Annotated in this window: 50 protein-coding genes, 1 pseudogene and 1 riboswitch (2 of these 52 running past the window's edge); of the genes and pseudogenes, 23 read left to right on the top strand and 28 right to left on the bottom strand. The window is 75.1% G+C overall.

Annotated elements, in window-relative coordinates; genetic code table 11:
• The 3 genes in view from AB0O09_RS10350 to AB0O09_RS10360 are tightly spaced (at most 39 nt apart) and all read right to left on the bottom strand, a layout consistent with a single transcriptional unit that may run on beyond the window.
• On the bottom strand, positions 1-545 hold the 5' end (the start) of the coding sequence (locus tag AB0O09_RS10350) for an AMP-binding protein (protein WP_363541105.1). Its footprint begins 1,147 nt before the window's first position; 545 of the gene's 1,692 nt are visible here — the first part of the coding sequence; the start codon lies at positions 543-545; its stop codon lies beyond the left edge, outside the window.
• A 39-nt stretch (positions 546-584) separates the two neighbouring features.
• Positions 585-1,112: a cysteine/serine endopeptidase inhibitor gene (locus AB0O09_RS10355; protein ID WP_363541106.1), complete on the bottom strand. Its 528-nt coding sequence runs from the start codon at positions 1,110-1,112 to the stop codon at positions 585-587.
• Positions 1,113-1,907 carry a hypothetical protein gene (locus AB0O09_RS10360; protein ID WP_363541107.1) on the bottom strand — a complete coding sequence of 265 codons (795 nt, stop codon included), beginning with the start codon at positions 1,905-1,907 and terminating at the stop codon, positions 1,113-1,115.
• 764 nt (positions 1,908-2,671) lie between these two features.
• On the opposite strand from AB0O09_RS10360, the gene AB0O09_RS10365 reads away from it, so the two are divergent.
• Both AB0O09_RS10365 and AB0O09_RS10370 read left to right on the top strand, forming a co-directional pair.
• Positions 2,672-3,733, top strand: coding sequence for a right-handed parallel beta-helix repeat-containing protein (locus AB0O09_RS10365; protein WP_363541108.1), 1,062 nt, complete (start codon positions 2,672-2,674; stop codon positions 3,731-3,733).
• Positions 3,734-3,813: 80 nt separating this feature from the next.
• Positions 3,814-4,851, top strand: a complete 1,038-nt coding sequence (locus AB0O09_RS10370) for a methyltransferase (protein ID WP_363541109.1) — start codon at positions 3,814-3,816, stop codon at positions 4,849-4,851.
• A 193-nt stretch (positions 4,852-5,044) separates the two neighbouring features.
• On the opposite strand, the gene AB0O09_RS10375 is transcribed toward AB0O09_RS10370, so the two are convergent.
• The 7 genes from AB0O09_RS10375 to AB0O09_RS10405 all read right to left on the bottom strand — a co-directional run bounded on the left by AB0O09_RS10375 (position 5,045) and on the right by AB0O09_RS10405 (position 10,220).
• A complete protein-coding gene (locus AB0O09_RS10375; protein WP_344621553.1) occupies positions 5,045-5,383 on the bottom strand; it encodes a TcmI family type II polyketide cyclase in 339 nt (112 codons plus the stop codon).
• Positions 5,380-5,835, bottom strand: coding sequence for an SRPBCC family protein (locus tag AB0O09_RS10380; RefSeq protein ID WP_363541110.1), 456 nt, complete (start codon positions 5,833-5,835; stop codon positions 5,380-5,382). The genes AB0O09_RS10375 and AB0O09_RS10380 overlap by 4 nt, the downstream gene beginning before the upstream one ends.
• Positions 5,836-5,839: 4 nt before the next feature.
• A complete protein-coding gene (locus AB0O09_RS10385; protein WP_030265077.1) occupies positions 5,840-6,094 on the bottom strand; it encodes an acyl carrier protein in 255 nt (84 codons plus the stop codon).
• Between the two features lie 37 nt (positions 6,095-6,131).
• Positions 6,132-7,373, bottom strand: coding sequence for a beta-ketoacyl synthase N-terminal-like domain-containing protein (locus tag AB0O09_RS10390; RefSeq protein WP_363541111.1), 1,242 nt, complete (start codon positions 7,371-7,373; stop codon positions 6,132-6,134).
• Complete coding sequence (locus tag AB0O09_RS10395) at positions 7,370-8,635, bottom strand: beta-ketoacyl-[acyl-carrier-protein] synthase family protein (RefSeq protein WP_363541112.1); 1,266 nt, start codon at positions 8,633-8,635, stop codon at positions 7,370-7,372. The genes AB0O09_RS10390 and AB0O09_RS10395 overlap by 4 nt, the downstream gene beginning before the upstream one ends.
• Positions 8,632-9,051: a cupin domain-containing protein gene (locus AB0O09_RS10400; RefSeq protein WP_344621549.1), complete on the bottom strand. Its 420-nt coding sequence runs from the start codon at positions 9,049-9,051 to the stop codon at positions 8,632-8,634. Before AB0O09_RS10400 ends, AB0O09_RS10395 begins: the two co-directional genes overlap by 4 nt.
• Positions 9,052-9,122: 71 nt before the next feature.
• Positions 9,123-10,220, bottom strand: a complete 1,098-nt coding sequence (locus AB0O09_RS10405; protein WP_344621548.1) for a SchA/CurD-like domain-containing protein — start codon at positions 10,218-10,220, stop codon at positions 9,123-9,125.
• Between the two features lie 325 nt (positions 10,221-10,545).
• On the opposite strand from AB0O09_RS10405, the gene AB0O09_RS10410 reads away from it, so the two are divergent.
• Positions 10,546-12,171, top strand: coding sequence for an FAD-dependent monooxygenase (locus tag AB0O09_RS10410; protein ID WP_363541113.1), 1,626 nt, complete (start codon positions 10,546-10,548; stop codon positions 12,169-12,171).
• An 87-nt stretch (positions 12,172-12,258) separates the two neighbouring features.
• On the opposite strand, the gene AB0O09_RS10415 is transcribed toward AB0O09_RS10410, so the two are convergent.
• Positions 12,259-14,382 (bottom strand): MMPL family transporter, encoded by a 2,124-nt coding sequence (locus tag AB0O09_RS10415; RefSeq protein WP_363541114.1) that lies wholly within the window; start codon positions 14,380-14,382, stop codon positions 12,259-12,261.
• Between the two features lie 155 nt (positions 14,383-14,537).
• Here AB0O09_RS10415 and lpdA point away from each other — a divergent pair, with 155 nt between their 5' ends.
• Both lpdA and AB0O09_RS10425 read left to right on the top strand, forming a co-directional pair.
• Entirely contained in the window at positions 14,538-15,944 is a 1,407-nt protein-coding gene (lpdA, locus tag AB0O09_RS10420; protein WP_363541115.1) for a dihydrolipoyl dehydrogenase, read from the top strand.
• 132 nt (positions 15,945-16,076) lie between these two features.
• The gene (locus tag AB0O09_RS10425) at positions 16,077-17,567 is read left to right on the top strand and encodes a carboxyl transferase domain-containing protein (protein WP_363541116.1); all 1,491 of its coding nucleotides are present in this window, start codon (positions 16,077-16,079) and stop codon (positions 17,565-17,567) included.
• Positions 17,568-17,609: 42 nt separating this feature from the next.
• Here the strand turns inward: AB0O09_RS10425 and AB0O09_RS10430 are convergent, their stop codons facing one another.
• The 5 genes from AB0O09_RS10430 to AB0O09_RS10450 form a co-directional block, all read right to left on the bottom strand.
• Entirely contained in the window at positions 17,610-17,879 is a 270-nt protein-coding gene (locus AB0O09_RS10430) for a hypothetical protein (RefSeq protein ID WP_344621543.1), read from the bottom strand.
• A gap of 43 nt (positions 17,880-17,922) precedes the next feature.
• Complete coding sequence (locus AB0O09_RS10435) at positions 17,923-18,591, bottom strand: ATP-binding cassette domain-containing protein (protein ID WP_363541117.1); 669 nt, start codon at positions 18,589-18,591, stop codon at positions 17,923-17,925.
• On the bottom strand, positions 18,588-19,373 hold the full coding sequence (locus tag AB0O09_RS10440) for an ABC transporter ATP-binding protein (RefSeq protein ID WP_363541119.1): 786 nt from the start codon (positions 19,371-19,373) through the stop codon (positions 18,588-18,590). Before AB0O09_RS10440 ends, AB0O09_RS10435 begins: the two co-directional genes overlap by 4 nt.
• Positions 19,374-19,575: 202 nt before the next feature.
• Positions 19,576-21,489 carry an ABC transporter permease gene (locus AB0O09_RS10445; protein WP_363541120.1) on the bottom strand — a complete coding sequence of 638 codons (1,914 nt, stop codon included), beginning with the start codon at positions 21,487-21,489 and terminating at the stop codon, positions 19,576-19,578.
• Positions 21,486-22,016, bottom strand: coding sequence for a hypothetical protein (locus AB0O09_RS10450; RefSeq protein ID WP_363541121.1), 531 nt, complete (start codon positions 22,014-22,016; stop codon positions 21,486-21,488). Before AB0O09_RS10450 ends, AB0O09_RS10445 begins: the two co-directional genes overlap by 4 nt.
• A gap of 215 nt (positions 22,017-22,231) precedes the next feature.
• Between AB0O09_RS10450 and AB0O09_RS10455 the strand changes: the two genes are divergently transcribed.
• The 4 genes from AB0O09_RS10455 (at position 22,232) to cobM (ending at position 26,359) form a co-directional block, all read left to right on the top strand.
• Positions 22,232-22,846: a hypothetical protein gene (locus AB0O09_RS10455; RefSeq protein ID WP_363541122.1), complete on the top strand. Its 615-nt coding sequence runs from the start codon at positions 22,232-22,234 to the stop codon at positions 22,844-22,846.
• Positions 22,837-24,210 carry an ABC transporter substrate-binding protein gene (locus AB0O09_RS10460; protein WP_363541123.1) on the top strand — a complete coding sequence of 458 codons (1,374 nt, stop codon included), beginning with the start codon at positions 22,837-22,839 and terminating at the stop codon, positions 24,208-24,210. Before AB0O09_RS10455 ends, AB0O09_RS10460 begins: the two co-directional genes overlap by 10 nt.
• A gap of 140 nt (positions 24,211-24,350) precedes the next feature.
• The gene (cbiE, locus tag AB0O09_RS10465; RefSeq protein WP_363541124.1) at positions 24,351-25,601 is read left to right on the top strand and encodes a precorrin-6y C5,15-methyltransferase (decarboxylating) subunit CbiE; all 1,251 of its coding nucleotides are present in this window, start codon (positions 24,351-24,353) and stop codon (positions 25,599-25,601) included.
• Complete coding sequence (gene cobM, locus AB0O09_RS10470; RefSeq protein ID WP_363541125.1) at positions 25,598-26,359, top strand: precorrin-4 C(11)-methyltransferase; 762 nt, start codon at positions 25,598-25,600, stop codon at positions 26,357-26,359. The genes cbiE and cobM overlap by 4 nt, the downstream gene beginning before the upstream one ends.
• 12 nt (positions 26,360-26,371) lie before the next feature.
• Here cobM and AB0O09_RS10475 read toward each other — a convergent pair whose 3' ends face one another.
• Positions 26,372-27,043 (bottom strand): bifunctional 4-hydroxy-2-oxoglutarate aldolase/2-dehydro-3-deoxy-phosphogluconate aldolase, encoded by a 672-nt coding sequence (locus AB0O09_RS10475; protein ID WP_363541126.1) that lies wholly within the window; start codon positions 27,041-27,043, stop codon positions 26,372-26,374.
• Between the two features lie 50 nt (positions 27,044-27,093).
• Positions 27,094-28,704 carry a D-aminoacylase gene (locus tag AB0O09_RS10480; protein WP_363541128.1) on the bottom strand — a complete coding sequence of 537 codons (1,611 nt, stop codon included), beginning with the start codon at positions 28,702-28,704 and terminating at the stop codon, positions 27,094-27,096.
• Positions 28,705-28,846: 142 nt separating this feature from the next.
• On the opposite strand from AB0O09_RS10480, the gene AB0O09_RS10485 reads away from it, so the two are divergent.
• Genes AB0O09_RS10485 through AB0O09_RS10495 form a run of 3 tightly spaced genes read left to right on the top strand, consistent with a single transcriptional unit; the run spans position 28,847 to position 31,124 of the window.
• The gene (locus tag AB0O09_RS10485) at positions 28,847-29,917 is read left to right on the top strand and encodes a sugar kinase (RefSeq protein WP_363541129.1); all 1,071 of its coding nucleotides are present in this window, start codon (positions 28,847-28,849) and stop codon (positions 29,915-29,917) included.
• Positions 29,914-30,657 (top strand): IclR family transcriptional regulator, encoded by a 744-nt coding sequence (locus AB0O09_RS10490; protein ID WP_363541130.1) that lies wholly within the window; start codon positions 29,914-29,916, stop codon positions 30,655-30,657. The genes AB0O09_RS10485 and AB0O09_RS10490 overlap by 4 nt, the downstream gene beginning before the upstream one ends.
• 59 nt (positions 30,658-30,716) lie before the next feature.
• Positions 30,717-31,124, top strand: a complete 408-nt coding sequence (locus AB0O09_RS10495; RefSeq protein WP_363541131.1) for a RidA family protein — start codon at positions 30,717-30,719, stop codon at positions 31,122-31,124.
• Between the two features lie 10 nt (positions 31,125-31,134).
• On the opposite strand, the gene AB0O09_RS10500 is transcribed toward AB0O09_RS10495, so the two are convergent.
• On the bottom strand, positions 31,135-32,265 hold the full coding sequence (locus AB0O09_RS10500) for a cobalt-precorrin-5B (C(1))-methyltransferase (RefSeq protein WP_363541132.1): 1,131 nt from the start codon (positions 32,263-32,265) through the stop codon (positions 31,135-31,137).
• A 20-nt stretch (positions 32,266-32,285) separates the two neighbouring features.
• Here AB0O09_RS10500 and AB0O09_RS10505 point away from each other — a divergent pair, with 20 nt between their 5' ends.
• Together AB0O09_RS10505 and AB0O09_RS10510 are read left to right on the top strand one after the other, a co-directional pair.
• On the top strand, positions 32,286-33,038 hold the full coding sequence (locus AB0O09_RS10505; RefSeq protein WP_363541133.1) for a cobalt-precorrin-6A reductase: 753 nt from the start codon (positions 32,286-32,288) through the stop codon (positions 33,036-33,038).
• Positions 33,039-33,167: 129 nt separating this feature from the next.
• On the top strand, positions 33,168-33,368 hold the full coding sequence (locus AB0O09_RS10510) for a hypothetical protein (RefSeq protein WP_363541134.1): 201 nt from the start codon (positions 33,168-33,170) through the stop codon (positions 33,366-33,368).
• A 23-nt stretch (positions 33,369-33,391) separates the two neighbouring features.
• On the opposite strand, the pseudogene AB0O09_RS10515 reads toward AB0O09_RS10510, so the two are convergent.
• Positions 33,392-33,694, bottom strand: a pseudogene (locus AB0O09_RS10515) (hypothetical protein); the annotation flags it as partial.
• Positions 33,695-33,846: 152 nt separating this feature from the next.
• Between AB0O09_RS10515 and AB0O09_RS10520 the strand changes: the two are divergent.
• The 3 genes from AB0O09_RS10520 (at position 33,847) to thrS (ending at position 36,787) form a co-directional block, all read left to right on the top strand.
• Positions 33,847-34,440, top strand: a complete 594-nt coding sequence (locus AB0O09_RS10520) for a TetR/AcrR family transcriptional regulator (protein ID WP_030265162.1) — start codon at positions 33,847-33,849, stop codon at positions 34,438-34,440.
• A gap of 58 nt (positions 34,441-34,498) precedes the next feature.
• Positions 34,499-35,338: an SDR family NAD(P)-dependent oxidoreductase gene (locus AB0O09_RS10525; RefSeq protein WP_344621525.1), complete on the top strand. Its 840-nt coding sequence runs from the start codon at positions 34,499-34,501 to the stop codon at positions 35,336-35,338.
• A 213-nt stretch (positions 35,339-35,551) separates the two neighbouring features.
• Positions 35,552-36,787, top strand: a complete 1,236-nt coding sequence (gene thrS / locus AB0O09_RS10530; protein WP_363541135.1) for a threonine--tRNA ligase — start codon at positions 35,552-35,554, stop codon at positions 36,785-36,787.
• Between the two features lie 167 nt (positions 36,788-36,954).
• Here the strand turns inward: thrS and AB0O09_RS10535 are convergent, their stop codons facing one another.
• Genes AB0O09_RS10535 through AB0O09_RS10545 form a run of 3 tightly spaced genes read right to left on the bottom strand, consistent with a single transcriptional unit; the run spans position 36,955 to position 40,330 of the window.
• Positions 36,955-38,484 (bottom strand): precorrin-2 C(20)-methyltransferase, encoded by a 1,530-nt coding sequence (locus tag AB0O09_RS10535; RefSeq protein WP_363541136.1) that lies wholly within the window; start codon positions 38,482-38,484, stop codon positions 36,955-36,957.
• The gene (locus AB0O09_RS10540) at positions 38,481-39,107 is read right to left on the bottom strand and encodes a precorrin-8X methylmutase (protein WP_344621522.1); all 627 of its coding nucleotides are present in this window, start codon (positions 39,105-39,107) and stop codon (positions 38,481-38,483) included. The genes AB0O09_RS10535 and AB0O09_RS10540 overlap by 4 nt, the downstream gene beginning before the upstream one ends.
• Positions 39,104-40,330, bottom strand: a complete 1,227-nt coding sequence (locus tag AB0O09_RS10545; protein ID WP_363541137.1) for a cobalamin biosynthesis protein CobG — start codon at positions 40,328-40,330, stop codon at positions 39,104-39,106. Before AB0O09_RS10545 ends, AB0O09_RS10540 begins: the two co-directional genes overlap by 4 nt.
• 140 nt (positions 40,331-40,470) lie before the next feature.
• A riboswitch (cobalamin riboswitch) is annotated at positions 40,471-40,543 on the top strand.
• Between the two features lie 424 nt (positions 40,544-40,967).
• On the opposite strand from AB0O09_RS10545, the gene cobN reads away from it, so the two are divergent.
• Together cobN and lnt are read left to right on the top strand one after the other, a co-directional pair.
• Complete coding sequence (cobN, locus tag AB0O09_RS10550) at positions 40,968-44,576, top strand: cobaltochelatase subunit CobN (RefSeq protein WP_363541138.1); 3,609 nt, start codon at positions 40,968-40,970, stop codon at positions 44,574-44,576.
• 100 nt (positions 44,577-44,676) lie between these two features.
• Positions 44,677-46,245 carry an apolipoprotein N-acyltransferase gene (gene lnt / locus AB0O09_RS10555; protein WP_363541139.1) on the top strand — a complete coding sequence of 523 codons (1,569 nt, stop codon included), beginning with the start codon at positions 44,677-44,679 and terminating at the stop codon, positions 46,243-46,245.
• Positions 46,246-46,270: 25 nt separating this feature from the next.
• Here lnt and AB0O09_RS10560 read toward each other — a convergent pair whose 3' ends face one another.
• Both AB0O09_RS10560 and AB0O09_RS10565 read right to left on the bottom strand, forming a co-directional pair.
• Positions 46,271-47,038: a VOC family protein gene (locus AB0O09_RS10560; RefSeq protein WP_363541140.1), complete on the bottom strand. Its 768-nt coding sequence runs from the start codon at positions 47,036-47,038 to the stop codon at positions 46,271-46,273.
• 1 nt (position 47,039) lies between these two features.
• Positions 47,040-47,948, bottom strand: coding sequence for an NADP-dependent oxidoreductase (locus AB0O09_RS10565; RefSeq protein ID WP_363541142.1), 909 nt, complete (start codon positions 47,946-47,948; stop codon positions 47,040-47,042).
• Positions 47,949-48,153: 205 nt separating this feature from the next.
• Here AB0O09_RS10565 and ribA point away from each other — a divergent pair, with 205 nt between their 5' ends.
• The 4 genes from ribA (at position 48,154) to AB0O09_RS10585 (ending at position 52,312) form a co-directional block, all read left to right on the top strand.
• Positions 48,154-48,813: a GTP cyclohydrolase II gene (gene ribA, locus AB0O09_RS10570; RefSeq protein ID WP_363541143.1), complete on the top strand. Its 660-nt coding sequence runs from the start codon at positions 48,154-48,156 to the stop codon at positions 48,811-48,813.
• Positions 48,814-48,960: 147 nt separating this feature from the next.
• Positions 48,961-50,076, top strand: a complete 1,116-nt coding sequence (locus AB0O09_RS10575) for a chemotaxis protein (RefSeq protein WP_363541144.1) — start codon at positions 48,961-48,963, stop codon at positions 50,074-50,076.
• 259 nt (positions 50,077-50,335) lie between these two features.
• Complete coding sequence (locus AB0O09_RS10580) at positions 50,336-51,013, top strand: FxLYD domain-containing protein (protein WP_363541146.1); 678 nt, start codon at positions 50,336-50,338, stop codon at positions 51,011-51,013.
• A gap of 75 nt (positions 51,014-51,088) precedes the next feature.
• On the top strand, positions 51,089-52,312 hold the full coding sequence (locus tag AB0O09_RS10585; protein ID WP_363541147.1) for an NAD(P)-binding domain-containing protein: 1,224 nt from the start codon (positions 51,089-51,091) through the stop codon (positions 52,310-52,312).
• 64 nt (positions 52,313-52,376) lie between these two features.
• Here the strand turns inward: AB0O09_RS10585 and AB0O09_RS10590 are convergent, their stop codons facing one another.
• The 3 genes in view from AB0O09_RS10590 to AB0O09_RS10600 are tightly spaced (at most 23 nt apart) and all read right to left on the bottom strand, a layout consistent with a single transcriptional unit that may run on beyond the window.
• Positions 52,377-53,597 carry an ATP-grasp domain-containing protein gene (locus tag AB0O09_RS10590; protein ID WP_363541148.1) on the bottom strand — a complete coding sequence of 407 codons (1,221 nt, stop codon included), beginning with the start codon at positions 53,595-53,597 and terminating at the stop codon, positions 52,377-52,379.
• Positions 53,598-53,620: 23 nt separating this feature from the next.
• Positions 53,621-54,895, bottom strand: a complete 1,275-nt coding sequence (locus AB0O09_RS10595; protein WP_363541149.1) for a glycoside hydrolase family 16 protein — start codon at positions 54,893-54,895, stop codon at positions 53,621-53,623.
• On the bottom strand, positions 54,895-55,448 hold the final stretch of the coding sequence (locus AB0O09_RS10600) for a glycosyltransferase (RefSeq protein WP_363541150.1). Its footprint extends 1,354 nt past the window's final position; the window shows 554 of its 1,908 coding nt (coding positions 1,355-1,908); its start codon lies off the right edge, out of view; its stop codon occupies positions 54,895-54,897. The genes AB0O09_RS10595 and AB0O09_RS10600 overlap by 1 nt, the downstream gene beginning before the upstream one ends.

The following is a 55,448-nucleotide window of genomic DNA, read 5'->3' on the forward strand; positions in this document are numbered from 1 at the left end:
TCGGCGGCGCCGTCCGCGTCGGCGTACCGGTGCCAGCCCTCGGGCTCGCCGCCCACCGCGATCCGCAGGTCGGCGCCGGGCAGGCCGGTGAAGCGGTCCGCGACCTCGGCGGCGGCGACCACGGCGCGCACCCGGCCGCGCTCCAGCCGGTCGCGCAGGTCGTCGGCGCTGAGCAGCAGGGTGGCCGGGATGACCACCACGCCGAGCTTCATCGCCCCGAGCATGGTCTCCCACAGCTCCGGCACGTTCCCCAGCATGACGAGCATCCGGTCGCCGCGCCGCAGGCCGAGCGCCCGCAGGTGGTTGGCCACCCGGTCGGAGCGGTGCGCCATCTCGCGGAAGGTACGGGTGTGTTCGCTGCCGTCGTCGTCGATCACCCAGAGCGCCCGCCGGTCGTTGCCCTCGGCGATCCGGTCGAACCAGTCGAGCGCCCAGTTGAAGGCCGTCGGCCGCGGCCAGCGGAACTCCCGGCGGGCGGCGTCGTAATCGGTGCGGTGGCGCAGCAGGACGTCGCGGGCCGCGCGGAACTCGTCGACCGGACCCATGGCCTGTCTCCTCGGTGGTGATCGGAACCGTCTCTCCGCTCATCCTGCCGCCGGAGCACCGGCCCCCGCCGGAAGTTCGCGAACGTGTCCGGACTCCCGCGCACCTCCGGTACCCCCACCGCCGCCGCGGCCGGAGTCGACGAACTTCCAGGTGATCCCGTCGAGGACGCCGAGGCCGAGGTCGGCGAGCCGTTGGAAGGCGGGCCGGCTGAGGTCGAGCTGTTCGGCCGGGCAGCCGGGGCACTGGTCCTTGACCGGGACGGTGATGGTCCGCCCCCGGTAGTCGACCTGCACCGAGACACCCGCGCAGAGCGGGTCGGCGTTCGGGTCGGCGGCCGTCCACCAGGCGGCGGGAACGGCGGCGAGGTCCTCGGTCGCGGCGTCGACCGCCGTTCCGCAGGCGCCGGTGCCGGCGTCCTCGTACCAGGTCGCCCGGCCCGTCCGGGTCTGGCCGATCGGGAGGCCGCCCGCGGTGGCTCCGGCACCCAGGACGGGGACGACCACCGCGCTGACGACGACGGCGGTCCACCGCCTCCTGCCGTTCGGACCGGCCGGATTGACGTCCACTCAGATACTGGCGGCCGCGGCCGACCCGCTCGCCACGTCGCCCTCGACCAGCACCTGGAGGACCTTGGCGGCAGCGGCGCGGTAGACCTCGTCGGCGAGTTGGGCGGAGGCCCCGCCGGCCTGGAAGTACCAGAAGGTGAGGACGGCCGGGCCGATCTGCTCCACGGCCAGGTAGCCGTTGAGGAGTACCCCGTCGACGACGCCGTCCATCCGCACCGCCGTGGTCGCCAGCCCGCCGAAGCGTATCGGGGTGAGGGTGAAGGTGACGGAGGTCGAGTCGCCGGTGAAGGTGAGCGCCTCGCAGGTGCGCAGCGCCTCGGCGACCTTGGCGTGGTCGTCCGCCAGCGCGCCCTGCTCCTCGGTGAGCAGCGACTCGCCGAGGTAGGGGCTGGACTCGGCGGTGGTGAACTCGGTCTGCTCGCGGACGGCGCCGGGCCGCGGCTCGCCCTGCCCGTTGAGGATCTCCGTGAGCAGCGGGCAGCCGCTGGTGCCCTGGTCCTCGGCACCGTCGGCCGGGAGGGTCTCGGCGAAGGCCGGGCCGAGGTCCTCGGTGGTGAGCAGCGCGCTGCGGAGGTCCTCGGAGGTCGGCAGCGGCGCGGGGGCCGTGGGGCTGCCGGAGGAGGCGGGTGCCGGGGCGGAGGCCGGGGCGGGATCGCCGCCGGACCCGCTGCAGGCGGCGGTGCCCGCGAGGGTCAGGGCGAGCAGCGGGGCGGCCAGCAGCCGCGCCCGTACGGGCCGGCCCGTGGGCCTGCTGTGGGACCGGTCCTGCCGGGCGGTCGCCCGCGAGGCATGCATCAGCGGCACCTTCCGAAGGTCGCGCCCCTGCCCACGATGGTCGCACCGGTGCCCGGGGGCTGCCCTTCGGCCGCCCCGTCCGGACACCCCGCGGGGCGCGCTCGCCCTGCCGCCGCACGGCCTCCGGAAACTTCCGCGGCGGTCGCCCGATCGGCCCTGGGCCACCGCACCGGGGCTGCCCCGGTCACGGCCGGCCGGTGCGCAGCCCGGTGCCCGGCTCCTCACCCGGGACGCGGTCGGCACCGGGGCCGGACGGGGCCCGGTGGCACGCCCCTGCCCGCCGACCCTCCGCGGTACGGCGCTGCGCACCGACCGACCTCCGGGGTGTCCGCCCTTCGGGAACGGGCATTCCGCCGCCGGCCCCGCCCGGCTGCGCGGAGCGACGCCGACCGGAACGGCGGGGACGGTCGGGGCGGGCCCGTGTGCGTGACGGTCAGCCACATGCGCCACTCCGTCAGGTGAGGGATCGTCACCGAACCGCCCACCCGAGTGGCGGGCCCCCAGGGGCGGTCCTAGCTTCGGGGGGACGGAGGCTCCCTGCGCTCCCCCACGCCCCCACGCCCCCACGCCCTCCACCCCCGCGCCCGGCGCGCCACCTCCACACGACCCCACACCCCTTGTCCCCCACGGCACCCTGCGGCCCCACGACCCCCACCGCGCGAACCCCCGCACCCCCACACTCCACAGCCCCGCGCCCCCGCACCGGGCGCGCCGATCCCGGCGCCCGCCCGACCCTTGTACCCCCGAAAGCAGGCCCCAGTTCCATGTCCATGCGACGGACCCACTACCTCGCCGGCGGCCTCGCCGCCCTGGTCGCGAGCCTGGGGGCGGTCCCGCCCGCCCAGGCCGCGTCCTCGATGCGCACCGTCTTCCCCGGCGAGTCCATCCAGAAGGCGGTCGACGCGGCCGCCCCGGGCAGCACCGTCCAGCTGATGCCCGGCACGTACCACGAGAGCGTGCTGATCACCCGTTCGGACATCACCCTGCGTGGGGTCGGTCCGTCGACCGTCCTCGTCCCGGACCCGGCGCAGACCGGGAACGCCTGCGCCACGGCGGGCCACGGCATCTGCGTGGCCGGCACGGACGACCAGAAGGTGAACAACGTCCGGATCGGCTCGCTGACCGTCTCCGGCTACCGGATGAACGGCATCGACGCCTCCAACACCGACCACCTGCGGATCATGGACGTCGGCGCCTTCCACAACGGCAACCAGGGCATCAGCCAGGAGAAGTCGATCCGGGCCACGCTGACCGGCAACGAGGCCGCCGACAACGTGCAGGCGGGCATCTTCCTCGCCAACTCGGTCGCCCACGAGGGCGGTGCCATCGACACCCAGGGCACCGTGATCCGCGGCAACCGGCTGTCCGGCAACCGGATCGGCGTGGTCGTCCGGCGCGCCCGGACGCTGGCGGTGGACGCCAACGACATCAGCGGCAACTGCGGCGGCGTCTTCGTGGTCGGCGACGAGGGCTCGCCCAAGCCGGGCGCGATCAGCGTCAACCGCAACTACGTCCACGAGAACAACAAGTACTGCCCGCCGAACCCGCGGCTGGCCTTCATCCAGGGCACCGGCATCCTCTTCACCGGCGCCGAGGACTCCGTGGTGTCCGGCAACCAGATCGAGGGCAACCGCGGCGACTCGCCGATGTCCGGCGGCGTGGTGCTCTTCCCGAGCGTGACCGGCACGCCCAACAACCGGATCAGCGTCACCGGGAACGTACTGGCCGACAACGGCCCCGCGGACCTGGCCGACCGCGACACGGGCACCGGCAACACCTTCGCCCGCAACACCTGCGGCGTCTCCGAGCCGGCCGGCCGCTGCTGAGCCCTCGCCCGAGCAACTCCCCGCACCGACCGCAGACCCTCCTCCCCGGGCCGCCCGGCCCCCGTACGAAAGGCGGTTCCATGTCCGCCAGCACCCAGTCCCCGTCCCCGCCCGCGGTGATGCGCCTGCGCGAGCTCGTCTTCGGCGCCGCCTGCGCCGCGGCGATCCGCGCCGCGGCGCAGCTCGGTGTCGCCGACGCGCTCGGCGAGAACCCGACGGCCGTCCGCGACCTGGCCGCCGAGCTGAAGGTGGAGCCCAAGCCGCTGCGCCGGCTGATGCGGGCGCTCGCCAGCTACGGGATCTTCACGGAGACGGACGACGACCGCTTCGCGCACACCGACATGTCCCGGATGCTGCGCGAGGACGCCCCCAACAGCCTGCGCTACATCTCGCTGTGGTGCACCGAGCCCTGGACGTGGCAGGCCTGGCCCCGGCTGGACGAGGCCGTCCGCACCGGCCGCAACATCTTCCCCGAGATGTTCGGCAAGGAGTTCTTCCAGTACCTGCACGACGACGCGGGCGAGTCCGCGAAGGTCTTCGACAAGGCGATGAGCAGCTCCAGCCGGCAGTCCGCCGCCGACCTGGTGGCCTTCCTGGACAACCTGGAGGGCGTCTCCACGGTGGTGGACATCGGCGGCGGCCAGGGCCTCGCGCTGGCCGGGCTGCTGGAGAAGCACCCGCACCTGCACGGCACGCTGCTCGACCTGCCGCAGGTGGTCGCGGACGCCGATCCGCGGCTGCGGCCGGGCGGCGCGCTGGCCGACCGGGCCCGCCTGGTGCCGGGCGACTGCCGGGTGGACATCCCGGTGCAGGCCGACCTCTACCTGATCAAGAACATCCTCGAGTGGGACGACGAGTCCACCCGCCGCACGCTGGCGAACGTGGTGGGTGCGGCCCGCCCGGGCGCCCGGGTGGTGGTGGTCGAGAACCTGGTCGACGACAGCCCCTCGATGCGCTTCACCACCGCGATGGACCTGCTGCTGCTGCTCAACGTCGGCGGTGCCAAGCACACCCGGGAGAGCATGCTGGGCCTGATGTCCGAGGCCGGCCTGCGGGTCGACGAGGTCCGCCCGGTCAACCCGTACCTGCACGCCTTCGAGAGCGTCGTCGGGGGCTGACGCGCTCCGCCCCCTCCCCCGAGGCCCGCCGGCACCCCGCCGGCGGGCCTCGGCGTGCGCCCTGCACCGGTCCCTGCACCGGGACCGGGCACCGGCCTGCGGGCAGCGGGCAGCGGGCACCGGCCGGCGGACGCGGCAACGCCAGGGCGCCGGCCCGATGGTGATCGGTCGGCGCCCCGGCGTTCGCGGTGGATCAGCCCGAGGGCCGCTCCCACCGGTAGAACTCGCGCGCCATCGCGTCCTTCGGCTCCCGCCAGGTGGCCGGGTCGTACGCCTGGACGTGCGCGGTGAGCCGGTCGCTGACGAGCTGGAACTCGGGGTGCTTCACGTGCTGGGCGACCGAGGGCCCGGGCGGCCGGTCCGCCTCGATGAGGTGCAGGTAGAGGTCCTCGAACTGGAACAGGCTGCGGCCGGTGACCCCGATCAGGTGCGGCAGTTCACCGCGGTCGGAGTCGGCGAAGATGCCCGCGATGTCGTCGCCGGAGCCGGGCCGCATCCGGGCGACGATGAGCGAGCGGTACGTCCCGCTCACCGCACGCCCGCCCGCAGTTCGACCTTCTCCTTGATGAGTTCCATCTGGATCCGCGAGTTGCGGTTGATGTGGTTGGTCATGCCGTGGTCGTCGACCGGTGCGGTGGGCTTCATCGCGAAGTCCTGGATCCAGCGCATCAGGGTGCCGCCGGGGTGCTCGGTGTACTCCCACCGGATGTTCATGAACTCGAAGGGACCGGGCTCGACGCGGCGGGCCCGGACGGTCAGCCCCTGCCGGTCGGTCTCCCGCTCGGAGACCCAGCTCCAGACGGTGCCGTTCTCGTCGGGGTGCATGGTCAGCCGGAAGGTCGTCTTCGGGCCCTCGCGGTCGAGCACCTCGACGGTCGCGTACTCGCTGAACAGCTGGGGCCAGCCCTCCAGGTCGTTGGTGACGTCCCAGACGAGGTCGAGGGGGGCGTTGATGAGGATCTCGTTGTCCGTGTGGCCGGGCATGGGGTCAGGCTCCCGTCGTGGCAGAGGCGTTGACGGCGTCGAGGAAGTCCTGCGGGGTCTTGGACATCTCCGCGCCGGGGGTGATGGGGGTGGCGTAGGTGTTCTCCAGCTCGCCGACGATGCCGAGCAGCGCGAGCGAGTCGACGCCGAACTCCTCGAAGGTCGCGCCGGGGCGCTCCAGGTCGAGCGGGTCGACGCCGATGCCGGCCCGGCCCTTGATCAGGGCGGCCAGCTCGTCGTACGTGAGGACGTGGGTCATCGGTGTCTCCTGTGGGTCGGGGGCATCCGGCAGCCGGTCAGGACGGCCGGCCGGCACGCAGCACCAGGGCCGCGTTGGAGCCCATCAGTCCGCGGCTGAGCACCAGGGCGGTGCGCAGCTGGGCGGTGCGGCCGTAGCCGCAGACCAGGTCGAGGTCGTACGCCGTGCCGGTGACGTTCGGCGTGGGCGGGACGAAGCCCTGTTCCATGGCGAGCACGGCCGCCGCGGCGTCCAGCAGCGGGGCGCCGCAGTAGGCGCGTCCGGTGCCGGCCTTGGGTGCCGTGACGGGCACCCGGGAGGCGTGCTCGCCGAGCACGTCGGCGAGGGCCAGTGCCTCGGCGTGGTCGGCCTCCGGGACGCCGAGGGCGTCGGCGAAGACCACGTCGACCTCGTCGGGGGCGCAGCGGGCCTGTTCCAGGGCGGCGCGGATCGCGTGCGCGAGGCCCTCGCGGGACTCGGCCCAGCGCGACGCCCCGGTGAAGGTGGCGGCGTGTCCGGCGAGTTCGGCCCGGATCCGGGCTCCGCGCCGGCGGGCGGCCCGTTCGTCCTCCAGGACGAACATGGCGCCGCCCTCGGCCGGTACGAACCCGCTCGCCTCCGGGCTGAACGGCAGGTAGGCGGTGGAGGGGTCGTCGCCGAGGCTGAGCTCGGGGTAGCCGAGCTGGCAGACCATCGAGTACGGCGCCAGCGGTGCCTCCGCACCGCCGACCACGACCGCGTCCGCGCCCCTGGTTATGGTGCGCGCCGCGTGCGCCAGCGCGTCGAGGCCGCCGGCCTCGTCGCTGGCCACCACGGCGCAGGGCCCCTTGAAGCCGCCGCGGATGGAGATCTGGCCGGTGCTGGCGGCGTAGAACCAGGCGATCGACTGGTACGGGCCGACGAACCGGGGGCCCTGGCCCCACAGGTTCTGCAGCTCGCGCTGGCCGAACTCGCCGCCGCCGGAGCCGGCCGCGGTGACGACGCCGGTGGCGAACGGCGAGTTCTCGTCGGGCCGCAGCCGCGCGTCCTCCAGGGCGAGGTCGGCGGCCGCCATCGCGTAGTGCGTGAACCGGTCGGTCTGGACGAGGTAGCGGCCCTCGACGGCGGCCTCGGCGTCGAAGCCGCCGACCTGTCCGGCGACGCGCAGCGGCATCTGCCCGCAGCCCTCGCGGGTGATCGGGCCGAGCACGCTGGCGCCCTCGCGGGTGGCCTTCCAGAAGTCGTCGGTGCCGACACCGTTGGGTGCGATCACCCCGATGCCGGTCACCACCGTCCGCCGGTCGGGCGGGTCGGACGTCATGTCCGTGCCCCCTCTCTGCTGAGCACGACCGCGGACTGGAAGCCGCCGAAGCCGCTGCCGACCGAGAGCACGTGCCGCAGCGGCAGCTCCCGGGCCGTCCTCGGGACGTAGTCCAGGTCGCACTCCGGGTCCGGGGTCTCGTAGTTGGCGGTGGGCGGGACGACGCCGTGCTTCAACGCCAGGGCGCAGGCGACCAGTTCGATCGCGCCGATGGCGCCGAGCGAGTGCCCGACCATCGACTTGATGGAACTCATCGGCGTCTCGTACGCGTGGGCGCCGAGCGAGCGCTTGACGGCGGCGGTCTCGTGCCGGTCGTTCTGCTTGGTGCCTGAGCCGTGCGCGTTGACGTAGTCGACGTCGGAGGCGTTCACTCGGGCGTGGTCGAGGGCCCGGTCGATCGCCTCCGACATCTCCCGGCCCTCCTGGGTGAGACCGGTCATGTGGTAGGCGTTGCCGAAGGTGGCGAAGCCGCCGAGTTCGCAGATGATCCGGGCGCCGCGCCGCTTGGCGTGCTCGTACTCCTCCAGCAGCAGCACGGCGCCGCCCTCGCCGAGGACGAAGCCGTCCCGGCTGGCGTCGAACGGCCGGGAGGCGTGCTCCGGGTCGTCGTTGCGCGCCGAGGTCGCCTTGATGGCGTCGAAGCAGGCGACGGTGATCGGGGAGATCGGCGAGTCGGAGGCGCCGGCGATGCAGACGTCGACCCGCCCGTCCTCGACGGCCTGCAGGGCGTAGCCGACGGCGTCCAGCCCGGAGGTGCAGCCGGTGGAGACCGTCTGCACCGGGCCGTGCGCGCCGGTGCGCTCGGCGACCGCGGAGGCGAGCGTGGCGGGGGTGAAGGCCCGCTGCAGGTGCGGCGCGGCGCCGCGGTGGTCGACGTCCCACCGGGCGCCGTTCGCGCTGACGCCGACGTAGTCGTGCTCCAGCCGGGTGGTGCCGCCGACGGCGGTGCCGAGGGAGACTCCGATCCGCCAGGGGTCCTCGGCGCCGAGGTCGAGCCCGGCGTCGCGGACGGCCTCCGCGGCGGCGGCCAGCGCGAACTGGATGTACCGGTCCGAGCGAGCCACCTCCTCGGCGTCCAGGCCGGCCGCGTACGGGTCGAAGTCGCACTCGCCGGCGATCCGGGAGCGGAATCCGGCCGGGTCGAAGAAGGTGATCCCGCGGGTCGCGGTGCGGCCGGCGGTGAGGAGGTCCCAGAACGCGGGGACCCCGACGCCGCCGGGCGCGACGACACCGAGACCGGTGACCACCACCCGCCGTGTCATGAGACGGCCTCGGCCGGTTCCGGCGGCGCCGGGGTCTCCTCGGTGTCGACGTGGCCGAGCTCGGGCCGCGGGGCGAGCGGGCCGAGGTGGAAGACCAGGCGGGCCTCGGTGGATCCGACGTTGCGGAACCGGTGGCGCACGTTCATCGGGATCAGCAGGCCGTTGTCGGGGCTGAGCCGGAACGGCTCCCCGTCGAGGTCGACCTCCAGCTCGCCCCTGACCACCAGCACGAACTCCTCGGAGTACGGGTGGTAGTGCTCGGCGATCCGGTCGCCGGGCTGCACGATCGCCATTCCCATGAAGCCGCTGGTGGCTCCCACCGTCGTCGGGGTGAGCATGGCGCGCAGGTCGCCGCCGCGTCGGGTGTTCGGCGGCGCGTCGTCGACGTGCACGATGCGTGGGAACTTGGTGGTCATGGTTGCTGCCTCCAGAAGGCTTTGCAGGGATGGGGGCCGGGGGCGGGCTGGCCGCCCCGGTGCGTGGACGCTCAGGCGTCCTGGGAGGAGCGGTCGGTGACGGGCTGCATGGTGCAGTCGGCGAGGAAGCGGCCGATGCCCGCGGAGGTCCGCAGGTCGTGGTGCTCGTCGAGCTCCAGCAGGCGGGCCAGCACGCCGGCCGCGCGCGGTCCGGCGATGCCGAGGGCGGTGGCGGGGTCGGCGTCGGCCGGCCCGGCGAAGTCGATGACGCGGACGACCACGTCGTCGCGGTGGAAGAGGGTGCTCGCGACGAGCGGCGAGCCCTCCTCGACGACCTGGCGGTCCTGACGGGCCAACAGGCCGACGACCGAGCTGCCGCATCCGGTCTTCACCGGGTAGCGCAGCGCGTACCGGCGGACGGGCGCGGTCGGCGCGTCGGGGGCGGCGACGCGGTGCACCGCGGGCAGTGCGGCGCGCATGAAGAAGGCGCGGGCGGACTCCGGGTTGCCGAGGTCCCGGGCCTCCTCCAGGTAGGGGTTGATGGCCTCCTCGACGGCCCGCACCTCGGGCTGCTGGGCGACGTGCCGCAGCGCCGCGCCGAGGTCGCCGGCCACCTCGACCGCGCGGACGACCCGGTTGCCCTGCATGAAGAGCGAGGTGCGCAGCAGCCGGGTGCGCTCGTCCACCTGGGCCTTGGGCGAGGTGTAGCCGGCGAGGATCCCGGCGACCTTCTTCTCGGTGCCGGGCTTCACCGTGAAGGTGAGGGCGTGTCGGACGATGCCGTCGGAGACCGGCGCCGCGAAGTCGTAGGTGTGGTCGCCGGCGGTCTCCCGCATGATGCTGAACCGCAGCGAGCGGGTGTCGCGGACGCAGCCGTGCAGCGGCTTGACCATCTCGCGGTGGGCCTCGCTGTCGACCCAGGAGAGGAAGGGCTGGGCGCTCTCCCACTCGCTGGTGATCAGCCACTGGGAGGGGTCCTCGATGGACTGGCAGAGCTGGTCGCTCACGTGGCCGGGAACGGCGGCGACCTGGTGGCGCAGCTGCTCATAGGCCGTCAGGAACTTCTCCTGGGCGCCGTCCATGACGTCGCACATGAGGACGACGCGCAGGCGGGGGACGGCGAGGGCGGCAGGGTGGGCGTCGGTCACGGGTTCGGTGAGGGTCGTCATCATCACTCGTCTGCTCGAAGGGACGTGTCGTCGCGCGGTCGTGGTGGAACGGCGGCCGCTGGCGGCGGGTGTGGGGGTCGGCCTGCGGCCCGCGGAGGCGGGGTTCGGCCGGTGCGGTCGCGTGCCCGGCCCGGTGCCGCCGAGGGCGGCCGGGCATGGTCCGGTCACGAGGACTGAGCTCGATCGTGGCGGTCCGTCACCGATCCTGCGAGGGCAGGAACCCATCCGAGCGAAAAGGCGCGGCCATGGGCGCAACCGGCCGCGCGGGCACGGACGAATGACAGGGACATTGGGTGTCGGGCCCTTCGAACGACTGGAGTCACAGATGAACCCAACCGCCGACGGCCGGCTGCCCGTCCTGATCGTGGGCGGCTCCCTGGTGGGGCTGTCCACCTCGCTGTTCCTGGGAAGGCTGGGGGTGCCGCACCTGCTGGTGGAGAAGCACGCGGCCACCTCGCACCATCCGCGCGGACGCGGCAACAACGTGCGGACGATGGAGCTGTTCCGGGTGGCGGGCGTGGAGTCCGCCGTCAAGGAGGCCGCCTCGGTGCTGGCGGAGAACCACGGCATCCTGCAGGCCGACACCCTCTCGGGCGACGACCAGGAGTGGCTGTTCAAGGAGATCGACCCGGGCGGCGCACTGAAGAGGTTCAGCCCGACCGGCTGGTGCCTGTGCAGCCAGAACGACCTGGAGCCGGTGCTGCTGGAGTACGCCCGCCGGCTGACCGGTGACATCCGCTTCGGGACGCAGCTGGTCTCCTTCGAGCAGGACGCCGACGGGGTGACGGCGCTGATCCGCAACCGGGAGACGGGCGAGGAGGAGACCGTCCGGGCGCAGTACCTGGTGGCCGCGGACGGCCCGCGCAGCCCGATCCGGGAGGCGCTCGGCATCGGTCAGACCGGTCCCGGCGACCTCTTCCACAACGTCAGCATCACCTTCCGGTCGAAGGGGCTCGCCGACGTGGTCGGCGAACGGCGGTTCATCGCCTGCTACCTGACCGACCCTCGGGGTGCGGGCGCGCTGCTGCCGGTCGACAACCGCGAGCACTGGGTCTTCCACGCGCCGTGGCACCCGGAGAACGGCGAGGCGCTGGAGGAGTTCACCGACGCCCGGTGCGCGGCGGCGATCCGCGCGGCCGCCGGGGTGCCGGACCTCGACGTGGAGGTCACCGGCCGGGCTCCCTGGCACGCGGCGCAGCGGGTGGCGGAGCGGTACTCGGTCGGCCGGGTCTTCCTGGCGGGCGACTCGGCGCACGAGATGTCGCCGACGGGTGCGTTCGGCTCCAACACCGGCATCCAGGACGCGCACAACCTGGCGTGGAAGCTCGCGGCGGTGCTCGGCGGCTGGGCCGGGCCGCGGCTGCTGCAGTCGTACGGGCGGGAGCGCCGGCCGGTCGCGGAGGCGACCGCCGCCCGGGCGACGGCCCGCTCCGCGGAGCACAAGCACCCGGGCTACGACGTGTCACCGGGCACCGGACGGCAGAACAACGTGCTGTCGGTGGTGCTGGGCTACCGGTACCCGCTGGGTGCGGTGGTCGGTGCCGACGCGGACGGCCCGGCGGTGCCGGAGAAGCTCGCGGCGGACGGTTCGCCGGGCGGCCGGGCGCCGCACGTGTGGGTGCGCCGGGCCGGGGTGCGGGTCTCCACGCTGGACCTGTTCGAGACGGTGCCGGTGCTGCTGGCCGGGCCGGCGGCGGACGCCTGGCACGAGGCGGGCGAGCTCGCAGCGAAGCGGCTCGGTGTCCCGCTGACGGGCTACCGGGTCGGCACCGAACTGGAGTTGGAGCCCGAGGAGGGCACCGACTGGGCCGGCACGTACGGGGTCGGGGCCGACGGCGCGGTGCTCGTCCGCCCGGACGGCTTCGTGGCCTGGCGCTCCACCGGCCCGGTCGGCGACCCGGAGGCCGTCCTGACCGCGGCCCTCCGCGAGGTGCTCGCCCTGGAGCAGTAGCAGGCGCCCGGAGCAGCACCACAGGGGCGCGTGGGGCCGGGAGGTGCCCCCACGCGCCCCTGGTTTCGCAGCGCCCGACCTGGGTGGTCACCCGCTTCCGGGTTGCGCAGTTCCCCGCGCCCCTACGGGTTGGCCTTCCCCTGTGGGGGTGGATCTGCGGCTGAGGGGGCTGGGCCACCACATGTGGCGGTCGAGGTCCATGGTGAGGGCGGTGACGAGGACGGAGCGGACGACCAGGGTGTCCAGCAGGACGCCGAGGGCGACCGCGAAGCCGATCTCGGCGAAGCCCACGATGGGCAGGGTGCCGAGGACGCCGAAGGTGGCGGCGAGGATCAGGCCGGCCGAGGTGATGACGCCGCCGGTGGCGGCCAGGCCGGCGACCGCGCCGGCTCTGGTGCCGCGGTGCAGCGACTCCTCGCGGACGCGGGTCATCAGGAAGATGTTGTAGTCGATGCCCAGCGCCACCAGGAAGACGAAGACGAACAGCGGGAAGGCGTTGTCCTCGCCCTCGAAGTGGAAGCCGTGCGTGAAGACGAAGGCGCTGATGCCGAGCGCGGCGGTGTAGGAGAGCACCACCGTGCCGATCAGCACCAGCGGGGCGACCACGGCCCGCAGCAGGATCGCCAGCACGGCCAGCACCACGACCAGCACCAGCGGGATGATCACCCGGTTGTCGTTGCCGGCGGCGCGCCCGGCGTCGAGGACGACCGCGGTGTTGCCGCCGACCTTGGCGTCGGCCTCCGGCAGGGCGTGGACGTTGGCCCGGACCCGGTCGACGGTGTCCTTGGCGGCCTGGCTGTCCGGCGGGTCGGTGAGGGTGGCCTGGAAGAGCGCCTGGCCGTTCTTGGCAAGCACGGGGGTGGCGCCGGCGATGCCCTCGGTGGAGGTGGTGACGGTCCGGACGCGTTCCCCGGAGGCGGCGGTGCTCACGATGGTGAGCGGTGCTCCGGTGCCGCCGGGGAAGTGCTCGGCGAGGACCTGCTGGCCGACCACGGAGTCCGGTTTGCCGGTGAAGGTGCCGGCGGTGGAGAGCCCGGTGGCGTTCAGCGCGATCAGGCCGAGGCTGCAGATGGCGAGCGCCAGGGCGGTGCCCGTCCAGACCTTGCGGGGGCGGCGGCCGATCCAGGCGCCGATGTGCGCCCAGCGGCCGGTCCTGGTGGGCTCGGGGGTGCCGTACGCGGGGCGGACCGGCCAGAACACCCAGCGGCCGACGATCACCAGGGCGGCGGGCAGCAGGGTGAGCATGGCACCGAGCGCGACGAGCACGCCGATCGCGCAGACCGGGCCGAGGCCGCTGGTGGAGTTCATCTCGGCGACCAGCAGGCAGAGCATCGAGGCGACCACGGTGACCGAACTGGCCAGGATGGCCGGGCCGGCCCGGTGCAGGGCGAACGCCATCGCTTCGTGGCGGTCCTCGTGGCGGCGCAGTTCCTCCCGGTAACGGGCGGTGAGCAGCAGGGCGTAGTCGGTGCCCGCGCCGAGCACGAGGACGATCAGGATGCCGGCGCTCTGCGCGTTGACGGTGAGGCCGGCGTGCGCGGCCAGCACGTAGATGACGGCCTCGGCGACGATCAGGGCGGCGCCGGCGGACAGCAGCGGCAGCAGCCAGAGCACCGGGCTGCGGTAGGTGAGCAGCAGCAGCACGATCACCACGGTGATGGTGGCGAAGAGCAGGGTGCTGTCGATGCCGGCGAAGGCCTCGGCCTGGTCGGCGCCGACGCCGGCCGGGCCGGTGACGTGCGTGGTCATGCCGTCGCTGTTCTCGGCGGCGGTGGCGCGCAGGCTGTCGACGGCGGGTTGCAGGTCCTTCCAGCCGCCGGTGCTGATGTCGACGGGCACCACGGTCTGCATGGCCTTGCCGTCGGCGGAGACCTGCGGTCCGACCACCGGTCCGCGGACGTGCGGGGCGCCGGCGAAGGCCGCGGCGTCCCTGACCGCCTCGGCCTTGTTGGCCGGGGTGATGCCGTTGTCGTTCTGGTAGACGACCACGGCCCGGGCGATGTCGACGGGGAAGAAGGCGCGCTGTTCGTTCAGCACCTGGGTGGACTCGGCGTTGCCGGGCAGCCAGCTGCTGGCCTCGTTGTCCTCGGCGTCGGTGAGCTTGCCGGCCAGCGGCACGGCGACGATCAGCAGCACCAGCCAGAACGCCAGCACCACCCACTTGGCGCGCCGGCCGCACGGCAGTGCGGCAAGCCTTGCGGACGGGCTCATCGGGTACCCCCTTGCGGGCCCTCGGCTGCTCCGGTGCCCCCGTCCGGCGGGGCGCACGGCCTCTCCCAGCATGCCACCGGAGGGCGGCCGGTGACGGATCGGGCGGCCGGCACCGGCCCGCCCGTGGCGCGCCGGCGAGGTCTATCGTGTGGCTCATGAGCTCACACTTCGACGTCGTGGTCCTGGGTGCCGGCCCGGGCGGCTACACCGCCGCGGTCCGGTCCGCGCAGCTCGGGCTTCGCACGGCGGTCATCGAGACCAAGTACTGGGGCGGCGTCTGCCTGAACGTCGGCTGCATCCCCTCGAAGGCGCTGCTGCGCAACGCCGAGCTGGCGCACATCTTCACCAAGGAGGCCAAGACCTTCGGCATCAAGGTCGAGGGCAGCGTCAGCTTCGACTACCGCGAGGCGTTCCTGCGCAGCCGCAAGGTCGCGGAGGGCCGGGTGGCCGGCATCCACTACCTGACGAAGAAGAACGGCATCACCGAGTTCGACGGTTGGGGCACCTTCGTCGACGACCGCACCCTGCAGGTCTCGCTGACCGCGGGCGGCGTCGAGACGGTGACGTTCGACCACTGCATCATCGCGGCGGGCGCCACCACGCGGCTGCTGCCGGGCACCTCGCTGAGCGACCGGGTGGTGACCTACGAGGAGCAGATCCTCACCGACACCCTGCCGGAGAGCATCGTCATCGCGGGTGCCGGCGCGATCGGCGTCGAGTTCGCGTACGTGCTGCACAACTACGGCGTGAAGGTGACGATCGTCGAGTTCCTGGACCGGATGGTGCCGCTGGAGGACGCGGACGTCTCGGCGGAGCTGGCGAAGCGGTACAAGCGGCTCGGCATCGAGGTGCTGACGTCGACCCGGGTCGACGCGATCGACGACTCGGACCCGAACGCCAAGGTCCGGGTGACCGTCACCCAGAACGGCGCGCAGAAGGTGCTGGAGGCCGACAAGGTGCTCCAGGCGATCGGCTTCGCGCCGCGCACCCAGGGCTACGGCCTGGAGGTCACGGGTGTGCAGCTGACCGAGCGCGGCGCGATCGCCGTGGACGGCCGCAGCCGCACCAACGTGCCGCACATCTACGCGATCGGCGACGTCACCGCCAAGCTGATGCTGGCGCACGCGGCGGAGTCGATGGGCGTCATCGCGGCGGAGACCATCGCGGGCGCGGAGACCATGGAGCTCGACTTCGTGATGATCCCGCGCGCCACGTACTGCCAGCCGCAGATCGCCAGCTTCGGCTGGACGGAGGCGCAGGCCCGCGAGCAGGGCTACGACGTCAAGGTGGTGAAGTTCCCCTTCACCGCGAACGGCAAGGCGCACGGCCTCGGCGACGCGGCCGGCTTCGTCAAGCTGATCAGCGACAACAAGTACGGCGAGCTGCTCGGCGCCCACCTGATCGGCCCCGAGGTCACCGAGCTGCTGCCGGAGCTGACCCTGGCCCAGCAGTGGGACCTGACGGTGCACGAGGTCGCCCGCAACGTGCACGCGCACCCGACGCTGGGCGAGGCGGTCAAGGAGGCCGTGCACGGCCTCGCCGGGCACATGATCAACTTCTGATCGGCCGCCGCGGCACTCCCCGCGGCCGGCGGTGACGGCCCACCGGGTCGCCACCGCCGGCCGCTGCCGCAGCCCGTACCCTGGGCCCCGACGGGCGCCGGCGGCGCCCGCACGACACGGGGGGTGCGCGGCGTGGGCGAGGAACGGGGTCCGAGCGCGGGCGAACTGATCGGGATGCTGGCCGACCCCGGCGGCTTCCGGTGCTGGGACGAACCGGCGGTGCACCCGGGCGCCGACGACGCGTACACCGCGTCCCTGGCGAAGGCGGCCGCCCGCACCGGCCTGGACGAAGCCGTCACCACCGGCCTGGCCCTGGTCGACGGGGTGCCGGTGGCGCTGATCGCATCCGAATTCGGCTTCCTCGGCGGCTCGATCGGTGTGGCCACCGCCGAACGGATCACCCGCGCGGTGGAGCGCGCCACCGCCGAACGCCTCCCCGTGCTCGCCCTGCCGGTCTCCGGCGGGACCCGGATGCAGGAGGGCTCGGCCGCCTTCCTCTGCATGGTCCGGGTCACCGCGGCCGTCCAGGCCCACCAGGCCGCCGGCCTGCCGTACCTCACCTACCTGCGCAACCCCACCATGGGCGGGGTGTTCGCCTCCTGGGGCACGCTCGGCCACGTCGTCGCCGCCGAACCCGGCGCCCGGCTCGGCTTCCTCGGCCCGCGGGTCTACGAGGAGCTGCGCGGGGTCCGGCTGCCGCCCGGGGTGCAGCGGTCCGAGACGCTGGCCGCCCGCGGCCTGGTCGACGCCGTGCTGCCGCCGCAGGAGCTGCGCGGCCACCTGCTGCGGGTGCTGTCCGTGCTGGGCGCCGCGCCCGTCCCGCAGCCCCAGCCGCCGAGCGGGCCACCCACCGGCGTCACGGCGGACGCCTGGGACTCCGTCCGCCGGACCCGTCGCCCGGACCGGCCCGGCGCCCGCGAGCTGCTGGACGCCGCCGCCGACGAGTACGTCCCGCTGGGCGCCCCCGGCGGCGAGGGCGGCGCGCTGCTGCGGGCGCTCGCCGTGTTCGGCGGCAGCCCGGCCGTGGTGGTCGGGCAGCAGCGCGGCGGCGACCGCCCGTTCACCGCGGCCGACCTGCGGTCCGTCCGGCGCACCGCGCGCACCGCCCAGCAGCTGGGGCTGCCGCTGGTCACGGTCGTCGACACCGCCGGCGCCGAACTCTCCGTGCAGGCCGAACTCGACGGGATCGCCGTCGAGATCGCGCACTGCCTCAGCACGCTCACCGCACTGCGCACCCCGGTGCTCGCGGTGCTGCTCGGCCAGGGCTCCGGCGGCGGAGCGCTCGCGCTGCTGCCCGCGGACCGGGTGATCGCGGCGGAGCACGCCTGGCTCGCCCCGCTGCCGCCCGAGGGCGCCTCGGCGATCGTCCACCGGGACGGTGAGCACGCCGCGGAACTGGCCCGGGCCCAGGGGATCGGCGCCTACGACCTGGCCGCGGTCGGCCTGGTCGACGAGGTCGTCTCGGAGCACCCGGACGCGGCCGACGAGCCCGTCCCCTTCGGTGCGCGGATCGGGCGGGCCGTCGCGCTGGCGCTCGGATCGCTGGCCGGGCTGCCCGTCGAGCAGCGGCTCGCGGCCCGGGCGGCCCGGAACCGGCGGCTGGGCGACCGGCGGGAGGGCTGAGGGCGGGCGGGCCGAGGGCGGAGCCGGGGGCTCAGAGCCGCGTCAGAGCAGGCCGCCGACGGCGGCGACCGCCTTGGAGGCGGAGGCCGCGCCCTCGAGTTCGCCGACCACGCCGTGCAGGTCCTTGATCCGCTTCTCGGCGTGCGCCTGGAAGGCGTCCGCGGCGGCGCCCGTCCAGTGCACCGAGTGGCGGGCCCGCTCCAGCTCCTGGGCGATCTTGCTCACCTCGTTGGCGAGCGCCTCCAGCTCGCCCGCCAGGTCGGAGAGCTCCGCGTCCGCCAGCAGTCGGCCTATGCCGTCCAGGATTCCCATCGTCAACCCCCGTCGTCGAGACACGTCCTGTCTCCGGGTCAGCTTATCCGCCGATCGGACCGGACAGCAGCTCGCCCGGCTCGCCGCTGAACACCACCCGCCCCCGCCGCAGCACGTGCACCACGCCGGCCCCCGCCAGCGTCGCCGGCAGCGACCGGGCGGCCAGCACCACCGTGCCGCCGTCGGCCGCGGACTCCAGCAGCAGCCGGTGCAGCCGGGCCGCCACCGCCGGGGCCAGGCCCCGGTCCGGCTCGTCCAGCAGCAGCAGCCTCGGACGGCCCAGCAGCGCCCGGCCGAGCGCCACCATCTGCTGCTGCCCGCCCGAGAGGGTGCCCGCCCGCCGGGTCAGCAACGGGCCCAGCTCGGGGAACCACTCCTCGACGGCCGCCGTGTCCTCGCCCGCGTGCTGCCCGAGGTTCTCCGCGACGGTGAGGGACGGGAAGACCGCCCGATCGGCCGGGACCAGGGCGAGGCCCCGGCGGGCCCGGCGGAACGCCGAGAGGGCGGTGACGTCCCGGCCCGCCCAGAGCACCCGCCCCGCGGCCGGCCGGACCACGCCGGCGAGGGCGTGCAGGGCGGTCGTCCGTCCGGCACCGTTGCGGCCGAGCAGCACCGTCACCCGGCCGGCCGGGCAGGCCAGGTCCACCCCGTGCAGGGCCTCCAGCAGCCCGTACCGGACGCGGACCCCGCGCAGCTCCGCCTCGACGGTCACGGCTCCGCCCCCGCGGCCTCGCCCCACGCCCCCGCCACCCGCGGGTCGGCCAGGACCTCGGCGGTCGGCCCGTTCAGCAGGACCCTCCCCCGGGCCATCACGCAGACCGTGTCGGCGAGCCGGGCGACCAGTTCGACGTCGTGCTCCACCAGCAGCAGCGCCACCCCCTCGGCGGCGAGCGCCCGCAGCACCGAGCCGAGCCGGGCCGTCTGCGCCAGGTCGAGACCGGCGGCCGGCTCGTCCAGCAGCAGCACCCGGGGGGACGCGGCCAGCGCACGGGCCAGCTCCAGCAGGCGCAGCGCACCGGTCGGCAGCCGGTCCGCCGGCCAGTCCCGGACGGCGTCCAGGCCGAACAGCCGCAGCGCCCGGTCGGTGGCCTCACGGGCCGCGGGGGCCCCGGGGGCGGGCAGGCCCAGCAGACCGCGGACGGTGCCGCCACGGCCCTGCTCGGCGCCGAGACGGGTGTTCTCGCCGACCGTCAGGCCGGGGAAGACGGCGATCTGCTGGAAGGTGCGGGCGAGGCCGAGACGGGCCCGGGCGTGGTCCGGCAGCCGGGTGACGTCGCGGCCGGCCAGCAGGACGCGGCCGGCGTCCGGGCGGGCGACGCCGCTCAGGCAGTCGAACAGCGTGCTCTTGCCGGCGCCGTTCGGGCCCACCAGGGCGGTGATCCGACCGGGCGGGACGTCCAGGTCGACGCCGTCGACCGCGGCGATGCCGCCGAAGCGGCGGACGAGGCCGCGGGCGGTGAGGCCGGGGGTGACGGGGGCAACGGCTGCGCTCATCGTGGGGTCCGGCGGTGCAGGTGGCTGGAACGGGTCGGGTGAGGGTTGTGCCCTCCCGCTGCGCACGGTTCCCCGCGCCCCTCGGGGTGCAACTTGCTGGACGGGGTCGGGTGCGGGTCAGTGCCTTCCGCTGCACGCAGGTCCCCGCGTCCCTGCGGGGGTGGCGGACTCGGCGGGGGTGGCGGACTCGGCGGGGGCGGGGTCATTTCGGGGGGTCCGTGAGGTGGTGGCGGAGGGATCGGCCGAGGGGGGTGAGGCGGGGTGGGGCGGGGGTGGGGCGGGCGGCGAGGCGGCGGGCGACGCCGGCGAGGCCGCCTGGCATGCGGCCGAGGGCGGTGGCGAGGCCGCCGACCACGACCGCGGAGATGCCGGGGACGGTGCCCGTGTCGAGGCCGATCAGCAGGGCGGCGGCGAGGACCGCGCCGACGGCGCTGTCGGCCCCGGCCACCACCACGGTCGCGAACCAGAGCAGGCCCTGGATCGGGTCGAAGGCGGCGGCGGAGAAGGCGCGTCCGGCGAGCGTCAGCAGTCCGCCGCCGAGGGCGGCGAGTCCGGCGCCGGCCATGAAGACCAGGAGTTTCAGCCGGGGCACGTCCACCCCGGCGGCCGAGGCTCCGGCCTGGTGGTCGCGCATCGCGGTGAGGGCCCGGCCGAGCCGGCCGCGGTGCAGGTTGCGGACCAGCAGCAGACCGAGGCCGAGCAGCACCAGCTCGGCGGTGTAGAAGGCGCCGTCTCCGGCGAGGAACTCGGGGCGGTCGACGACGAGCCCGGTGGTGGCGTACGGCTGGTTGAAGACGAGCCGGCTGAGCGCGGTGCCGACGGCGAAGGTGACCAGGGCGAGGGCGAGGCCGCGGCGGCGGATCGCGGGCCGTCCGGTGAGCAGGCCGAGCGGCACGGTGACGGCGACGGCCAGCAGCAGCGCGGGGACGGCGGGCATCGGCGGCAGTCCGGGTACCCGGCCGGACATCAGCAGGGCCGTCCCGAGCCCGCCGAGGCCGGCGTACCCGGCCTGGCCGAGGGAGACCTGTCCGCCGTAGCCGGTGACGACCACGACGGAGAGCAGCACCAGGGCAAGCGCGGGTACGGCGAGGGCGTGCCGCAGGTCGTCGTTGCGGAAGCCGAGCGGCAGCAGCAGGAGGACGGTGCAGACGGCCTTGACGGCGGCCGAGCCGCGCTCGATCCGGGGCGCGCCGGCCGGGGCGAGGCCGGTGTCGTCCACCGCGCCGCGCCAGGGCAGCAGGGCCGCGACGAGCAGCGCGACGGTGAACAGGTTGGCCTGCACGGCCTGGGCGAGCGGCAGGAGTTGGCCGGCCGGGCGCAGCCGGGTGAGTTCGCTCTGCGCGACGCCCAGGGCAAGGCCGGTGACGACCGCCACGGGCAGGCTGCGCAGCCGGGCGGCGACGGCGACGGCCATGGTCTCCATGACGAGCAGCGGCAGGCCGTAGGGGTCGAGCAGCAGGGAGGGGGCGAGCAGGATGCCGACCAGTCCGGCGGTGAAGGAGCCGAAGGCCCAGCCGGTGGCGGAGATCCGGTCGGCGTCGATCCCGGCGAGTCCGGCGAGTGCGCGGTTGTCGACGACGGCGCGCAGCCGGGTGCCGAAGGCGGTGTGGCGGGTGACGAGGCCGACGCCGCCGGCCACCGCGAACAGGACGGCCAGTTGGACGGCGGTGTCCAGGCGCAGGACGTGGCCGCCGAGGTCGGCGAGGTGCTCGGGCCGGACGAGCGCGGGGGCGTCGGCGAAGGGGGCGGTTCCCCAGAGCAGGATGACGGTGCCGATCAGCAGCACGAAGACGCCGATGCCGGCGACCATCGTCTCGCCGGCTCCGGCGCCGCGGCGCTGCAGCGGGCGGAAGACGGCGGCGTCGAGCAGGACGCCGAAGGCGGGGGCGGCGACCAGCAGGCAGAAGGCGGCCGCGGGGAAGAGCGGCCAGCCGCGGACGACGACGAGTTCGCGCAGCAGGTAGGCGGTGGCGACGGCCTGGGCGCCCTGGGCGAGGTTGAGCACCCCGGTGGCGCGGTGGGTGACGACCAGGCCGACGCCGCTGAGCGCGGCGGCGCTGCCGACGGAGAGGCCGGCGAGGGCGAGGTCGGCGGTCAGGCCGAGGCTGTCGCTCACCCGGCCGGCGGCCCGGGCTCGGCGGGTCCGGGGTCGGCCGCCGGTCCGGGGGCCTCGGGCGGCCCGGGGTCGCAGACCGGGCAGGGGCTGAGTCCGCGTTCCCGCACGGCTCGGGCGTCCAGCGGTTCGGCACCGGTCTTGCCGGCGACGAGCGGGCAGTCCCGGCGGTGGTAGAGGGTGCCGTCGGGGAGGCCGACCGGCGGGCCGCTCTCGCCCTCGTCGGCCGCGGCGGCGGGGGCCTCGGTGACCAGCAGCGCGTAGAGCTGGTCGAGCCGCCGGTCCGCGGGCTCGCCGGGGCCGGGGCCGCGGCGGACGGCGATGAGGACGGCGCCCGCGACGATCAGGGCGGCGCCGGGGGCGGTGGCCGAGGCGATGTACGGCAGCTGACGGGCCGCGAGCTCCTCCCCGGAGACGCCGTACCAGCCGAGCACGCAGAGCACCGCGCCGGCGGCGAGCGTGAACCAGCCGGGCCATTCGCGCAGGGCCCGCAGCAGCCCTGCGGCGCTGGGCCGGGGAATCCGGTTCATCCAGATTTCTCCGTACTGTCCAGATTTCTCGGTATTCTACTGTTCTGTCAGCTCCTCTTGCGGTTCGTCCGCCGATCGGCCTTCATAGTGTCACTTGCGGCATCCGGTGCCGCAGCACGGACCGAGACACCGACCCAGAGCAGCCACGACACGAGCGACCGGGGCCACCGGCGGGAGGGCGGCCCGGCGGTCGGGAAGAACGCGGTGAGCAACCCATGCGCAACAACCCTGGCGAGTCGATCCACGAGGCCGGCCCCGGCCCCGCCACCCACCCGGACGGCCGTACCCCCTCGTCCCGTCCCGTCGGCGCGGCCGCCCGGCTCGCGGCGGCGGTGCTGGCCGTCCTGGCCCTGCTGTTCGCGGCGGCCTGCAGCAGCAGCAGTTCCTCCGGTTCCTCCTCGCCCTCCCCCACGGCACCGGCCACCACGACCTCGGCGGCCGCGTCGCCGACGGGCGGCGGCTCCGCACCGGCCGACGCGGAGGCCGCCAAGGCGCAGATCAAGACCAACTGGGAGAAGTTCTTCGACCCGGCCACGCCGATCGCCGACCGGGCCGCGCTGCTGCAGAACGGCGAGGCGCTCCAGCCGGCCCTGCAGGGCTTCGCCAACGACCCGCGGGTCGGCCAGGTCAAGGCCACGGTGACCGACGTCCAGTTCACCTCGGACTCGGCCGCGACCGTGACGTACACGCTGACGCTGCAGGGCCAGACGGTCGAACCGGCCGCGAGCGGACAGGCCGTGCTGGACAACGGCACCTGGAAGGTGTCCACCAGCACCCTGTGCGGGCTGGTCGCCCAGGCCGGCGGCAGCGCGATCCCGGGATGCAGCTGACCGGGCTCCGACGGGCGGCCCGGCACGCCGCGGCCGCCCGCACCGCCCTGCTCGCGGCCTCGGCCGCGCTGCTGCTGACCGTCGCCGGCTGCGGCAGCCGCCTGCCGGAGAGCGCCTTCGGCACACCTCCGGCGGGCGGCACAGCCGACCGGACCACCGACACCGGCGCCGACGCCCGCAGCGTCAAGATCGGCATCATCACCTCGCTCACCAGCCCCGTCGGCTCGGAGACCTTCGCCGGGCCGCGCTTCGGCGCCCTCGCCTTCTTCAAGGCCCTGAACGACGCCGGCGGCGTGCACGGCCGGACGGTGCAGGTCGTCACCTGCGACGACGGCGGCAGCGGCATCGGCAACCAGGACTGCGTCCACCGGATGATCGACAAGGAGAAGGTCTTCGCCCTGGTCTCCGGCAGCGTCCTGGTCTACGCGGGAGCCCCCTACGTCAGCGCCAAGGGCGTGCCGGACGTCGGCGGCCAGCCGATCGGCACCGCCTACGACCGGTGGCCGCACCTGTACGGCGTCTACGGCAGCAGCGCCCCGCGGGACGGCCGCTCGGTCGGCTGGGACGGCGTCCTCTACCAGAGCACCGAGGTGTACCGGTTCTTCAAGGAGAAGCTCGGCGCCCGCAGCGCCGCCGTGGTCGCCTACGACCAGGCCGACTCGGCCCGCTACGCCCGGCAGTTGACCGAAGCGCTGAAGGCCGAGGGGTACCGGGTGCTCGACCAGACCGTCGACCTGGCGCTGCCCGGCTTCCAGGCGGTCGCCGCGGCGATGAAGGCCGACGGCACCGAGCTGCTCTTCGACGCCATGGACACCCGCGGCAACGCCGGGCTCTGCCAGGCCCTGGACGCCGCCGGGGTGCACCTCAAAGCCAAGGTCACCAACGTGCAGAACTGGACGGCGACCGTCGGCACCGACTACAAGGACTCCCCCGGCTGCCGGTCGGTGCTGTGGGCGACCTCCTCCAGCCAGAACTACGAGGACACCCGCCAACCGGCCGTGCAGGCCTTCCGCAATGCCATGGCCAGGTACTACCCGGAGCGCGAAGGACTGCTCTCCGCCTGGGAGTTGGAGGGCTGGGCCGGGGCGCAGTGGCTCACCGACGCGATGGACTCCTGCGGCGCCGACCTCACCCGCGGCTGCGTCGAGGACTTCATGAACCGCAGCACCCCCTACGACGCGCACGGCCTGCTGCTGCCGGCCGGCTTCGTCCCGACCCCGCGGCCGACCGGGCTGCTCAGGGCCTGCCTCAACGCCGCCCGCTGGGAGGACTCCGCCCGGGACGGGCACGGCGGCTGGGTCACCCAGGTGCCCGACATGGCCGCCAACTGCTACGACGTCCCGCAGCTGCCGTACCGGCCCTGAGGGGTGGTGGGACGGCCGGAGCGCGCCGCGGTGTGGCGAACGTCGCAGGTGATCGTGGGCGGGTTCGGCCTTCGGCCGGCGACGGGGCGGGGAGCGGCCGGTAGGCTGCCGCTGCCCCGTCCGAGCTGCAAGGAGTCCCCTTGGCCACCGCCGTGCCCGCGTCCGTGATCACCGTCGTCGGGGTCGGTGCGGACGGCTGGGACGGCCTCGCGCCCGCCGCCCGGGAGGCTCTGCTCGGCGCCGCGACCGTCCTCGGCGGGCCGCGCCAGCTGGAGCTGCTGCCGCCGGAGGTCACCGCCGCCCGGGTGGCCTGGCCGAGCCCGCTGCGGCCCGCCGTACCCGGTCTGCTCGCCGAGCACGGCGACCGGCGGCTGTGCGTCCTCGCCAGCGGCGACCCGATGTTCCACGGCATCGGCCGAGCCCTCGCCGAGACGGTCGGCGCCGAGCGGCTGCACGTGCTGCCGCACCCCTCCTCCGTCGCCTACGCCTGCGCGCGCCTCGGTTGGCCGCAGGAGGACACCGAGGTGGTCAGCGCGGTCGGCCGCCCGCTGGCGAACCTCAACGCCGCACTGTCCGACGGGCGGCGGCTGCTGGTGCTCAGCGCCGGCGCCGGCACCCCCGCCGAGGTCGCCGCGCTGCTCACCGGACGCGGCTTCGGCGCCAGTCGGCTACGGGTGCTCGAACAGCTCGGCGGCGGCCGCGAGCGCGTCCTCGACGGCACCGCCGCCGACTGGCCGCACCCGGCCGCCGATCCGCTGAACATCGTCGCCGTGGAGTGCGCGGGCCCGCGGGCGCAGCTCGTCCCCGGGCTGCCGGACGACGCGTACGAGCACGACGGCCAGCTGACCAAGCGCCACGTCCGGGCCGCGACGCTCGCCGCGCTCGCGCCCGCCGCCGGCGAACTGCTCTGGGACGTCGGCGGCGGCTCCGGCTCGATCGCCGTCGAGTGGCTGCGGGCGCACCGCAGCTGCCGGGCCGTCAGCGTGGAGCGGGACGCCGTCCGGGCCGACCGGATCCGGCGCAACGCCGATGCGCTCGGCGTGCCGCGGCTGGAGGTGGTCACCGGCCGGGCGCCCGACGCGCTGGCCGGACTGCCGGTGCCGGACGCCGTGTTCATCGGCGGCGGGCTGACCGCGCCCGGCCTGCTGCAGGCCTGCTGGGACGCGCTGCCCGCGGGCGGCCGGCTGGTCGCCAACACCGTCACGCTGGAGTCCGAGGCACTGCTCACCGAGTGGTACCGCCGGCACGGCGGGGAGCTGGTGAAGCTGGCGGTCGCGCACGCCGTACCGGTCGGCGGGTTCACCGGCTGGCGGCAGGCCATGCCGGTCACCCAGTGGTCGGCCGTCAAGACGTCCGAGGCCGGCCGGGCCGGCGTGGAGGAGGAGCAGTGACCGTCTACTTCATCGGGGCCGGCCCCGGTGCCGCCGACCTGATCACCGTCCGCGGGCAGCGCACGCTGGCCGCCTGCGGGGTGTGCCTGTACGCGGGCAGCCTGGTACCGCGCGAACTGCTCGCCGAATGCCCGCCGGACGCACGGCTGGTGGACACCGCGAACCTGGACCTCGACCGGATCGTCGCCGAGATCGCCCGCGCCCACGAGGAGGGCCGGGACGTGGCCCGGCTGCACTCCGGCGACCCCTCGGTGTTCAGCGCCGTCGCCGAGCAGATGCGGCGCCTCGACGCGCTCGGCATCCCGTACGAGGTGGTGCCGGGCGTGCCCGCCTTCGCCGCCGCGGCGGCCGCGCTCAAGCGGGAACTGACCGTGCCGACGGTCGGTCAGACCGTCATCCTCACCCGGGTCTCCCGGCAGGCCACCCCGATGCCCGAGGGCGAGGACCTCGCCACCCTCGGCCGCAGCGGCGCCCTGCTGGTGCTGCACCTCGCCGCCCGCTACGTCGACAGCGTGGTCGAGGAGCTGCTGCCGCACTACGGCGCCGACTGCCCGGCCGCCGTCGTCGCCATGGCCAGCCGCCCCGACGAGCTCGTGCTGCGCGGCACCCTCGGCGACATCGCCGAGCAGGTGAAGGCCGCCGGTGTGCTGCGGACGGCCGTCATCCTGGTCGGCCGGACCCTCGGTGCCGAGCAGTTCCGCGACAGCCACCTCTACTCCTCCGAGCGCGAGCGGCCGCACGAGCCCTGCAGCGCCTGACCTCCGGCCTCGTCACCCGGCGGATGCCGCCAGCGCCGCCGTGAAGGCCCGGGCCCGTCGGGTGATCTCCGGCCAGTCGGCGGCGGCGACGGCGGCCGCGGGGACGACCCCGGAGCCGGCGCAGACCGCGAGGGCGCCGTGGTCGAGGAAGGCGGCGGCGTTGCCCGTGTCGACGCCGCCGGAGGCGACCAGCGGGACGTCGGGGTAGGGGCCGCGCAGATCGGCGAAGTAGCCGGGGCCGAAGACGCGGGCCGGGAAGACCTTGACCGCGGCGGCGCCCAGGTCGACGGCCTGCGCCACCTCGGTCGGGGTGAGCGCGCCGAGCACGACCGGGACACCGGCCCGCCCGGCCGAGGCGGCGACCTCGGGGCGGCACCCCGGGGTGACCAGGAAGCCCGCACCGGCGTCCACCGCGCGTTCGGCCTGCTCGGCGGTCAGCACCGTACCGACCCCGACCCGGTGCCCGGCCCCGGCCGCGTGCCGTAGGTGTGCCGTCACCTCCGGTGTGGTGAAGGTGAGTTCGACCCGGTCGATGCCCCCGGCGGCCAGTGCCGCGCACAGTTCGGCGGCGTCCGGGATCCGCGGCGCGCGGACCACGGCGATCACCCGCTCGGCGGCGAGCGCGGCCCGCAGGGCGGCGGCTGCGGCGGCGGCACCGGGGGCGGTGGCGGTGGGTGCGGTCACGGGATTCGGGCTCCTCGGTTCGGGCGGGCAGGCGTGCCGTACCCGGCGGTTCACCGGGCGCGGGTGCCGTCGGCGGTACGGCGCAGGGTGCGGCCGGGCAGCGCTCCGGTGGGACGGCCGTCGTCCAGGACGGCGGTGCCGTTGACCCGGACGTGGGCGATGCCGGCGGCGGGTCCGCGCGGATGGTCGAAGGTGGCGGTGTCGCGGACGGTCGCCGGGTCGAGCAGCACCAGGTCGGCGTGGTGGCCGGGGCGGACGAGGCCGCGGCGGTGGAGCCGGAGGCGGCGGGCCGGGCGGCCGGTCATCCGGGCGATCGCCTCCTCCAGGGTGAGCACGCCCTCGTCCCGGCCGTAGTGGCCGAGGTAGCGGGCGAAGGTGCCCCAGGCCCGGGGGTGCGGCCGGTCGCCGACGAGCAGGCCGTCGCTGCCGACGGTGTGCGCGGGGTGCCGCATCACGGCGCGGACGTTCGCCTCGTCGCCGACGTGCTGGAGGATCGTGGTGGCGAGGCGGTCGCGGCGCAGCAGGTCGAGGAAGGCCCCGGTGCCGGTGGTGCCGTCCGCGGCGGCGACCTCGGCGACGGTGCGGCCGACCAGGGCGGCGAGGGCCGGGTCGCCGACGCCGGAGATCTGCACGGTGTGCCAGTCGGCGGTGACGCCGTGGCAGCCGTCGCTGCCGGTCTCCTCCAGGGCGGTGCGGATGCGCTCGCGGGCGGCCGGGTCGCCGAGCCGGGCGAGGGTCGCGTCCGGTCCGCCGGCGGCGGCCCAGCCGGGCAGCAGCGCGGCGAGGGTGGTGGAGCCGGGGAGGTAGGGGTAGCTGTCGAGGGTGATGTCGAGGCCCTCGGCGAGGGCCGCGTCGACCAGGGCGAGGAGTTCGCCGGCCCGGCCCCGGTTGACCTCGAAGTTCATGGTCGCGTGGGTGAGGTGCAGCGGGCAGCCGGAGGCGCGGGCGATCGCGATCATCTCGGCGTAGCCCTCCAGCGCGCCGGCGCCGTAGGAGCGCTGGTGCGGGGCGTGGAATCCGCCGGCGGCGGCCACCACCTCGCAGAGCGCGGTGAGTTCGGCCGTCCCGGCGTACATGCCGGGCGGGTAGCTGAGCCCGCTGGACAGGCCGACCGCGCCCTCGGCGAGGCCGTCGGCCACCAGGGCGCGCATCCGGTCGAGTTCGGCCGCGGTCGGCGGGCGGTCGTCCCAGCCCATGGCGAGCATCCGGACGGTGCCGTGCGGCACCAGGTAGCAGGTGTTGACGGCGGTACCGGTGTCGAGCCGGTCGAGGTACTCGCCGACGGTGCGCCAGTTCCAGTCGAAGCCCTCGGGGTCGCCGTTCCAGCCGGCGAGTTGGCGGCGCAGGGCGGGCAGGGTGGTGTCGTCGACGGGTGCGTAGGAGAGGCCGTCCTGGCCGAGGACCTCACAGGTGACGCCCTGGGTGATCCGGGAGGGGTGGCCGGGTTCGACGAGCAGGCGCAGGTCGGAGTGGGTGTGCATGTCGACGAAGCCGGGGGCGAGGACGAGGCCGTCCGCGTCGAGCGCGCGGCGGGCGGTGAGGTGCTCGCCGGGGGCGCCGACGGTGTCGATCAGGCCGGCGGTGACGGTGACGTCCGCGCGGCGGCGCGGGGCGCCGGTGCCGTCCACGACGGTGGCGCCGCGGATCACCAGATCGGCCATCCAGACCACTCCTCACCTGCAAAGTTGCGTTATTCGCAACAAGCGTTGCGGATAGTGCCACGACGGTTCTAACATTCACGCCGAAGCGCGGTCAACGAGACGGGCGCGCCCGAGGGGCGCGCGGGCAAAGGGAGTGCGGCGGATGGCGGAGCGGTCGCCCGGCCCGTGGGCCGTGTGCCTGGGCGAGTCGATGGCGGTGCTGCTGCCGGACGCCGCGGGCCCGCTGGAGGCCGCGGGCGGCTTCCGGCCGGCGGTGGGCGGCGCGGAGTCCAACACGGCGTGCGCGCTGGCCGCGCTGGGTGTACCGGCGGCCTGGATCGGCCGGGTCGGCGACGACGGGTTCGGGCGCATGGTCACCGCCGATCTGGCCGCCTGCGGGGTGGACGTCTCGGCCGTCGCGGTGGACCCGCACCGCCGCACCGGCCTCTACGTCAAGGAGACCGGCGGTTCGGCGCTGCCGCACGACCTCGGCCCGGGCCGCAGCCGACTGCACTACTACCGGACGGGCTCCGCCGCCTCGGCGCTCTCCCCCGCACTGCTGGCCGACCCGGCCGCCGCCCGGCTGCTGGCCGGCGCCCGGCTGCTGCACCTGACCGGCATCACCGCGGCGCTCTCCGACGACTGCCTGGCACTCGTCCGTGCGCTGCTCGCCGACCAGCGGCCCGGCCGCCTGGTCTCCCTCGACCTGAACTGGCGCCCCGCGCTCTGGCACGGCCGCGACCCGGCGGTGCTGCCCGAACTGCTGGACGCCGCCGACGTCCTGCTGCTGGGCACGGACGAGGCCGCCGAAGCCCTCGGCACCGGAGACCCGGCCGCGCTGCGGGCCGCCTTCCCCACCCCCGCGACCGTCGTCGTCAAGGACGCCGGCCACCGGGTCACCGCTCTGGACCGCTCGGGCGCCGCCGTCGCCGAGCCGGCGCTCGCCGTCGAGGTGGTCGAGCCCACCGGTGCCGGCGACGCCTTCGCCGCCGGCTACCTGGCCGGCCTGCACCGCGGCCTGGACGGCCGCCGCCGGCTGCGGCTCGGCCACCTCGCCGCGGCCTGCGCCCTGACCGCCCGCGGCGACCGCGGCCGGCTGCCCGCGCCCGGCGTGGTCGCGGCGCTGCTCGACGCCCCGGCCGGGGACTGGGCGGCGACCCGGGTGACCGCGGATGGCATCGTGTCCCCGGTACTCACCCGACCGGCCGCGCACCTCGGAGCACCCACCCCATGAGCCAGACCGTCACCCGCGCCCTGCGCCTGCTCGCCGAACTCGGCGAGGGCGAACGCTCCCTCGACCAGCTGGCGCAGGCCCTCGGGGTGCACAAGACCACCGTGCTGCGGCTGCTGCAGAGCCTGGAGGAGGGCCGGTTCGTCCACCGCGACGCCAACCACCGCTACCACCTCGGGGCCGGCCTGTTCGCGCTGTCGAGCCTGGCCCTGGAGCAGCGCGGCATCCGCCGCACCGCCGCGCCGCACCTCGCCGAGCTGAACGCGGCGACCGGCCAGACGGTGCACCTGGCCGCGTACGAGGGCGGCGAGGCGGTCTACATCGACAAGTACGACTCCCGGCAGCCGGTGCGGATGTACTCCCGGATCGGGCTGCGGGCCTCGCTGCACTGCACCGCCGTGGCGAAGGTGCTGCTGGCCGACCTGCCGCCGGCCGAGCGCCGCAAGGTGGCCGCCGCGATCGAGTACACCCCGCACACGGCGAACACGATCGCCGGGCCGAGGCAGCTGCTCGCCGAACTGGAGCAGGTCGCCGCCCAGGGCTGGGCGCAGGACCACGCCGAGCACGAGCCGTTCATCAACTGCGTGGCCGCGCCCGTCCGGGACGTCTCCGGGCGGGTCGTCGCCGCCGCGTCGGTCTCGGTGCCGGACGTGGTGCTGCCGTACGAGCAGGTGCTGGAGTTGCTGCCGCAGCTGCTGGCCACGGCCCGGGCGATCTCCGCCGACGCGGGCGCCCCCGTCTGATCCCTTCCGATCCCCTCCGATCCTCGACGAGTCCGACCCCGCGAGAGGAAGCACACCGCATGACCGAGAAGACCGAGGTCCGCACGGACGGCGCCCCCGCGCCCGCCTGGATGTTCTCCCAGGGGGTGCGCAAGGGCCCGATCCTGCAGGTCTCCGGCCAGGGCCCGCAGGACCCGGCGACCGGGGAGTACCTGTACCCCGGGGACGTGCGGGCGCAGACCCGGCGGACGCTGGAGAACGTCAAGGCGATCGTCGAGGCGGGCGGCGGCACCGTCGAGGACGTGGTGATGTTCCGCGTCTACCTGACGAAGCGTTCGGACTTCGCGGAGATGAACGCGGCCTACGCCGCCTTCATCGAGGAGAACATCGCCCCGGGCGGGGTGAAGCCCTGCCGGACGACCGTGATGGTCGAACTGCCGCAGGAGCCGATGCTGGTGGAGATCGACGCGCAGGCCGTCATCGGCTGAGCGGCGCCCGTCACCGGCGGACGGCCGGGCCCAGCGGCTCGGCCCGGCCGACGATCGTGCCGGCCCGGTCGATGCAGATCACGTCCACCGCCACCGGGGCCGGGGCGAGCACGCCGAGCGCGGTCGCCCGGGCCGCCTCGGCCACCAGGTCGCCCAGCGGCACCCCGGCCGCCGCGCACAACTGCACCGCCTCCAGGCCGGTGTTGGCGGCGGCGACCGCCGCGGCCAGCTCCGGCGAGGCGCCGCCGCGGCGGGCCAGCTCCGCCAGGTAGCCCTTGTCGACCTGCGAGCGGGCCGAGTGCAGGTCGAGGTGGCCGGCCGCCAGCTTGGACAGCTTGGCGAAGCCGCCGGCCACGGTCAGCCGGGGCACCGGGTGGCGCTTGAGGTACTTGAGCACCGCACCCGCGAAGTCGCCCATGTCCAGCAGCGCGTCCTCCGGCAGGTCGTGCACCGCGACGGCGACCTTCTCCGAGGTCGAGCCGGTGCACCCGGCGACGTGGGTGCGGCCGGCCGCCCGGGCGACGTCCACCCCGCGGCGGATCGAGTCGATCCACGCCGAGCAGGAGTAGGGCACCACGATGCCGGTGGTGCCGAGGATCGACAGGCCCCCGAGGATGCCGAGCCGCGGGTTCCAGGTGGAGCGGGCGATCTCCTCGCCGTGGTCGACGGAGATCTCCACCACCACGTCCCCGCTGCCGCCGTGCCGGGCGGCGACCTCGGCGACGGTGTCCCGGATCATCTGCCGCGGCACCGGGTTGATCGCCGGCTCGCCGACCGGCAGCGGCAGACCGGCCTTGGTGACGGTGCCGACGCCGGGGCCGGCCCGGAAGACCACGCCGCTGCCCGGGGCGCCCGCGGTGACGGTGGAGCGGATCAGCGCGCCGTGGGTGACGTCCGGGTCGTCACCGGCGTCCTTCACCACCCCCGCCATCGCCCGTCCGGCCGTCACTTCCTCCGCCGCCAGGGCGAACGCGGGCCGCTGGCCCTTCGGCAGGACGATCTCCACCGGGTCGGGGAACTCCCCGGTGAGCAGGGCGGTGTACGCGGCGGCGGTGGCCGCCGTGGCGCACGCGCCCGTCGTCCAGCCGTGCCGCAGCCCGCTACTCTTCAGCTGCGCCGCCCGACCGCCCGCCTCAGCCACGTCCGCCTCCTGGAGTTCCGATGCACGTCCTGATCCTCGGCGGCACCACCGAGGCCCGCCGTCTCGCCGCCGTCCTCGCCGAGGATCCCGCGCTGCGGGTGACCAGCTCGCTGGCCGGCCGGGTCGCGGAGCCGCGGCTGCCGGCGGGCGAGGTGCGGATCGGCGGTTTCGGCGGCTCGGTCGGGCTGGCCGACTGGCTGCGGGCCGAGCAGGCGGACGCGGTCATCGACGCCACCCATCCCTTCGCCGAGAAGATCAGCCGGAGCGCGGCCACCGCGGCCGCCGCGGTCCATGTTCCCCTGCTCGTCCTGCGGCGTCCCGGCTGGGTCCCGGTCGACGGCGACGACTGGCACCGGGTGGACTCGCTGGCCGAGGCGGCGGACGCCCTGCCGGGGCTCGGCCGCCGGGTGTTCCTCACCACCGGGCGGCAGGGCATGGCCGCCTTCGCGCACCTGAAGGACACCTTCTTCCTGGCCCGGTCGGTGGACCCGCCGGACCGGCCGCTGCCGCCCCGGCTGGAGGTGCTGCTCGACCGCGGCCCGTTCACCCTGGACGGGGAGCGCCGGGTGCTGCGCGAGTACGACATCGACGTGCTGGTCACCAAGGACAGCGGCGGCGCGGCCACCGCGCCCAAGCTCACCGCGGCCCGCGAGCTCGGCCTGCCCGTGGTGGTCGTCCGCCGGCCCGAGACGCCCTCCGGCGTCCCGGTCACCGACGGGGTGCAGGGCGCCGTGGACTGGCTGACCGCCCTGGCGGCGGGTCGGTCCTCCTGACTGAGCGTTCTGTCCTGTAGGTAGTGTTTGGTTCCCCGTTGAGCCCTGATGGCCGCCAAGGCGCGACTTGCGCGGGGCCGGAGTGACAACTGCCGGGCCCGCAGGCCACCGGGACGGTTCAATGCGGACGTGAAGAACTCTCTGTGGGACAGGATCTCGGCCGAGGGCCAGGTCGAGGTCGATCGGCTCATCGATGCTGGGCGCGATGTTCAGGCGATCATGCTGATGCGCGAGTTCGCCGGAACGCCCAGGCCTGGTGTCCACGAGTGCGTCGACCTGCAGGGCCAACGCTTTGCGGCCTTGCAGCTGAACGCCGGGAACCCGCGGTGACGCGGTGATACTGGACCATCAGTTCAATCGCGCCGGTTCGGGGTGGATTCCTCGGTGAGTCGGCGGCTCCTCAGGTCGGTCATCGCGACGTGAGCCATGGCTTCTGATCGATGCGGGTGGGGTCTCGTGGTCGCGAGCGAGGCGGCGATGCTGCTCAGAATCTCGGTGCCGCCGGCGTTGTCGGACAAGCTGGCGGCGGTTACCCGGACGACGAGCAGCAGGCCGGGGGTGTCGACGCCGATGCGGCACTTACGTCCGGCGATCTTCTTGCCTGCGTCGACGCCCTGGTCGGCAGCCGGGACGTTGGCGGAAGTCTTCACGCTCTGGTGGGACCGTGCCCGGTAGGCGTCGCCGCAGGTGAGCAGCGGCAGGTCGGAGTACTCCCGGAGCAGTGCGCCGGCCTCGTCGTCGAGCCTCGCCGTGCCCCGGTCCAGGGCGGCCTTGACAGCGGCACCTATCCGGAATGAATATTCATTCCGTGACCCCGCGCAAGCCCGACCTCGCCGAGCGGCTCATCGACGCCGCTGTCGCCCTCTTCGCCGAGCGCACCTACGAGGGCACCCAGATGCCCGCCGTGGCCCAGCGCGCCGGAGTGGGCGTGGGCAGCATCTACCGGTACTTCCCCAGCAAGGAGGCGCTCGGCAACGCGGCCTTCCAGCACGCCAAGCGGGCCCTACTCGACGAGCTGGCCGCGGCGATGGCCGAGGGCGGCCCGGCCGGCACCGTCCGCGAGGAGTTCGGCCGCTTCTGGCGGGGCTTCACCCGGTACGCCGGGGCCCGCCCGGAGGCGTTCGTCTTCCTGGAGCACCAACAGCACGACACCTTCCTGGCGCCGGACAGCCTGGCGCTGGCCGCCGAGATCGACCGGATCGCCGCCGACTTCATCGAGCGCGGCCAGCGGGCCGGCGAGATCCGCGACGGGGACGCCGCCCAGCTGGTGGCGCTCGCCGTCGGCGCCTTCACCGGCCTGGTCAAGCTGCACCGCACGGACGGCCTCGGCGCGATGGCCCCCGCGGACCTCGCCGCCGCCGAGGAGTGCGTCTGGGCCCTGCTGCACCGTCCCGCCCCCTGACCGCCCCCGCCCCCCTCCCCCGCACGCCACTCCCCCTCCCGGAAAGGCAGGTCCCCCGATGACCGCCCCGCAGACCGTCCTGATCACCGGATGCTCCACCGGCATGGGCCGCGAGGCCGCCCTCGCCCTGCACCGGCTCGGCCACCGCGTGGTCGCCACCGCCCGCCGTCCCGAGGCCCTCGCCGACCTGGCCGGCCTCGGCATCACCACGCTCGCCCTGGACGTCACCGACGAACGGTCGATGACGGCCGCGGTGGCCCGCGTCGAGGAGCTGCACGGCCACGTCGACGTCCTGATCAACAACGCCGCGTACGGGCTGCACCAGCCGGTCGAACTGGCCTCCCCGGAGGAGGTCCGCACCCAGTTCGACACCAACGTCTTCGGCCTCGTCCGGATGGCCCAGCTGGTGCTGCCCGGCATGCGGCGGGCCGGCCGCGGACGGATCGTCAACATCTCCTCGATGGGCGGCCGGTTCTCGCCACCCGGCGGCGCCTTCTACCACGCCACCAAGCACGCGGTGGAGGCGATCAGCGACTCGCTGCGGCTGGAGGTCGCCCCCTTCGGCGTCGACGTGGTCGTCGTCCAGCCGGGCCCGACCATCACCGGCTTCGGCGGCACCGCGGTCGCCACCATGCCGGACGGCTCCGGCCCGTACGGCTCGTTCACCACGGCGCTCGCCGACATGTACGCCAACAAGGCGTTCACCCGGCGCAGCGGCGCCGTGACGGCCGAGGCCGCCACCAAGGTGATCGTCCGGGCGGCGACGGTGCGCCGGCCGCGGGCCCGGTACGCGATCGGGGCGATGGCCCGCGGCACGATGATCGCCAAGCGGCTGCTGCCGGACGCCGCCTTCGACGCCGTCATGCGGGCCTCCTTCCCGCTGCCGAAGGCGGGCTGACGGCCCGACGGCCGCCTGCGCGGAAAACCGGGTGCCCCTCGCCCGTCCGCCGCGCTAGCCTCGGCGGCATGAAGCACCAGCGCGCTGCCGCGACCACGACGCCGGAGAGGGTCCCGGCGCGCTGACACCTGCTGTCCGAAGCCCCGGGGCGAGTGCCCCGGGGCTTCGTGCCGTGCCCGGTCACCCGTCCCGGCATCACCGAGGGAGACCGTCGTGCACGAGAGCACCGACCACAAGGACCACCGCCGGCTCGGCCGCGAGCTGGACCTCTTCGACACCGACCGGCTGATCGGGGCCGGCCTGCCCTACTGGCTGCCGGACGGCGCCGCGGTGCGGCACGCACTGGAGGAGTACGTCCGCGAGGTGGAACGGCTGGCCGGCTACCGGCACGTCCACTCGCCCGTCCTCGGCAAACGCGAGCTGTACGAGATCTCCGGCCACTGGGCGCACTACAGCGAGGACATGTTCCCGCCCATGCGGCTCGGCGGCGAGGAGGTGGTGCTGCGGCCCAGCCTCTGCCCGCACCACGCGGTGATCTTCCGCGCCCGGCCGCGCAGCCACCGCGACCTGCCGCTGCGGCTGGCCGAACTCGGCGGTATGTTCCGCTCCGAGATGTCGGGAGTGCTCGGCGGGCTGACCCGGGTCAGGTCGATCCAGCTGAACGACGCGCACATCTTCTGCCGGCCCGACCAGGTCGCCGAGGAGGTCCGGTCGGCGCTGGCGCTGATCCACGGCGCGTACCGGGCGCTCGGCATCGAACCGGCCCGGCACCGGCTCTCGCTGCCCGCCGAGGGCGGCAAGTACGTCGCCGACCCCGAGATGTGGCAGCGCGCCGGCCGGCTGCTCGCCGAGGCCCTGGACGAGGCCGGGGTGCCCTACGAGGAGGAGGTGGGCGAGGCCGCGTTCTACGGGCCCAAGATCGACGTCCAGGTGGTCGACCGGGCCGGACGCGAGTCCACCCTCTCCACCGTGCAGGTCGACTTCCACCAGCCCGACCGGTTCGACCTCGGCTACACCGGACCGGACGGCGCCCGGCACCGGCCGGTGATGGTGCACCGGGCGGTGATCGGCAGTGTGGAACGGGCGGTGGCCCACCTGATCGAGGTGCACCAGGGCGCCTTCCCCGCCTGGCTGGCGCCCGTCCAACTGCTGGTGCAGCCGGTCGCCGAGGAGCAGCGGCAGCAGGCCGAGGCCCTCGTGCACCTGGCCCTCCGGCAGGGCCTGCGGGCCGAACTCGCCGACCCGCAGGCGGGCACCCTCGCGGCCCGGGTACGGGCCGGGCGGCTGGTGCCGTACCAGGCCGTCATCGGCGCGGCCGAAGCCGCCGACGGGCTGGTGTCGCTCCGCCTGCGGGACGGACGGCGGATGGGGCCGCTACCGGAGGCCCGGGCGCTGCAGCTGATCGGGACCGAGGCCCGGCCCTCCGAGGCGCACGTCGATCACCACTAGGAGCTGTTTTCAAAGGGCGCTCGGGTGGTCGATTCAGGGGCGCGTGGGGGCACCCCACGCGCCCCTGTGTGGCATCCGTACGCCTTGAAGACACGCCCCGGGGGCGCGGGGGCGCCTCACGGCCGAAGGCCACTAGGTGCCCCGCGCGCCCCCGGGTTCGCTCTCCGTCAGTCCTCCGGGTAGCGGCGGGGGGTCCAGACGACCTCGGTGTCGTTGCCGCGGCGGACCAGGCGGGTTTGGGAGGACCCGATGAGCAGCAGGGTGCGCATGTCGACCTCGGCCGGGTCGAGGTCGGCCAGCCGGACGGTGCGGACGCGTTCGGTGGGGCCGCCCACGTCACGGGCCATCACCACCGGGGTGTCGGCGCCGCGGTACTCCAGCATCAGGTCGCGGGCCAGCCCGACCTGGGTGGTGCGGGACTTCGAGCCGGGGTTGTAGAGCGCCAGCACCAGGTCGGCCTCGGCGGCGGCGCGCAGCCGGCGGGCGATGACCTCCCACGGCTTGAGGCGGTCGGAGAGCGAGACCACCGCGTAGTCGTGGCCGAGCGGTGCGCCGGCGCGGGATGCGGCGGCGTGGGCGGCCGTCATGCCGGGCAGCACCCGGACGGGCACCTCGCGGTACGGGTCCTCGCCGGCCGCTTCCAGGACGGCGGTGGCCATCGCGAAGACGCCCGGGTCGCCGGAGGAGACGACCGCGACGCGGCGGCCGCGGCGGGCCAGGTCGAGGGCGAACTCGGCGCGCACCGACTCGACCTTGTTGTCCGAGCCGTGCCGGACCTGGCCGGGGCGGACGGGCACCCGGTCCAGGTAGGTGGTGTAGCCGACCAGGTCGGTGGCGGCGGCGAGGGCGCCGCGGGCCTCCGGGGTGAGCCAGAGCGGTCCGGCCGGGCCGGTGCCGACGACCACGACCTCGCCGGGGCCGTCCGGCTCGGGGAGGTCGAGCGGGGCGACCTTGCTGGGCAGCACGGCGACCGAGAAGTACGGCACGGTGTCGGCCTCGACCTCGGCGAGCGGCAGGGTGCGCTCGCCGTCCATGAACGCCCGCTCGACGTACTGCGCGTCGTCGAGCCGGCCGGCCCGCTCCAGGGCGCGGCGGACGGCCGGGAAGGTCCGGCCGAGCTTCATGATCACCGCGGAGTCGGCGGAGGCGATCCGGGCGGCGAGCTCCTCCTCCGGCAGGGTGCCGGGGATGATCGTCAGGGTCTCCTCGGCCTCCACCAGGGCGCTGCCGAGCCGGGCCGCGGCGGCGCTGACCGAGGTCACGCCGGGCACCACCTCGGTCGGGTAGCGGTGTGCGAGGCGCTTGTGCATGTGCTGGTAGGAGCCGTAGAAGAGCGGGTCGCCCTCGGCGAGGACGACGACGTTCCGGCCGGCGTCCAGGTGGGCGGCGAGCCGGGCGGACGCCTCCTCGTAGAAGTCGTCCAGGGCGCCGCGGTAGCCGCCGGGGTGGTCGGTGGTCTCCACGGTGATCGGGTAGACCAGCTTCTCCTCGATCTGGCCGCCGGTCAGGTAGCGGTCGGCGATCGAGCGGGCGATGGAGCGGCCGTGCCGGGCGCTGTGGTAGGCCACCACGTCGGCCTTGCCGATGAGTTCGGCGGCGCGGACGGTGACCAGCGAGGGGTCGCCGGGGCCGAGGCCGACGCCGTACAGCCGGCCGGTCCGCCGGTCGGTCTGCTGCCCGGTCTGCTGCTCGGTCACTCTTCTTCACTCGCAATCGCGTTGATCGCGGCGGCGGCGATCGCACTGCCGCCGCGCCGGCCGCGGACCACCAGGTGCTCCAGGCCGGACGGGTGCTCGGCCAGGGCCTGCTTGGACTCGGCGGCGCCGATGAAGCCGACGGGCACGCCGATCACCGCGGCCGGGCGGGGTGCGCCGGCCTCGATCATCTCCAGCAGCCGGAAGAGCGAGGTCGGCGCGTTGCCGACGGCCACCACGGCACCCTCCAGCCTGGGCAGCCACAGCTCCATGGCGGCGGCGCTGCGGGTGTTGCCGGTCTTCCGCGCGAGCTCGGGCACCGACGGGTCGGTGAGGGTGCAGATCACCTCGTTGTCGGCGGGCAGCCGCTTGCGGGTGACACCGCTGGCGACCATGTTGACGTCGCAGAGGATCGGCGCACCGGCGTGCAGCGCCTTGCGGGCCGAGGCGACCACACCGGGCGAGTAGACCAGGTCCTCGACCAGGTCGGTCATGCCGCAGGCGTGGATCATCCGCACCGCGACCTGGGAGACGTCGGCGGGCAGGGCGGCCAGGTCGGCCTCGGCCCGGATGGTGGCAAAGGACTGCCGGTAGATGGCGGCGCCGTCCTTCTCGTACTCGATCACGTGGTCCTCCGGGCCTCGGCGACCGCCTCGGCCATCTCTTCCGTCGTCACGTCCACTGGCGTCACATCCATGGGCCGGTCCGGTGTCCCGACCGGTGCCACCCGGTAGCCCTGCCCGGTGGCGAGCACGTCCACCCATCGCCCGGAGGGGTGGCCGCAGCGCCGTTCGCAGCCCGACCAGTGCACCGGCAGGCCACCGCCGTCCGCCCGTTCCAGGGCGCGGGCCGCGTCGCCGCGCACGTCGGCGAGCGACTTGCCGCAGCCGGGCAGGCCGGTGCAAGCGGTGGCGCGGTCCCAGGCGGTGCCGGGCCCGGTCAGGAAGCCGGCCGCGGCGAGCTCGGCGAGGGCGGCGGGGTCGGCGCCGGGCAGGACGGCGCCGCGCCAGGGCGTCAGCCGGACCTCTCCGGCGGACAGCCCGGCGAGCAGCCGCCACTGTGCGGCGGTGGCCCGCCCGAAGCGCGTCCCGACCGAGAGGCCGCCGGGCAGAACCCCGAGCGGCGGGTGTCCGCCGGACAGCGGGGGCAGCGGCAGGTCGCCGGGCGGGAGGAGTTCGGGGACCTCGCGCAGGTGCCAGGCCCGGGTGCCGGTGGTGCGCAGCGCGTCGAGGAAGTCCCGGGCGGCGTCCAGGGCGGCGTCCACGGCCTGTGCGGCCGGCACCGCGCGGACGGTCGTCTCGCGGCCGAGCCGCAGCAGGGCGGTGCCGCCGGGCGCTGCGATCAATGTCACATCGGCGTTCAGGGCGGCGACATCGCCGCGGCCGTCGTCCAGGGCGAAGAGGAACTTGCCGGAGAGCGCGGCCGCCCAGGGCGCCGCGCAGAGCTTCGCGTCCAGCTCGCGCACCCGGGCCGCGGTGTCGGCGTGCCCCTCGGCGTCGAGGCCGGCGGTCGGCGAGGCGACGATGTTGCGCACCCGCTCGTGGGTGTCGGAGGGCAGCAGGCCGACGGTCCGCAGCCGGTCGGCGAGTTCCGCGCCGCAGGCCGAAGCCAGGCCGCGCAGTTGGACGTTGCCGCGCGAGGTGGTCTCCAGTGCGCCGTCGCCGAGCGCCTCGGCCGCATCGGCCAGCGCCATTGCCTGACGGCCCGTCAGCAGTCCGCCGGGAACGCGGATACGGGCGAGGGCGCCGTCGTCGGCCGTGTGCAGACGAAGGGCCCCCGGACAGGCGTCCGACCGGCCCCGGTCGGGCACGGCGGAGCCCGCCCCGGTGGGGTCGGGAGTCGGTGGCATGGCGGCGAGCATACAGATTGTCCGACGGGGCGCCCCGTCGTCTGGATCACAGTCCGCGTGCAGTCCCGCGGCCGTCCGCCACCCCGTACGATGCTGCCGGACGGTCCGCGCGGGCCGTCCGACGCCAGCGACGGCAAGCGGAGGAAACCGGTGCAAATCCGGTGCGGTCCCGCCACTGTAACCACGGCTCAGCCGCCGTGGAGCCAGGAACTCCCGCCGTCCTCCACCAGCCCGGGGCGCGGACCCCGAGGAAGGCCCGACCTGTGCGCTGCCGCATGCCCGGCTCCGCCGTCCCGCCCGGACGCGCCGAGCCGCCGCCCGCCTTCCCGGGGACTTCGGTGGCGGTCCGCCGCACCCCCGGGGCGCGTCTTCAACGGTCATGGATGCACCACAAGGGGCGCGGGGAACCACGCGATCCGGGGCCGGTGTCACGACGGCACGGGCCGAGCCGTGGTCCGCACGGTGGCCCGCATCCGGATCGCGCGGTTCTCCGCGCCCCTGGAACGACCGCCCGAGCGCCCTTGAAGACGGGCCGTCGCACCGCGCCCCGCTCCGCCCCGCGCACCCGGCTGCCGCACCCGGCCCCGGTGCGCCGCCGCACGCCGTGGAACACCGACCAGGCCGGGAGGCCCTCCGCATGATCCTGCTGCTGTCGACCTCCGACACCGACCTGCTGAGCGCCCGCGCCTCGCAGGGCCCCGTCCGCTACCGGCTCGGCAACCCGGCCCGGCTGTCCGCCGAGGAGCTGCCCGCCCTGGTCGAGGGCACCGACCTGGTCGTCGTCCGCCTGCTCGGCGGCCGCCGCGCCTGGGAGGACGGCCTGGACGCGCTGCTCGCCGGGCCCCGCCCGGTCGTCGTGCTGACGGGCGAGCAGGCCCCGGACGCCCAGCTGATGGAGCTCTCCACCGTCCCGGCCGGCATCGCCGCCGAGGCGCACGCCTACCTCGCGCACGGCGGCCCGGCCAACCTCGCCGAGCTCGGCGCCTTCCTCTCCGACACCGTGCTGCTCACCGGCCACGGCTTCGCCCCGCCCGCCTCCGCCCCGGCCTGGGGCCCGCTGGAGCGTCAGGCCCGCGCCTCGGACGGCCCGCTGGTCGCCGTGCTCTACTACCGCGCCCACCACATGAGCGGGAACACCGCCTTCGTCGAGACGCTGTGCAGCGCGATCGAGGACGAGGGCGCCCGCGCGCTGCCGCTGTACTGCTCCTCGCTGCGCGGCGCCGAGCCGGAGCTGCTCGCCGAACTCGGCCGGGCCGACGCCATCGTCACCACCGTGCTCGCCGCGGGCGGCACCCGGCCCGCCGACGCGCAGGCCGGCGGCGACGAGGAGGCCTGGGACGCGGGCGCACTCGCCGCCCTCGACCGGCCGATCCTGCAGGCCCTGTGCCTGACCTGGTCGCGCTCGCAGTGGGAGGAGAGCGACGACGGCCTCTCCCCGCTGGACACCGCCACCCAGGTCGCCGTCCCGGAGTTCGACGGCCGCCTGATCACCGTGCCGTTCTCCTTCAAGGAGCTGGACGAGGACGGCCTGACCGTCTACCGCGCCGACCCGGAGCGCTCCGCCCGGGTCGCCGGCATCGCCGTCCGGCACGCCCGGCTGCGCCACACCCCGGCCGCCGAACGCCGCCTCGCCCTGGTGCTGTCCGCCTACCCGACCAAGCACGCCCGGGTCGGCAACGCGGTCGGCCTGGACACCCCGGCCAGTGCGGTGCGCCTGCTGCACCGCCTCCGCGAGGAGGGCATGGACCTGGGCACCGGCCTGCCGGGCCTGGACACGACCTCCTCCGCCCACGAGGGCGACGAGCTGATCCACGCGCTGATCGCGGCCGGCGGCTACGACCAGGACTGGCTGACCGAGGACCAGCTCGCCCGCAACCCCGTCCGCATCCCCGCCGCCGACTACCGCCGCTGGTACGCCGCCCTGCCGCAGGGTCTGCGCGAGCAGGTCGAGGAGCACTGGGGCCCGGCCCCCGGCGAGCTGTACGTGGACCGCTCGCAGAACCCGGACGGCGACATCGTGCTCGCCGCGATCCGCTCCGGGAACCTGCTCGTCCTCATCCAGCCGCCGCGCGGCTTCGGCGAGAACCCGGTCGCGATCTACCACGACCCGGACCTGCCGCCCAGCCACCACTACCTGGCCGCGTACCGCTGGATCGCCGCCGCGCAGGAGGACGGCGGCTTCGGCGCGCACGCCGTGATCCACCTCGGCAAGCACGGCAACCTGGAGTGGCTGCCCGGCAAGACGGCCGCGCTGTCCGCCGAGTGCGGGCCGGACGCCGTCCTCGGCGACCTGCCGCTGATCTACCCCTTCCTGGTCAACGACCCGGGCGAGGGCACCCAGGCCAAGCGCCGCGCCCACGCCACCCTGGTCGACCACCTCGTCCCGCCGATGGCCCGCGCCGACTCGTACGGCGACATCGCGCGCCTGGAGCAGCTGCTCGACGAGTACTCGACGATCGCCGCGATGGACCCGGCGAAGCTGCCGGCGATCCGCGCCCAGATCTGGACGCTGATCCAGGCCGCCCGGCTCGACCACGACCTCGGCCTGGACGAGCGGCCCGAGGACGACGGCTTCGACGACTTCCTGCTGCACGTCGACGGCTGGCTGTGCGAGGTCAAGGACGCCCAGATCCGCGACGGCCTGCACGTCCTCGGCCAGGCCCCGGCCGGCACCGACCGGGTCAACATCGTGCTCGCCATCCTGCGCGCCCGGCAGATCTGGGGCGGCGTCAGCGCGCTGCCCGGTCTGCGCGAGGCGCTCGGCCTGGACGAGGCCGCGCTCACCCTCGGCGCCACCGACGCCGCCGAGGCGCAGGCCCGCGCCCTGGTCGAGGCGATGGAGGCCGAGGACTGGGCCCCGGAGGCGGTCGAGAAGGTCGCCGCCGGGCACCCGGACGCCGTCCGCGAGGTGCTCTCCTTCGCCGTCACCCAGGTGGTGCCGCGGCTGACCGCGACCACCGACGAGCTGGACGCCGTGCTGCACGCGCTGAACGGCGGCTTCGTCCCGGCCGGCCCGTCCGGCTCGCCGCTGCGCGGTCTGGTCAACGTGCTGCCGACCGGCCGCAACTTCTACTCCGTCGACCCCAAGGCGATCCCGAGCCGGCTCGCCTGGGAGACCGGCCAGGCGCTCGCCGCCTCGCTGGTCGAGCGGTACCGCGCCGACAACGACGGCGCCTGCCCGCCCTCGGTCGGCCTCTCGCTGTGGGGCACCAGCGCGATGCGCACCGCCGGCGACGACATCGCCGAGGCGTTCGCGCTGCTCGGCGTCCGCCCGGTCTGGGACGACGCCTCGCGCCGCGTCACCGGCCTGGAGGCGATCGGGCTGGAGGAGCTCGGCCGCCCCCGGATCGACGTCACGCTGCGGATCTCCGGCTTCTTCCGGGACGCCTTCCCGCACGTGGTCGCCCTGCTCGACGACGCGGTGCGGCTCGCGGCCCGGCAGGAGGAGGCGGACGCCGACAACTTCGTCCGCGCCCACGTGCAGGCCGACCTCGCCGAGCACGGCGACGAACGGCGGGCCACCGTCCGGGTGTTCGGCTCCCGCCCGGGCACCTACGGCGCCGGTCTGCTCCAGCTCATCGACAGCCGGGACTGGCGCACCGACGCCGACCTCGCCGAGGTGTACACGGTGTGGGGCGGCTACGCCTACGGCCGCGACCTCGACGGGCGCCCGGCCCGGGAGGAGATGGAGAGCGCCTACCGGCGGATCACCGTCGCCGCCAAGAACACCGACACCCGCGAGCACGACATCGCCGACTCGGACGACTACTTCCAGTACCACGGCGGCATGGTCGCCACCGTCCGGGCGCTGACCGGCAAGAACCCCGCGGCGTACATCGGCGACTCGACCCGGCCGGAGACCGTCCGCACCCGGACGCTCACCGAGGAGGCGGCCCGGGTCTTCCGCGCCCGGGTGGTCAACCCGCGGTGGATGGAGGCGATGCGGCGGCACGGCTACAAGGGCGCCTTCGAGATGGCCGCCACCGTCGACTACCTGTTCGGCTACGACGCCACCACCGGGGTGGTCGCCGACTGGATGTACGAGAAGCTGACCGAGGAGTACGTCCTCGACCCGGTCAACCGGGAGTTCCTCTCCGAGGCCAACCCGTGGGCGCTGCACGGCATCAGCGAGCGGCTGCTGGAGGCCGCCGACCGCGGCCTGTGGGCGGAGCCCGACGAGCGCCTGCTCGACGAACTCCGCGCGGCCTACCTGGAGACCGAGGGCGACCTGGAGACCGAGGGCTGAGCCGGCCGCACCGCGGCGCGCGGGGGCACCTCCCCGTGCGCCGCCATTCGGGTGGCGCCGATTGCGTTCGATCCGCGCCCCGGGTGCATACGATCTCCGCATGACGTTGCGCACGGCGTTGTCGCAGCCCGCCCGGTGGTACTCCCTCGCGGCCGGCGGGCTGCCGGTGCTGGCGTTCCCCGGCGCCGGCCAGGCCTGGCTGGCGTGGGTGGCGCTGGTGCCCGGGATGCTGCTGATGCGGGCGGCCCCGGGCGGGCGTGAGGCCGCGGTGCGGGGCTGGTGGTTCGGGGCCGGGTTCATCCTGGTCGCGATGTACTGGCTGGTGCCGTCGATCGGGCCGGCGCTGCTGCCGCTGGCGGTGGTGTTCGGGGCGCTGCAGGCGGCGTTCGGCTTCGCGGTGCACCGGCTGCTGCACGGCCGGGTCGGGCCGCGACGGGCGGCGGCCGCGCTGGTGGTGGTGCCGTCGGTCTGGGTGGCCTGCGAGTTCGCCCGGTCGTGGCACGCGCTGGGCGGTCCGTGGGCGCTGCTCGGGGCGAGCCAGTGGGAGCATCCTGCGGTGCTGGCGCTGGCGTCGGTGGGCGGGGTGTGGCTGGTCAGTGCCGTGGTGGTGGCCTGCAACACCGCGGTGGTGGTGCTGGTGGCGGGTCCGCTGCGGGTGCTGCCGACGGCCGTGTTCGCGGGGTGCCTGGCGGCCGGGCCGGTGCTGTTCGCGCTGCTGCCGCCGCCCTCGCAGGGCGGCAGCGCGACGGTGGCGCTGGTGCAGCCCGGGCAGACGTCCGACGACGCCTCGCGGCTGGCGGCGAGCACCCGGATCACCCGCGCTCTGGTGGACCGGCCGGTGGACCTGGTGGTGTGGGGCGAGTCCAGCACCACGGCCGACCTGGACCGGGAGACCGCCGTGCTGGCCGGTCTGCGGTCGCTGTCGGCGGCGACCGGTGCGCAGCTGCTGGTCGGCGAGGACGCGCGCAAGGCGGACGGGCGGATCTCCAAGGACGCCGTGCTGGTGACCCCGGACGGCGTGGCGGCCCGCTACCGCAAGATCCGGCTGGTGCCGTTCGGCGAGTACATCCCGTTCCGCTCGGCGCTGGGCTGGATCGCGGGGGTGAGCAAGGCCGCGGGCGAGAACCGGGCGCCGGGTGCGGCGTTCCGGCTGCTGCCGACGACCGACCGGGCCGGCGCCCCGCTGCCGGTCGGTGCGCTGATCTGCTTCGAGTCCGCCTTCCCGGACATGTCGCGATCGGCGGCCCGGGACGGCGCGCCGCTGATCGTCTACCAGTCGGCCACCTCGACCTTCCAGCGGACGTGGGCGCCGGAGCAGCACGCCTCGCTGGGCGCGATCCGGGCGGCGGAGACCGGCCGGCCGGTGGTGCAGGCCGCGCTGACGGGCGAGTCGGTGGCGTACGACCGGCAGGGCCGGCGGCTGGCCCGGCTCGGCACGGACGGGTCGGGGGCACTGGTGGTGCGGGTGCCGCTGGCGGAGCCGTCCGCGCTGACCTGGTACGACCGGCTGGGTGACTGGGTGCCGCTGGGGGCGGTGGCGGTGACCGCGGTGTCCGGTGCCGTGGTGGCGGTGCGCCGCGGCCGCCGGTCGGCGGGCGCCCCGGCCGCGGGCCCGGCGGACGGAGCGCAGCAGGAGGCCGGCCGGCCGGCGGCCCGCGGCCGGGCCTGAGCCGGCGGGCTCTCCCCCGCCGCCGTCACTGCCCGGAGCCGCCGCCCGCGACGTGGATGCCGAAGATCGCGCCCTGCGGGTCGTGCAGGACGGCGAGCCGCGGCCCGTCCGGCACGTCGGTGGGCGGCAGCGCGACGGTGGCGCCGAGGACGGCGGCGCGTTCGGTGGTGGTGTCCACGTCGGCGACCGCGAAGTACGGCATCCAGTACGGGCCGACGTCGGCGGGGAACTGGTCGGCCATGTCGGCCATGCCGCCGAACTCCCGGCCGGGCAGGCCCCACTGGGTGTACATCTCGCCGACGGTGACGCTCCAGCCGAAGACCCTCGGGTAGAACTCCTTGGCGCCGGCGGTGTCCCGGGTGGCGAGTTCGACCCAGCCGAGCGCGCCGGGCTCGTCGATCAGCGGGGTGCCGGTGAAGCCGCGGGCCTGCCAGAGTGCGAACACCGCGCCGGACGGGTCGGCGGCGACGGAGAAGCGGCCGAGGTCGAGGACGTCGGCGGGTTCCGTCACCAGCCGGCCGCCGGCGCCCCGGACGGCGGTGGCGGCGTCGGCGTCGTCGACGGCGAAGGAGATCGTCCAGCTGGTGGGCTGTCCGGGGCGCTGGACGGGGCCGAGGCCGGCGACCGGGTCGGTGCCGAGCATCATCAGCGTGTAGCCGCCGGCCTCCGGGTTCGGGTCGACCTCGGTGCGCCAGCCGAACGTCTCGCGGTAGAAGGCCTTGGAGCCCTCCGGGTCGGTGGTGGAGATCTCCACCCAGCAGGGGGCTCCGAGCGCGGGTCTGTCGATTCTCATGTCACTCCACCACCAGGACGAGTTTGCCGCGGGCGTGTCCGGACTCGACCTCGGCGAGTGCCTCGGGAGCCCGGTCGAGGGGGTAGGTCGCGGTGATCCGCGGGTCGAGGCCGCCGGCCGCGACGAGTGCGGCCAGTGCGGCGAGCGCCTCCCGGCCGGGGTTGCGGCGGACGGCGCTGCCGCCGAGCGCGGCGGCGGTGTCGGGGTCGGCGGTGGACACCAGGCGGGTGCGGTCGGCGAGCACGGCGGCGGCCTCCCGCAGGTCCTCGCCGCCGATCAGGTCGAGGAGTCCGTCGACGCCGTCCGGGGCGGCGGCCCTGATCCGGTCGGCCACCCCTTCGCCGTACCGGACCTGGGTGGCGCCGAAGGAGGCGACCCAGTCGCGGTTGCGGTCGGCGGCGGTGCCGACCACCTTGACGCCGCGGGCGCGGGCGATCTGGGCGGCGGCGCTGCCGACGCCGCCGGCGACGCCGAGGACGAGCAGGGTGCGCCCCGGCTCCAGGGCGAGCTGCTCGACCGCGTCCCAGGCGGCGGCGCCCGCGACGGGCAGCGCGGCCGCCGTGGCGAAGGGGACCCCGGCGGGCTTGCGGGCGCTGACGGCGGCGTCCAGCAGGGCGTGTTCGGCGTAGCCGCCGGCCACCGTGACGCCGAAGACCTCGTCGCCGACGGCGAAGCCCTCGACGCCCGGCCCGACGGCCTCGACCACACCGGCGGCCTCGACGCCGAGGACGGCGGGCAGCGGACGGTCGGTGCCGAGCCAGCCGTTGCGGATCTTCCAGTCGATCGGGTTGACCCCGGCCGCGCGGACGGCGATCTGCAGCCGGTCCGGCCCGGGGACGGGCACGGGGCGGTCCAGGAACTCCTGGTGCTCCGGGCCTCCGAACGCCCGGTATCCGAACGCCTTGGACATGCTGCTCCCTCGGGGTCGGCGACTTCCTTCCGCCCAGCTTGCTGGGCACAAGGCCGGGACGGCCGGGAATGGTGGGCCGAACGGGAGGTGTCGTGCGTGACGCAACGGCAGTTGTTCAAATTGGAACCACGAGGTACGGTCTGACCCTGACCGACCGGTTCGAATGTGAACCACATCTGAACCACACGACCTCGGAGGCCCGGCCATGCCGCAGACCGACACCGCCCGGACGCCGCTGCCCGGCCCCGCCACCGTGCGTTCCCGGGTGCGCATCCCGCTGGCCTTCCCGGACGGCTTCCGGGTCGAGGCCGAGGTCTTCACCTTCCACGGCCTGGCGGACGGCGCCGAGCACCTCGCGCTCGCCCTCGGCGAGGTCGGCGGGACCCCGCTGGTGCGGCTGCACTCCGAGTGCCTCACCGGCGACGTCTTCGGCTCCGCCCGCTGCGACTGCGGCCCGCAGCTGCGCGAGTCCGCGGAGCGGATCGCCGAGGCCGGCGGCTACCTGCTGTACCTCCGCCAGGAGGGCCGCGGCATCGGCCTCTACAACAAGCTCGACGCCTACGCGCTGCAGGACGCCGGGCTGGACACCTACGAGGCGAACACCGCGCTCGGGCTGCCCGAGGACGGCCGCGACTACACCGCCGCCGCCCAGATGCTCACCACGCTCGGCGCGAGCGGCATCCGGCTGCTGAGCAACAACCCCGACAAGGCCGGCCAGCTGTCCCGGCTCGGCATCACGGTGGCCGAGCGGGTGCCGACCGGCGTCCACCTGTCCGAGAGCAACGTCCGTTACCTGCGCACCAAGGCGGACGGCACCGCGCGCACCCTCGGCCACGGCATCGAGTTCCTGTCGCTGGGCGCCTGACCTGGGTTCACCCGATCGGCGCAGGGCGCGCGCGGCGCCGGGGAGCGCGTGGAAGCGTCGGTCGGTGGGCCGCGCCATCCGTCGCTCCACCCCGCCCCGCGGCCCCGCCGGGCCCGCCCGGCGCGGACCGACCCCGGGAGAGCGCCCGTGGAAACCGACTCCCTCACCTCCGACACCCTGCGCGAACTGCGCAACCCCCGGCCGTACCCGGCCGTCTCGCTGACCATGCCGACGCACCGCCGCGAGCCGGACAACGCGCAGGACGCGGTGCGGCTGAGGAACCTCCTCGCCGAGGCCGAGCGGCGGATCGACGCAGATCCGGAGGCCTCCCGGCAGGACCGCATCGACCTGCACAAGCAGCTCGAACGGGCGGTCGCCGAGGTGGACCTGCGGCACTCGCTGGACGGGCTGGTGGTGTACGCGACCACCGAGGAGCACCAGGTGTGGAGCCTGCCGCGCGAGGTGCCCGAGCGGGTCGTGCTCAGCGACACCTTCCTGACCCGCAACCTGGTCGCCGCGAAGGCCCAGGAGCGCCCGTACTGGGTCATGGCGGTCGCCGCCGACCGGGCCACCCTGTGGGGCGGCGCGGGCCTCGCGCTGCACGAGCACGAGGCGGACGGCTTCCCGATGGAGGCGGAGGGCGTGGACTGGGACGTCCAGCGCGAGGAGCGCACCGGCGGCCAGCCCAGCACCTTCAGCGACGAGGAGACCCGGCGGTTCCTGCGCTCGGTGGACACCGCGCTCGGCGCCGTCCTCGCCGCGGACCGCCGGCCGCTGTTCCTGATCGGCCTGCCGCAGGCGGTGTCCGCCCTGCAGGAGGTCGGCACCGCCGCGGGCGCGGCCGTCGCGACCGTGCTCAAGGGCGGCCTCACGGACGGCCCCGACCGCGTCCTGCTGCAGGAACTCGCCCCGGCGATGGCCCAGTTCGCCTCGCACGAGTCGGACCGGGTGAGCACCGCGCTGGACTCCGCACGCAGCCGCAAGGCCTTCGCCGCCGGCCTGGACGAGGTCTGGGAGGCCGTCTGCGAGGGACGCGTCGAGATGGTCGCCGTCGAGGAGCACTTCCAGCGGACGATGCGGCTCGCCGACGGCCACCTCGCCCCGGCCGACGACGACCGGCCCGGCGGCTGGGAGGAGGGCGTCCGCGAGGACATCGTCGACGAGCTCGTGGAGACCGCGCTGGACAAGGGCGCCGAGGTGGTCTTCGTCCCCGACGACGACCTCACCGCGCACGACCGGATCGCCGCGGTGCTGCGCTACTAGCGCCTGCCTCGGGCAACCGGGTGGTTGATTCAGGGGCGCGGGGACCCGCGCAGTCCGGGGGCGGGCACCGTAGCGACATGGGCCGAGCCCGGATCCGCACGGCGATCCGCATCCGGGTCGCGCAGTTCCCCGCGCCCCTCACGGATACCCGTACGCCGTTGAAGACGACCCGGGCGGCGCAGCCCTGCGCGCGTCGGGCCGCGCCGCGGCGGAGGCTGGAGGAGTTGTGCACCCCCGGCCGAGCGATCCAGGAGCCGCCATGTCCCCGCACTCCCGCCTGCGCCCCCTCACCGGGCCGACCGCCCGGGCCGGCGCGATCCTCGCCGCGGCGGCCGCGCTGACGGCCCTGGCCGCCGCGTGCAGCAGCTCGGAGAAGACGGTGGGCGGGATCAGCCCGGCGGTCGTGTCGGCCGCCGCGGAGGCCTCCCGGCACGCCGCATCGGCCGCCGCCGAGGCCTCGGAGCTGACCGGCGAGGACGCCTCGGCCGCCGCGTCGAGCGCGGCGGCGCTGATCTCCGAGGCGGCCCTCGCCCGGGCCGCCTCCGCCTCGGCCGCGGCGGCCTCGGTGGAGTCCCGGGCGGCCGCCTTCGAGTCCTCGGTCTCCGCTCAGGTGTCGAAGTCGCGGCAGAGCGCCAGCGCCGCCCTGAGCGGGGTCGCCGGCACCGGCAACGCGATCGGCGACGTGGTGCTGACCGGGGTGCCCACCACCGCCACGGACGGCTTCCCGGCGGCCACCGTCACGATCACCAACTCGACCTCCCAGCCTGCGGGCTACGCCGTCCAGGTGGACTTCCTGGACTCCTCGGGCGCCACCGTGGAGACGGTCGTGGTCGGCACCTCGGACGTCGCCCCGGGCGAGCGCCGCACGGTACTGGCGCACGGTGACCAGAAGGTCGCCGCGGCCAGCGCCAAGGTCGCGCGGGCGCAGCGGTTCTGACCCGGCCGGGGTGCCGACCGGGTGACACGGTCGCATCCTGGGACGGGGGTTGTTCGACACCGGAGGTGGCCACTCATGCAGGGACGGGGAACGGTCGAGCCCGAGGCCGTCGTGATCGGAGCAGGCCCGTACGGGCTGGCGGCAGCGGCGCACCTGCGGGGCGCCGGCGTGTCCTTCCGGGCGTTCGGAGAGCCGATGGCGGGCTGGCGCGAGGGCATGCCCGCGGGGATGTTCCTGAAGTCGACACCGCGGGCGTCCTGCATCTCCGACCCCTCGGGCCGTTACGGCTTCAACGACTACCGCCACCGTGCAGGCCGCGGCACGGTCGGCGACACCTACCCGATCCCGCTGGACGAGTTCGTCGAGTACGGCGAGTGGTTCCAGCGCGAGCGGGTGCCCGAGCTGGAACGGACGCAGGTCGCGCGGGTCGAGGGCGCACCGGGCGGGTTCCGGGTGACCCTGGAGGACGGCGAGTCGGTGACGGCCCGCTCGGTGGTGGTGTCCACCGGTCTGCGGCCCTTCGCGTACCTGCCACCCGAACTCGCCGCACTGGCCGGGTCGGACCTGTGCTCGCACACCAGCGAGCACGCGGACCTGCGGAAGTTCGCCGGGCAGCGGGTGGCCGTGGTGGGCGCCGGACAGTCGGCGCTGGAGAGCGCGGCCCTGCTGCACGAGGCCGGGGCCTCCCCCACCGTGGTGGTCCGCGGCCCGCGGGTGATCTACGGCGAGCCGCCGGACGCCGATGTGCCCTCCACCCGACCGCTCATCGCCCGGGTGACCCGGCCGTCCAGCAACCTCGGCCCCGGGTGGGGCATGCGTGCCTATGCCGACATCCCCTGGCTGTTCCGGTTCCTGCCGGACGACGCACGGGCCGTTCGGGTCCGCAAGGTCCTCGGCCCGGCCGGCGCGTGGTGGCTGGAGGAGCGGGTGGACGGCCTCTTCCCGGTGCTCACGGGTCATCCGCTGGCGGCGGCGGAGGCGGTGGACGGCACCGTCCGGCTGAGCCTGGAGGGCCCGACCGAACTGCTGGAGGCCGACCACGTGCTGGCCGCCACCGGCTACCGGGCGAACGTGGCCCGGCTCGCCGTCCTCGACGAAGGGCTGCGCCGGGCGATCCGCACCACGGCCGCGGGTGCGCCGCGGCTCGCCCCGGGGCTGGAGTCGTCCGTGCCGGGCCTGTACTTCACCGGCCTGGCGGCGGCGGACACCTTCGGACCGGTCATGCGGTTCGTCTGCGGGACGCACTTCGCCGCCCACCGGATCGGCCGGCACGTGGCCGCCCGCAGCCGCGCCGCGTAGTCGGCGCGCCGAGGAGGCCGTCCAAGGGCGCCGGGAGCGAAGCCCGGCGCCCCCGCCTGCCGGGTCAGGAGCGGAGTGCGGAGCGGAGCAGACGGTAGGGGGCGGGGAGGCTGAAGCGGAGGACGGCCATCGCGGCGGGTGCGGGATCGTCGGCGGCGAACCAGGCGTGCTCGGTGCGGGGCTCCGGCCACAGGCCCCAGGGGCGGCGGCGGTCCGTCCAGGCGGTTGCCGCCGCCGACAGGGTGTCGAGGCGGCCCATCCGGAACCTGCGCGGGAGTTGCGGCCCGGACGGGACGGGCCGGCCGGTCAGCGAGAGGTGCAGGGCCCGGACGACGTCCACCCCGTCCACCGTCTCGAACAGGCGGAACTGGGCGCCGTTGCGGGGGTTGAAGTCCACCAGGTTGTAGCGGCCGGTGCGGCGGTCGTAGCGCCAGTCCAGGTCGGCCGTCCCGCAGTAGCCGATGGCCCGGCAGAAGTCGCCAGCGATGGCGGCCAGTTCGAGGTTGCTCCGGGTGTGCCCGCGAGTCGTCACGCCGGTCTCGGGCGGCCAGGAACGGTCCTTGACGCCGGTGAAGACGACCAGCGGCTTGCCGCCCGGGCCGCAGCACAGGTGGGTGATCCAGTCCTCCGCCGCGGCCTGCGGCACGTACTCCTGGAGCAGCACCGACAGCGGGCCGTCCGGCGGGCACGCGGCCAGCAGCGCGGCCTCGTCGGGGACCACCGTGGTGTGGCTGACGGCCGGCGCGGCGAGCCTGGTGAAGGGGGCGAGGTTCTTGAGCACCACCGGGTACCCCCAACTGCGGGCCGTCGACAGGAGTTCGGCACGGTCGGCGGGGGTGGCGGCACGGGGCGTCGCCACGCCGTGCCGACGGCAGAGTTCGCCGAGGGCCCCCTTGTCCGCGAGCCGGCGCGGTAGTCGCGCCGGGACGGGCGGCAACAGGAAGTGCGGGGCCAGTTCCTCCTGGTGCTCGGCGAGCAGCACGGCCGCCTCGTCGTCGGTGGGCACCGGGATCGTGCGCCGGCCGATCGCCCGGCCGGCCGCGAGGAGGGCGGCGACCAGCACCTCGGCGGGCTCGCGGCCGGTGCTCGGGCGGACGAAGGCCCGGCGCACGTACCGGGAGACGGCCGTGGGGGTCAGCCGGTCCTCGACCAGGGCGTACACCGGGACTCCGGCCCGGCCGAGCGAACGGGCTGCACCGGTGGCGCCGTAGGCGTCGGGGTACCGGCCGACCTTGACCAGCAGCACGGGGACCTCGCGGTCCAGTTCGGGTCCGTTGGCCTGCATCGGTGTCCACCTCCTCGGGCGGGTCAGCGCTGCCAGACGGAGACCCAGCCGACCTTGAGCGCGGCCGAGTCGGTGCCGGGCGACGGCGCGGTCTGGAAGCCGACCGCCAGGTTGAGCACGAGCTCCATGGCCACGTGCGGGATCGCGGTCGGCTCGGTGACCCGGAACCGCTGGACGCCGTCGACGTACCAGGTGACCGAGTCGGGCTGCCAGTCGACGGCGTACACGTGGTAGCCGTCGGCGAAGTCCTGGGGGCCGTAGTCCTTGCCGATGTGGGTGTCGTTGCCGTCGGGCGCGCGCCAGTGCAGGTTGGCGGACACGTGGGTCGCCGTGTTGATGAACTCCGCGATGTCGATCTCCGGCGGAGTGCCGCGGGTCTCGGCCGGGATCAGCCAGAAGGCCGGGAACATGCCCTCGGCCTGGGCGGGCACCTTGATGGCGGCGGCGTAGTAGCCGTAGGTGAAGGTGTGCCGCGGGGTGCCGTCCCAGTGGTCCCGCCCGGTGGTGACCATGCCGGAGGTCCAGGGGTAGGTCTTTCCGTCGGTGCCGTGGGTCTCCCGGCGCTGGGCGGTGAGGGTGAGGTCACCGTCGGCGACGGACACCTGGCCGGGCAGGTACCACTCCAGCTCGTGGTTGCCGGCGTTGGTGCAGCCGCCGAGGTTCCAGTCGTAGCAGGTGGTCCAGTCCGCGGTGTTCAGGCGGGAGCCGTCGAAGTCGTCGTGGAAGACCAGGTGCCAGGGGCCCGGCAGGTTCGGTGGCTCGGTCGCCCGCACGGTGCCCTCGCTCTCCGCCCGCGCCTTCGACGCCGGGGAGGTCAGGGCGGTCGGATCGGCGCACGCGGCGGCGCCCGCCAGCAGGCAGGCCGCGGCCAGCGCGCCGGCCCGCAGCGAACGGCCGTTCTGCCGGCCCGCCGGTGGGGGCGGTGCCGACCGGCCGGACCAGGTCCCCGGATCGGGAGGCGGCCAGCGCCGCCGCGGGTAGGGCAGCACCAGCAGCGTGGTGAGGACCGCCAGCACCACCAGCACCCTCCGGGGGGTGAACGTGTGGGTGAGCAGCATCGGGACGGCGGCCACCGCCGAGAGGACCGCGCTGCAGGCGAGGGCGGGCACCACGGCGGTCAGGGGGGCCTGCCGGACGCCGGCGGGCCAGCGGCAGCGCAGCACCAGGGCCGTGCCCGGCACGGCCAGCAGGGCGACGGCCGCGGTGGCGGTCCGCACCGGGCCCGCGGTCAGGGTGGTTGCGGCGACCCCGGCCCAGGCGAGCAGGGCGAGCACGAGGCGCAGGTGGGGGCCGGCCATCACGGCTGCCTCACTTCGGGTTTGGGCTGGTTGTCGACGCCCCCGGCCGGTGCGACGTCGGTGGGGCCGTCGGTGGACGGCGCCACGTACTGGTAGACCACCGCGTCCGGGCTGGTGTAGACGGCGCGGAACTCCGGTGAGCCGGCCGCGAGATCGGCCAGTCGGCGGACGGTGTCCTCGGGCAGCACCCCGGTCAGCCGGCAGTCGGCGATCTGGGCCCGGGTGAGGACGAGGTAGGACGGGCCGGCCACCACCGGGTAGGTCAGTTCCTGGCGGAGCACCGGCAGGGGGTCGGCCAGCATGCGGCGCTGCTCCGCCTCCGGGAGCTGGCTGAGCACGATCCGGGTGCGGTCCTCGTCGTAGTGCATCTCGCCGCCGGGGAGGGCGGTGCCGGTGGCGAAGACGATGCGGGTGCCCGCCGGAGCGTCCGTGGTGACCAGGCGCAGCGCCGCGACCTCCTGCGGGGTGAAGTACTTCAGCGCCTCCTTGCTGTAGTAGTTGCCGAACATGCCGGCGGCCAGCGCGGTGGCCGCGACGGCGGCGAGGGCGCGGT

Origin of the sequence: Kitasatospora sp. NPDC093679 (genome assembly GCF_040683455.1) — a bacterium.
Lineage (GTDB): Bacteria > Actinomycetota > Actinomycetes > Streptomycetales > Streptomycetaceae > Kitasatospora > Kitasatospora arboriphila.

Coding starts and splice junctions, on each gene's coding strand:
- AB0O09_RS10360 (WP_363541107.1), bottom strand. CDS start 1,907: ATGCATGCCTCGCGGGCGACCGCCCGGCAGGACCGGTCCCACAGCAGG.
- AB0O09_RS10365 (WP_363541108.1), top strand. CDS start 2,672: ATGTCCATGCGACGGACCCACTACCTCGCCGGCGGCCTCGCCGCCCTG.
- AB0O09_RS10370 (WP_363541109.1), top strand. CDS start 3,814: ATGTCCGCCAGCACCCAGTCCCCGTCCCCGCCCGCGGTGATGCGCCTG.
- AB0O09_RS10380 (WP_363541110.1), bottom strand. CDS start 5,835: ATGCCCGGCCACACGGACAACGAGATCCTCATCAACGCCCCCCTCGAC.
- AB0O09_RS10385 (WP_030265077.1), bottom strand. CDS start 6,094: ATGACCCACGTCCTCACGTACGACGAGCTGGCCGCCCTGATCAAGGGC.
- AB0O09_RS10390 (WP_363541111.1), bottom strand. CDS start 7,373: ATGACGTCCGACCCGCCCGACCGGCGGACGGTGGTGACCGGCATCGGG.
- AB0O09_RS10395 (WP_363541112.1), bottom strand. CDS start 8,635: ATGACACGGCGGGTGGTGGTCACCGGTCTCGGTGTCGTCGCGCCCGGC.
- AB0O09_RS10400 (WP_344621549.1), bottom strand. CDS start 9,051: ATGACCACCAAGTTCCCACGCATCGTGCACGTCGACGACGCGCCGCCG.
- AB0O09_RS10405 (WP_344621548.1), bottom strand. CDS start 10,220: ATGACGACCCTCACCGAACCCGTGACCGACGCCCACCCTGCCGCCCTC.
- AB0O09_RS10410 (WP_363541113.1), top strand. CDS start 10,546: ATGAACCCAACCGCCGACGGCCGGCTGCCCGTCCTGATCGTGGGCGGC.
- AB0O09_RS10415 (WP_363541114.1), bottom strand. CDS start 14,382: ATGAGCCCGTCCGCAAGGCTTGCCGCACTGCCGTGCGGCCGGCGCGCC.
- lpdA (WP_363541115.1), top strand. CDS start 14,538: ATGAGCTCACACTTCGACGTCGTGGTCCTGGGTGCCGGCCCGGGCGGC.
- AB0O09_RS10430 (WP_344621543.1), bottom strand. CDS start 17,879: ATGGGAATCCTGGACGGCATAGGCCGACTGCTGGCGGACGCGGAGCTC.
- AB0O09_RS10440 (WP_363541119.1), bottom strand. CDS start 19,373: ATGAGCGCAGCCGTTGCCCCCGTCACCCCCGGCCTCACCGCCCGCGGC.
- AB0O09_RS10450 (WP_363541121.1), bottom strand. CDS start 22,016: ATGAACCGGATTCCCCGGCCCAGCGCCGCAGGGCTGCTGCGGGCCCTG.
- AB0O09_RS10455 (WP_363541122.1), top strand. CDS start 22,232: ATGCGCAACAACCCTGGCGAGTCGATCCACGAGGCCGGCCCCGGCCCC.
- AB0O09_RS10460 (WP_363541123.1), top strand. CDS start 22,837: ATGCAGCTGACCGGGCTCCGACGGGCGGCCCGGCACGCCGCGGCCGCC.
- AB0O09_RS10480 (WP_363541128.1), bottom strand. CDS start 28,704: ATGGCCGATCTGGTGATCCGCGGCGCCACCGTCGTGGACGGCACCGGC.
- AB0O09_RS10485 (WP_363541129.1), top strand. CDS start 28,847: ATGGCGGAGCGGTCGCCCGGCCCGTGGGCCGTGTGCCTGGGCGAGTCG.
- AB0O09_RS10490 (WP_363541130.1), top strand. CDS start 29,914: ATGAGCCAGACCGTCACCCGCGCCCTGCGCCTGCTCGCCGAACTCGGC.
- AB0O09_RS10495 (WP_363541131.1), top strand. CDS start 30,717: ATGACCGAGAAGACCGAGGTCCGCACGGACGGCGCCCCCGCGCCCGCC.
- AB0O09_RS10505 (WP_363541133.1), top strand. CDS start 32,286: ATGCACGTCCTGATCCTCGGCGGCACCACCGAGGCCCGCCGTCTCGCC.
- AB0O09_RS10525 (WP_344621525.1), top strand. CDS start 34,499: ATGACCGCCCCGCAGACCGTCCTGATCACCGGATGCTCCACCGGCATG.
- AB0O09_RS10545 (WP_363541137.1), bottom strand. CDS start 40,330: ATGCCACCGACTCCCGACCCCACCGGGGCGGGCTCCGCCGTGCCCGAC.
- cobN (WP_363541138.1), top strand. CDS start 40,968: ATGATCCTGCTGCTGTCGACCTCCGACACCGACCTGCTGAGCGCCCGC.
- lnt (WP_363541139.1), top strand. CDS start 44,677: ATGACGTTGCGCACGGCGTTGTCGCAGCCCGCCCGGTGGTACTCCCTC.
- AB0O09_RS10560 (WP_363541140.1), bottom strand. CDS start 47,038: ATGAGAATCGACAGACCCGCGCTCGGAGCCCCCTGCTGGGTGGAGATC.
- AB0O09_RS10565 (WP_363541142.1), bottom strand. CDS start 47,948: ATGTCCAAGGCGTTCGGATACCGGGCGTTCGGAGGCCCGGAGCACCAG.
- ribA (WP_363541143.1), top strand. CDS start 48,154: ATGCCGCAGACCGACACCGCCCGGACGCCGCTGCCCGGCCCCGCCACC.
- AB0O09_RS10580 (WP_363541146.1), top strand. CDS start 50,336: ATGTCCCCGCACTCCCGCCTGCGCCCCCTCACCGGGCCGACCGCCCGG.
- AB0O09_RS10585 (WP_363541147.1), top strand. CDS start 51,089: ATGCAGGGACGGGGAACGGTCGAGCCCGAGGCCGTCGTGATCGGAGCA.
- AB0O09_RS10590 (WP_363541148.1), bottom strand. CDS start 53,597: ATGCAGGCCAACGGACCCGAACTGGACCGCGAGGTCCCCGTGCTGCTG.
- AB0O09_RS10595 (WP_363541149.1), bottom strand. CDS start 54,895: ATGGCCGGCCCCCACCTGCGCCTCGTGCTCGCCCTGCTCGCCTGGGCC.